We start from the raw sequence: 57671 nt of genomic DNA, 5'->3' as shown, positions 1-57671 counted from the left end.
ACCGTCATCAATAGCGTGTTTGCGGTTGCGCTCATTATCAGTGTCGCGATAGGTAAACCGCTATTAGAACTGGCAATGAAAAATGTGTTTCGATTGACCCAATCGGGCTGGAATAAACTCACCCTCGCTTGGGCAGGGTATTTCTTGCTGATGGCAGGTTTGCAATATTATTTTGCGTTTTTTACCAACAACGATACCTGGATTAATTTTAAAAGCTGGGGATGGATACCGGTGATGTTGGTGTTTTTAATCGGGCAATTTGTGTTCTTAAAAAACCACCTAAATCCAGATATACAGCAACAAATCAATGATAAAGGAAAAAACTAAAGGAGAATATGGATGGCACTTTATATTATTATCGGTCATGACGTCCCTGATAGCCTTGAGCTACGCAAACAATTCCGTTCTGCCCATCTTGAGCGTCTTACCCGGTTAGATGAGCAGCACCGGCTAATCATCGCAGGCCCTACGCCCATTGCGCATGGAGAGCCTGAAATGAGTGGCAGTGTATTGGTCGTGGATTTTGACAGCGATGAAGCTGTGCAAGCTTGGGCAAGTGAAGAGCCTTACTTATTAAATGGTGTGTATAGTCATGTGGATATCAAACCCTTTATCCAAGTTTTTCCTAAATCAGTGAGTTAATGTTGGGTTTAACGATTGTTTGTAGTACAAAATTAGCAAAGTCTGGGTGGTGATAGGTGGTAAGCATGAAAAAATTGGTGGGCACGTTGGCAAACGGCGCAGTGTTATTGACGGTATTACAGGTGACAAGCCTGACCCATGCAGCACCGCAAGTTGTCGTCACTGACCCAAAAACAGGACAACCACTCGCCAAACAGCCAGAGCTTGCCTCAAGCGTTGCCAGTAGCACCTCACCGATGCAAAACCCCAAACAACCTACCCTTGCCCAGCTCAACCAGCCCACTGACAGCCAGTTGTCCAACGCCAACCAACAACTATTGGCAAAAAATGCTGAATTACAAAACCAAGTCGATAGTTTAAATACGCAGGTCAAAGTGCTTGTCAATGAGCGCAGTGGACAGATTTTTATCTATGGTGCAGTCACTGCACTGCTGAGTGGGATACTGGGTATCGTACTGGGCTGGATGGTCGCAGGGCGTAAAGGTCGCTGGTAGTCGACTTTATAAGCCTACTATTATAAGCCTCACATTGACTTGCCATGATGCCAAATAACCAAGCCGACTTGCCAAAAAAACCCATCGTCGCCATCATTGGCGCAGGTCCTGCTGGTCTGATGGCAGCAGATTATCTGCGCCAGTTTGATGTCACCATCCACGTATTTGAACAAAAACCTTCCCCTGCCCGCAAACTATTGATGGCCGGTAAATCTGGACTCAATATCTCGCACGCTGAGCCCGTTGATGCCTTTGTCACGCGCTATCAGCCCAACGATTGGTTAACGCCGCATATTGAAGATTTTAATGCAGCGCATATCCGTGATTTTATGACTCGCTTGGGGATTGAATCTTTTGTTGGCTCGACAGGTCGCATCTTTCCTACCATGATGAAAGCCTCGCCACTGCTGCGGGCGTGGTTGCAAGCGCTGCAGCAAGATGATGTGCAGTTTTTTTATCGGCATAGCTGTGATGCCATTGACGGCAAGCAAGCGACTTTTTCGGTAGCGCGTGAAAGCGGCAACCTAACTGTTACCCAAAGCTTTGATGCGATTGTGTTGGCAACGGGTGCGATGTCATGGTCGCGGCTCGGTAGTGATGGCAAATGGCAGGCATGGCTCAGCGATACAGAATTGACGCCGTTTTATGCCAGCAATGTCGGTATCTGTCGCCCACTGTCGCAGCCTTGGTCGGCGCATTTGCACCGCGATTTTGGCAAAGCGTTAAAACGGGTGAAAGCTCAGGTGACATTGCCCGATGGCAAAATTGAGCAGGGTTTTGGTGATATTATTCTCACCCATTATGGCATGGAAAGCGGGCTGATATATCGGCTCAATCGTGCCATGCGTGAGCAATTAAATCATACGGGCAAGGTATCACTACAACTTGACTTGCTGCCTGATGTGTCTGACGAAAAATTATTGAGTAGTTTAAAAAATCCCAAAAAACAATCGCTAGCTAACCTTTGGCGAAAGGCAGGACTTGATCCTGTCAAAATCGCCTTACTCAGAGAAATCGTCACAAAAACGCACTGGCATGATGCCGATAAAATGACAAAGGCAATCAAACAGTTAACGGTAGAATTCGATAGCTTTCGACCCATTGAAGAAGCGATTAGCTGTGGCGGCGGGGTAAAACGTACAGCATTAACCGAGGATTTTGCGCTAAAATCCAATCCTTATGTATTTTGCTGTGGCGAGATGCTTGATTGGGATGCGCCAACGGGTGGCTATCTGCTGACGGCTTGTTTTGCCACAGGCCGAGCCGCCGGACAAGGCGTGGCGCAGTTTTTAGCGTTATCCAAAAAATTGACGCAATGCCCTTGATATAAGGCACTTGATATAAGGCACTTGACATAAGGTACTTATCGACTGTGTAGATAGCGACTGTAAAAGTAGGCAAGCAGCAGCACAAGCGCACAAATCGGTAAGCAGACAGGTAAAAACAGCGGATTTTGCATGCCGCCGAACACTACCATCAATGAGCCCAATGCCGCCAAAATCGGCGATATCACACCCAATAACATACTTTTGATATGACCTTGTTGCCATAAGCGAAACACCGCAAAGTAAAATACCAAATACAGCAAGTAACTCACCACAATCGCGATTTCTGAAATATCCATATCGCCAAGTAGCTGACTTTTCATCACCGCATAGTGCACAGCCGCCCAAAACATGGATAAGGCAAAACCTAGCAGCGCTGAACCAACCGATAGCTGATAGTTGGGCGAGACTTGACGCAATTGCGCGCTAAACGGAATCAATGATTTAAGCGCTAAAGAATGCGGCAGACGAATCAGCCCTAATACCAAGCCATTGACTGTACCCATCACCGAAATCACCACAAATACCAAAAAGGCTTTGGCAGCGGTTTCGCCAAATAACTGGGTTGCCACCACATAGACGCTTTCATCACCCAATGCCATCACTTGCTCGGCGCCTAGATACGAGGTAAGTCCAACAAAATACAGCAAATAGCCCAATAGAATCAACATAGGCGCGACAACTAAGGCAATCGGTAAATTACGTTTGGCATGTTTGATTTCCCCTGAAATACTGGTAGAGACCACCCAACCATCAAACGAAAACGCAATCGGACCAATGGCACCGAGCCATGCCAAAGACTGGGTCGCTTGACGCGCAGATTCACTTGGATGGGTTAACGCAGCCACAGGGTCGCCATATACAAACGCCATCAACCCTAGCACAAATAACGGAATTAATTTAACGATGGTGGCAAAGACTTGAAAACGCCCTGCAAACACCGCTGCCATCACATTAAACAGATAACAAATGACAAACCACGTAAGCCCGATGCCCATTTGTAATTCAAGCGATGCCTCTTTTACCCCAAATAACAGGGCGGTGTAAATACCCACTACCCACGTCACCACCACGCCAAGTGTCGGGTAATACAAAAACAATTGAAACCAGCCAATCATCGTAGAAAAATGTGGACTGACAAATTCATCGGCATAGCCAATCAAGCCGCCATGCGCATCGGTACGTTTTGCCAGCTCAGCAATCGATAGCGAACCAAAAATAATCGCCACTGCCGCCAATACAAAAACCACCACGCCCAGCGCCACATTGCCATTGGTATATTTTAAAACATTGTCTGCCTTAAAAAATATCCCTGAGCCAATCACAATCCCCACAATCATTGCCAATGCGGTGATTAAGTTATAACGCCCGTTAGTTGATTGATTCATGTTGTTACCACACCCAAAAAAAGCTGCATGCCATGTTGCAACGATAAAAAATCAGTTATGCTATACCCCCTAATCGCTGTTTTCAAGCCTTGTATTAGTAATATTTTACTTAGCACTAACTTTTAGTTATTTATTATGGGTCAATGATGCCACAATCTAGCCAACGTCCTGTCTCAAGCACTACCCCAGCATCAACCATTCAAACCGCCAAACTGCACTGGCAGCTAGACGATAACGGCGTGACTGTCCCCCTCTCTAGCGAATTTGGCGATGTTTATTTTTCCAAAACGGACGGCTTGGCAGAATCTCGCCATGTTTTTATTGATGGCAACGACTTAACCAATAGCCTCACTAATTTGAAGAACTTTGAACGATTTGTGATCGGTGAGATTGGTTTTGGCACAGGGCTTAATTTCTTGGCTATTTGGCAACTTTGGCAACAAATCAGACCTGACAATCATAGCCATTTACATATCATTACCACCGAAAAATTTCCCCTACGCAAAACTGACCTTGAACAAGCTTTAAGCGTGTGGACAGAGCTTGCTGGGTTATCACAACAGCTCATTGACAACTATCCACCGCCACTGGCTGGCTGCCATCGTTTGAACTGGTTTGATGAACGATTGACGATTGATTTATGGCTTGGCGATGCGACGAGTAGTTTGTCACAAGTGACTGGGCAAGGTAAAGTCGATGCGTGGCTGCTTGATGGGTTTGCGCCGAGTTGTAACCAAGAGCTTTGGTCAGAGAGTTTATTGGCTCAAATTGCAAGGTTATCCAAACCTCACACGACTTTGGCGACATTTAGCGTGGCAAGCGCAGTCAAACAGGGGCTAAAACATCAGGGTTTTACCTTAGCCAAACGTAAAGGCTTTGGCAAAAAGCGAGAAATGCTCACTGCAAGCTTTCAACCTAAGTTAACATCCACCAATTTTTGCGAGGTTTATTTTCGCTATAACAGAAAAATTAAACCATTCTTTGTCACCCTACCCTTTACTGACACGTTTGAATCCCGACGTCGTCAACGTCGAAAAGCCAATAACGTTAAAGGCTTTGAACTACCCAATTTCTCGGCCATTACAAAACCGCTGTCTGTGGCGGTGATTGGGGCTGGGGTAGCGGGGTTAAGCAGTGCGTATGCCTTAGCCGCCCGTGGACACAAGGTCACCATTTTTGATAAAGATGAGCCGTTGGCAGGCGCATCGGGCAACATCCGCGGTTTTCTTGCGCCAAAACTTACGAGCCTAAAACGCCTTGAAACCAATTTACATGCGATTGGCTACTTGGCAAGCTGTCGATTTTACCCTTATTTGACCGCACAAACCGGTATTGAAATCCTACAAACCACCGGCTGTTTGGATTTACTCTCACACAATCGCTTACAACTCGATGAAGTCAAAGATTTCCCACCCCAATTTGCCCGTTTATTGACCGCTGAACAAGCCAAAGAAATGACAGGTTTTGATATTGGGCAAGCGATATTTCTGCCCAATGCCGGGTTAATCAGTACCGCAAACTTTGCCCAAGCTGTTTTATGCCACCCCAATATTAGCTTTCAGGCCGAGGAATTAACCTATTTTCAGCAAGCCTATTTTCAGCAAGATAGCGACCAAGTGCTATTAACATTCACTGAGCGTCAGCAGTTTTTTGACCATGTGATTTTGTGCATGGCTTTAGACACCTGCGATTTTTTACCCACCATCAAACGCTTTAATCACAGCCGTGGGCAAGTGACGTGGTTTGCTGTCGATGAGCATGATAAATCACAGTTGCCAAAACTGCCGCTAAAGTATGGCAGTTATTACGCCAGTTTTAGCGAAAACAGTAAACGCCATGTCATGCTTGGGGCAAGTTTTGTTAGGGATACCTTGGATACCACGCCAGCCGTTGTTGACCATCAGATGAATGTGGCAGATTTGGCGGGTGCGGTGCCCGATTTGGTCAACAACACTGATATATTTACCGTCGAAAAAAACATATCTCATTGGCAGGGTCGCGCTAGTATCCGCAGCCAAACCGTGGATTATCTGCCCCTAGTTGGGCAGGTGTGGCAAGCGGGTTATGAAAGCACCAGCCGAGTCTGGAGCTTTTCAGCATTGGGGTCAAAAGGCTATGCTTATGCCCCGATTTGTAGTGAGTTGCTGGCGGGACTGATGTGTGGGGAAATATTGCCGTTAGCTAACAAGATGGTCAACACCTTAAGCCCCAATCGCAAGGTTATTCGGCGCTAAGTTATTTTCTCAGCAGTTTTTGATAAACCAAGCTGCGTAAACTATTTGGCAATAATCGCACCGGTAAGCGAATGGCGAGGTTTTTAAGCAGTTGCGCAATAGGCAAAAACCCTTGTTGATAAAAGCTTTGCTGAATAGCCCACTCGTATCGGGCATACGCCAAGCCCCCGCGCCGTTCATACATCGCATCCCCTGCCCGTGCATACACTAGCACCTCGGGCAAATTGGCAAACTGATAGCCAGCGAGCAACAACCGCACCCACAAATCATAGTCTTCAAACAGCGGCGCATGCCGATAGCTACCGACCGCTTGTACCGCTGATTTTTTGAAGGCAACCGTCATGTGGTTGATGGGATTGCGCGACTTGGCTGAGGCAAAAATTGCCTCGTGTGAGGTTGGCACCGTGCGAGATTTTTTCCCCTGTGACAGCTGCTTTTCAAATTCAATGATTTGCCCGCCCAACACGTCAATTTTGGGATGACTTTGGATAAAGTTGATTTGCTGTTCAAAGCGGTTAGCCACACAGATATCATCAGTATCCATACGCATGACCCAGTCATGTTGACAAGCGTTTAGACCTGCATTCAAAGCCTGTCCAAGCCCGACGTTTTTTATTAAAGCGATAATCGTTAACGGCAGTTGCGGCTTAAACTCTTGTACCACTTTTTGTAATGCCAAATTGATTGGACCATCAAAAACCAAAACAATCTCATCGGCTTGGCGTGTTTGATTGACCAGGCTGGCTAGACATTCGGCTAGAAATTCGGGGTTTTCTTTGTCGTATAGGGACATCAATACAGAAAATTTCATGTTAACTCACCCAGCCAAGTCAATGCCACATCCTTTTTTACTTTACGGGCAAACCAATAGCCATTAAATTTCGCCTGCTCAAGCTTTAATAAATCCAAATAAATCGGGCTATTGCCATTATTTACATTTTTGTCAAAAATAATTTGTCGGCGGTTATCATTACTTAGGCGAATTTGATTGGTTAATTTTTCAGTAATTAGCGTTTGAAAAAAGTGTTCATCGGGCACCAGCTTGTGACGGAAAAAATCACTGTATTCATCCGTAAAAGGCATAATTTTTTCCCAGTCTGCACGCGTCACTGAAAACCATTGTGAGCCAAAATAAATGGACGAGTGATAGGGTTTTACTTTTGCCACGCCTTGTTGCAGTTTGGTGATGATTTTGCCCGTCAATTGCCGTTGCCAGTCGCTGTCAGCATGGGGACTGTCCATAATAAAGCGATACGCATACTGTGGTGCCATCTCGCAGGTCATCATCGCCTGAAAATCAAAGCGCTGTTGCCACTGTTTTTCTATCACTTCAAATGGTTGTAACACCACATCTTCACCGCTTAACAGGTGAAAATAAGCATTGTCCTCATTGGCAAACGCTGTTTCAAATAATTTTAATGTTGCTTCTATTTGGCTAAACCCGCCCCAACGTACCGTTATTCTATCTTTGAGCAAAAATACATTGGCTAGCTGTGCAGTCTCAGCGTTAGGAAAATAATCGGATTTAGCATCCATATGCACATAAAAATTGACGTTGGGCTGAATTTTCGCCAGCTTAATAAAATAACTGATATCTTGATGGGCCTGGATAAGTAAGGCGTGTTTTTTCATGCTGTTACCCTTTGAACCTATTTAGATTATCTGCGTCATCTAAATTAATGAGGGTAAAACCACGACTGGCAAGAAACTCATAAGCATCAGGGAATTTATCCCACAGCGCTTGGGTATACACCATAAATACTTGGGTGCGGGGAAATTCTTTGAGCGAAAACACGGCAGTGCTGATAAAGGTATAAATTTCAAAGCGCTGCTGGGGGTTTTGTTGCAATGCCTCGCTTAGATAATCTTCAATGATTTTATCGCTATCAATCACCGGCACAAGATGGCTAAAATCCAAGTTTTCTCGCGGGTGCGGACAAAATGCGTCAATGGCAAACTCGCTTACCATCTTTGTCACGATATCCCGATACGCCGTTTCGCCGATAAAGTTATCAAGGGCTTGCCCCAATAACAGCCGTTTTACCGGCAAATTCTCATCAGGCTGATTGTCTACTTTATCAAACAAATAAACCGGCTCGGTAGCGTCTATGATATTTTTTTCATGGGGAAAAATGGTGAAATGTTTTTTGGAGATAGCCAAAATACTGGGAATACTGGGATAAGTAATGCCCACGGCGTGCTTAAACAGTTGTAATGGTAAGGATTTTGGTAACGGTTGAAAATAGCTAGAATTGGGAAAAATATTAGCGGTGCCGTCATCAAAGGTATACAGCTGTTGGAATTTTACTTTAGAAATAACATATTGCAAAAACAACACGTCAATACTGGCAAGATAGACGTTTTCGATAGGTTTTTGCCAAATATCAAGCATGTTAAGTGTGGTTTTGATGTGGTTTAGGGTGACAAAACGTTCGCCCCAGGTTTTATTGTTCAATTCGATAAAGGCGGATTTTTGGCAGACTTGCTCAAGTTGTTCAAAATAATAGCGATGTTTAGGCTCGCTTTTTGAATGGATGCCATACGGCAAATAAAGCCCAATAAAGGGGGTACTGTGTTGCTTAATAATTTGATTGGCAATCAACACTTGCAAGGGGGTGATACAAATAATGAGATTCATGGCGTTTTTTTGACCTTTTCCACCTGCAGCGTATAATAATATAACAGCGGCAAAATCACCACGCCACTAATAATAGTGGCATACGGCACCACCGCCAGTGATACGCCACTTAACACCCACAAGGCAACCAAATACACCACCGTTGAGATAAGCGAACACAGTGAGATTTGCGCGCTTTTGGCATGATAAAACAAAAAATTCACCAACAATAAATACGGAATTATCAGCGAAAACGCCAGTACAAACATCACCACATAATACTGGCTTTGGGCAAAATCTGCCCCCAATAGCCACGCCATTAATGACGACGGCATCGCCCAAGCCATGGCAGTCAATATAACAGGCACCATCAAACTCAGCCAAAACAGTCGATGCAATTGCATCACTGTCATGCGCTGCGATTTTAGCCGTTCATATAAGTGAGGCACCAGCGCAGAATTGACCGCCATAATCACAATGGTCAAGCTACTAGCGACTTGCACGCCTGCCGAGTATACGCCTAGCTCATGACTGCTAAACCGCTGGTGAATCAACACTCGGTCAAGTTGCCCTTTGATGGTATAGCTTAACCCATGTAACAGCAGCGGCAAGCCTAGGGTTAAAATATAGCCGAGTCCCAGTTTGAGCCGTTTTGGGGTAAAGCGAAATTTGATAGCAAATTGGTATTTTGCCCACGCCAACGCTGCCACAAAAGTAACCCCATGCGCCAAGATAATCGCGATAAGACGCTGGGCAACTTTATCGGTGGTATCCCCAGCAAAAAACTGAAAAATCAGCACCGTCCATAGCAAATTTCCCAAAGCTAAACCCAATTGGATGGTCAGATAGCTAAACGGGCGTTTTTGGCATTGCCGCAGTGCCAGTTGGTTTTGCACCAAGGTTTGCAAAAAGGCGGTAAAAAAGCAGTAAAAAAGCAATTCGCTATGTAACAGCCAACTAATCGCTGTGCCAATCAGCAGCACGCCCACACTATATAGCCCGCCTGCCAATAAAATATTACCCAGCCCATGCCTGCCATACACATAAAAATAACGGGTCAAAGCGCCATTTTGCGACAGACTCATGGCGATTACAATAAATGCCGTGAGCGATAAATAATAGGACAAATCACCAAAGCCCGTTGTGCCTAATACCCTTGTTAAATAGGGCAATAGCAAAAACGGCACGGCTTTGGCAGTCATCTCGCCCACCACATAAATCAGGCTGTCTTTGAGTAAGGCGGATTGTGTTAAACGTTTGATTTTATTTAACATTACCTTTCAAGCACATCCCACGAGGTGGCAGTATTGGCTTGGATATCGGTTAGCACTTTTTTGCCCATCAATTCATCATAAAACTTCGGGGCAAGCCCAAAGCCAGGGCGAACGCTACGGATACAGCTTTCATCAATCACATCACCTGCCGTCATGTCTTTGACAAAATACAGTGAACGGCGAAATTGCACATTGCCGATTTCGCTTGATTTTCGCCCATAATCAACTTGTCCGAGCGACCGCCAAGCGGTTTTGCTATCACGGCAGAGCGCGGTGAGTTCGTCTTTTTCCAGTGAAAAACTGTCATCCGCGCCGCCGCCATTGCGGTCTAGGGTGACGTGTTTTTCAATAATACATGCCCCTAATGCCACGCTTGTCACGGCGGTAGTGTTGTCAAGCGTATGGTCGGATAAGCCAATCGGCACGCCAAAACGGCGCTGCATATCGACAATGGTACGCAGGTTATAGTCCTCTGCGGGGGCTGGGTAACCACTCACACAGTGCAATAACGCAAGCTCACGGCAGCCGCCATCACGAGCGGCAGCAACCGCCTCAGCAATTTCGGTTTGGTCTGCCATCCCTGTGGAGATAATCATTGGCTTACCGGTACTTGCCACATATTTGATAAGCGGTAAATCAATGGCTTCAAACGAGGCGATTTTGTACGCTGGGGCGTTCAAATCCTCGAGCAAATCCACCGCAGTCAAGTCAAACGGTGAACTAAACATGGTGATACCGACTTTGTGGGCGTGCTCAAACAATGGTTTATGCCAGTCCCACGGCGTGTAAGCTTCTTGGTACAAGTCATATAAGGTACGCCCGTCCCAAAGTCCTCCATGAATTTGGAAGTCAGCGGCGCTGCTGTTGAGGGTGATGGTATCTGCGGTGTAAGTTTGCATTTTGACCGCATCAGCACCGCACGCCTTTGCCATGTCAATGATACGGTAAGCGTTATTGATGTCGCCGTTGTGGTTGGCGGACATTTCAGCAATGATATATGGCGCATGGTCAATGCCGATTGGGCGGTTGTTAATGCTGAAATTTTGATTCATAAAAACACCCCTAAAATAAAAAATCTTGCGATTTTATTTCAAACTCAACCACATCATACACTTTTTCACCCACACCAAAATGCTGTTTTAACACGCCTGTTTCGCTAAATCCTAATTTACGATGTAACGCCAGTGACGCGGTATTATATGCCAGCACTTGCGCGGTGATTTTGCCAATGTCGGTGGTGTTGAAAATCTGTGCAATCGTCAAAACCCCCAACGCAAAGCCAAGCCCCTGCCCTTTTGCGCTATTAGGGGATAAATAAAACCCCCAACTGGCGGTTTTTTCATTCGGGCTTGAAGCATTAGGATTTGATGAATTAGGGTTTGGCGTATTGGTGTTTGCCAACTGCAGCGTCTGGTATTTATCTACCGTCATTTGGGTAACATTGACTAGCCCCATTGGCTCACCAGCGACTTCAAAAATCAGCAAATGCACATTGGCATGGTCAAGCTGTTTGCCATACCACTTTTCATGGTCAGCAAGGGCAATTTCATCTTGCCCAAACATCCACCGGCGCACGTCGATGTGATTACGCCATTGCCAAATCATCTGGGTATCGGCTTGGGTCGCTTGCCTCACTTGACAATGTTGAAATTTTTGCGCAAATTCAATCCAGTGCGCAACCCGTTTTGCCCCTTGCCCATCGACCAACGTGGCAGATTGCCGGCTGAATTTTTTATAATTGTCGGCCAGTTCGCTCAACAGGCGGGGCAGTTGCTCATCCAATGTAGCCATGTCAGTTACCACTTTGACCAGGTTTTTATCTGCCAACGCTTTGGCAATCACCTGCTGGTTATCGGCAAGCACGATCAGCACCATCGGCAATCCCAAACAACAGCGCTCCCAGGTGGTGCTGCCTGCCGCCCCAATCGCAAGGTCAGCATTTGCCATCAATTGCGCCATATTAGTCACATTGACAAGCACAGCACAGGCAAAACTTGCATGTTTGGCAAACCTTTGCACACTTTCGATATGCGGTGCGGTTTTGCCCATGACGACAGTCACGTTAAACGCTTGCGTAGATTGTTGGACAAAGGTATTGAGACTTTGCAAAATCTTGAGCGTGACATTATCGTTATCGACACCGCCAAGATTGACCAATATATTGTTGGGCGGCTGTATGCTTTTACGTCTGTTTAGGCTCATCGCTCGCCAGCTGGCAAACTCATCCCGTAATAGCGTATAACGTGTACCTAGTAATCGCTGGCAATCACTTGGCACAAGCGGTTGATAATCTTCGTTTTTTCGCCCAAAATTTTGGTCAAGCAAAATCTCACAATCGTGCGTTCGGTCGGCTAAATCGTCAATGGCTAAAATTTTAAGGTTTGGCAAAAGTCGTTTAGCTTGTTGCTCCCATTTTTCGCCAATCGCATAATGGTCGATAATCAGCCAATCTGGCTTTAACGCTTGCAAGATGGGTTTACACTCGGCAAAATCGTCGCTTTCACTGGCGCCTAGCCACTCGCTATGGGCATGCTGTTTGATAAAATCTGCAATCCCACTTTTGGCTAACAGATGCACAGCAAAACCTTTTTGCCCAATCAAATCCGCCAAATGCCCGTCATGCTGACGACAAATAAACGAGATATCATGCCCTTGCTGTTTTAACCGGTCAGCGAGCGTGAGACAACGCATAATATGACCGCTACCCATCGTTAAACTTGCATCTGCTCGCACCACGATCTTCATGCTAGCGCCTATTTTCATGCTAGCTCCAGTTGTGCTTGGTACAGGCGCTCAGCAAATCGCCAATCATTTTCATCATCAATATCGACCACACTGTATTTTGGCAACACATAGCCTAGGGCATGATTATGGATTTTATCCTCGCCGAGCCATGCCTCACGACTGCCCCAATAAAACTGACCTGCGTCAAAATACGCCTGCGGCAAATCTTGGGTTCGGGTGAGTTCATGTTGGCTAAACATGCTCGACACTTCACCAGTATCGCTTAACTTAAGTGAGCGTAACACATTGGATTCAAACTCTAAAACCGGAAAACAATACAAACTGTTGGATGACTGCCAATGCTCAAAACTGTCGGTTAAATACTGCGGTTTTAAAAAAGGCGTACAGGGGTATAGACAGCAGATATGGCTAGCTTTTGGCATGCTCTGCAGCGTATGGCGAATCACCGCAGCGGTAGTGGCGTAATCATCGGCAAGCTCGGCAGGTCTTTGGCTGACAGTGGCACCATGGTGTTGAGCGATATCGGCAATAGCGCCATCATCGGTTGACACGATGATCTGCTCAAACAATTGGCTGTTTTTTGCCGTTGCAATGGCACGAGCCAGCATGGGTTTGCCACAAAAATCTTTGATGTTTTTGCGAGGAATGCGTTTACTTCCCCCACGCGCAGGGATGATACAGACCTTCATTATGCTAATGCCTGATAAATTGCATTGACCACTTGCGCTTGCGAAGCTTCACTTAGGTCATAATACAATGGCAAACTAATGGCTTGTGCATAGTAGCGCTCGGCATGCGGAAAATCGCCTTGTCTAAAGCCCAACTTGGCATAATACGGCTGGGTATGCACTGGAATATAATGCACATTCACCCCGATATTTTGCGCCCGCAAACTGTCAAACACTTGCTTACGCGTTTTGCCACTGTCTGCTGTCAGTTGAATGGGATATAAATGAAACCCCGAATAATTAGCAGGGTTGCGATAAGGCAACATAATCGGTAAATCTGTTAATAATTCATCATAACGCTTGGCAAGCTGATGACGGCGAGCCACAAACTCATCCAACTTTGTCATTTGACTGACCCCCAATGCCCCTTGCAATTCGGTCATGCGATAGTTAAAGCCCAAATCAATTTGCTGGTAATACCAACCACCGTCAGGTTCGTGGGTCATTAGATTGGCATCACGGGTGATACCATGACTACGGAGCAACTGCATTTTTTCCGCCAACACGGGGTCATTCGTTGTTGCCAGTCCACCTTCTGCGGTGGTAATGATTTTGACAGGGTGAAAGCTAAACACGGTAATGTCGCTAAACTCACAATTGCCAATTGGTTGATTGTGATATTTGCCACCAATGGCATGAGAGGCATCCTCAATAACCTTAAAGCCATATTGTTGCGATAGCGCATGAATGGCCGCCATATCACAGGGTTCACCGGTGAAATGCACGGGAATGACTATTTTTGGCAAGCGGTTTTCAGCATCGGCAAGCTGTAACTTTTCTGCTAACGCGTTGATAGACATATTGAGCGTTAGCGGATCAATATCCACAAAATCAATGTTAGCACCACAGTACAATCCACAGTTAGCGGATGCGGTAAAGGTAATCGGCGTCGTCCACAGCCAGTCATCTTTGCCCTTTTCACCTTGACCAAGACCCAATGCCAAACAGGCAATATGCAGTGCTGAGGTCGCGCTATTGACCGCCACGCCAAACTTTGCCCCCGTATAGGTAGCGACGCGTTCTTCAAACGCTGGTACTTGACTACCTTGGGTCAGAAAATCAGACTGTAGCACAGCGACCACGGAATCAATATCAGTTTGGGTGATATGCTGACGACCATAAGGGATAAATTGATTTGCCATACTATTTGCCCAAGGGGGTTGGTTATCAAGGGGGTTTGTTATCAAGGGTTAGCGATTAAATTTTACCAATTTTTGCTTTGTTGGTTTCAATCCATTCTTGGAGTTGCTCAGTCGTCATCCACTCACTGTTATTATCACTGGCGTACACGAAGCCTTCTGGCACTTTAACACCATCTTTGATACGCTCAGGCGTTTCATCCCAGCCATTAATCGCGGGCAAGATTTTAAAATGCTCGGGATATTCGTAGGTATGAAAAGAATCTTCAGCACTAATCATTTGCTCATGCAATTTCTCGCCAGGACGAATACCAATGATTTTTTGCTCAGCAGTGGCAGAAACGGCAGTTGCCACATCTGGCATGGTCATAGAAGGAATTTTTTTGACATAAATTTCGCCGCCCACCATGTCTTCAAACGCATGCCAAACCAGCTCCACACCTTGTTCAAGCGAAATCATAAAACGGGTCATACGCGGGTCTGTGATGGTCAGTATGCCACTGTCTTTAATTGATAGAAAATACGGAATCACCGAGCCACGACTCCCCATGACATTGCCATAACGTACCACCGAAAAGCGTGTGCCATGCTCCCCTGAATAGGCGTTGCCTGCGACAAACAGTTTGTCCGATGCCAATTTGGTCGCGCCATACAGATTCACGGGACTAGATGCTTTGTCAGTCGATAAGGCAACGACTTTTTTCACCCCTTTATCAATACAGGCATCAATTAAATTCATTGCGCCGTTGATATTGGTTTTGACACATTCAAACGGATTATATTCGGCAGTGGGCACGATTTTGGTTGCTGCCGCATGTACCACATAATCCACCCCATCAAGCGCTCGATATAGACGGTCTTTATCACGCACATCACCGATAAAAAAACGTACCCGCGGGTCGCCTTGATACAGTTTTGCCATTTCCCACTGTTTCATCTCATCACGCGAGAGGATAATCAATTTTTTGGGATTGTATTTTTCAAGCGTCATCGGCACAAAGGTATGCCCAAATGAGCCTGTCCCGCCGGTCACTAAAATGGTTGAATTGGTTAACATAGTGCACTACCTATTATGGCTAAAGTTATTTGTCGCAGTTTATCTAGCCCCAAAACCTGTCAGCATGGTTTGAATGGTTTTGAGTACAATCAAGATATCTAATGCAAAAGAAATATGTTTAATATAATAAAAATCGTACTGTACCTTAAGCGCCGTCTCATCGGTATCACTGGCATACCCTTGTGTGACCTGCGCCCATCCAGAAATACCGGGTTTGACGATATGGCGATAATTATAAAAAGGGATGGTTTTTTCAAAGGTTTTGACAAAACTTAGCTGTTCGGGTCTCGGTCCAATCAGGCTCATATCGCCTTTGAGCACATTCAAAAATTGCGGCAGTTCATCGATACGGGTTTTACGAATAAATTTACCGACTTTAGTCACACGCGGGTCATTTTGTTGCGCCAGTTTTGCCCCGTTTTTTTCTGAGTCAAAGCGCATACTGCGAAATTTATAGATTTTAAACAATTTGCCGCCTTGCCCGACCCGCTCTTGGACAAATATCGCCCTACCCGGACTTTCCAAGCGTATCGCAATGACAGTGACCACCGCAATCAGCAATACAAAAGGCGCCACCAATAAAATCGCTATAATATCAATCAGTTGTTTAAACCATAAATAGGTTTGCGAGGGCAACAGCGAGCCCAATTCGTTTTCATACAAATGATGAATCGGCAGACGCCCAGTCAAAGACTCATACACCTGGCGATTATTATACACCGGTCTGCCCTGTAACGTTTGCTCGGTTAAAAATCGCTGCCAGTCTTCATCGAGTGCAGGCGATGACAGGTCTGCTACTATCGCTTGCACTTTTTTGGATTGTATGGCATCCAAATGCGGTTTTTCAAGGCGCAGCCAATGGATCTGAAAAATCGCTTCAAAGTTTTGACAATGTCCCAGTGGAATATACGCCATATAAGGTTGGTGCGCTTTTTGCTCAAGTAAAAACGATAAAAAGAAAAATACTACCCCGATTGCACCCGATAAGCCAAAGTAATATAGCGAATACGGCAATCGAAAAACGATAATCACCATGCCTAACAGCATCATCACCAACAATAAGGTTGGCAACACAAAACTGATGGAGCGTTGACCTGGAAACTGGGTAAGTTTGCGCAGACCCAGGGTAACTAGCAAGACACCCAAGGTGGCTAACACCATACTGTTAAATTCAGTAATCAGCCAGCGCCCCTGCAAAAAGCGCATTCGCCACATCAGCAAGGCGGGCAAAATTACCACCACCCCCCAACCCACGATGAGTCGGAACGCGATATTTTGCCATACTAAAAAAATTACCCGCTGCATTATGGTTTAAGTCCTGTTTTTTCAGGATTGGCGTCACGCCATTGCTGAAACTCACGGTATAAAGCTGCAAATGTCGCAGGATCTTGTTTGGCAAGATTGCCCAAGTCAGTATCCACATTATCACAATCGGATAAATCTTTGACCATCACACAAGCCGCTTCGATATGTTTTAATGCCGCTTGTTGGTCACCTTTATAGGCTAAGAACTGTGCATAAGCTAATATATTATACTGGGAAGAATCGGTATTTAGCACCTCTTCAAAGATGGCTTCTTTGACGCTTGCCTGATGGCGATTAATCGGCACTTGCATGGCAAGGATGCGGTCATGATAGGCACTAAAGCCAAACACCTCATTTTGGTAGTCAATTCCTTTGTCTTGGTTTAGATGATTGGTGTGCTTGATAAAGCGATTATAATCCAAATAATTGAGATGAAAATATTGGCAAATATAGTAGCCTGATAACATCGCCAAACCAAGCATGATAACAGACATGGCTTTTCTTAGTTTGGGTTGCCACACAAGTTGCCAGTTGCGCTGATCAATCAACGCCAAAAACAAGGCAAAAACCGCGAGATAACGAAAATACCATAACGGGTATTCTACGCTGGCATATAAGATACTGGCAATGACAAATGCCAGGGCAATCGCGCTTTCGCTGCTATGGCGCAGATGAATCGCCCGCACCAGTAGCCAAACAATCGGCACAAAGCATAGCGCGCCTAACACCCCTAGCTCCGCCAAAATCATGGTGGCAAAATTATGCGAATGGTCGGCAATCTCTGGCCATTTAAAATATTGGGCATAATCAACGCTTGCGCCCATGTAGTTGTTCCAGCCGACCCCTGTGAGCACATGGTCATGAAATATCATCATGGCGCGTTCGCTCATCGCCGAGCGGTTCCCCTGACCGCCCGCCATACGACTCACCGCCCCAAGCTGATTGGCGCTGCTATAATTACTAATCCAACTTGCGCCCATATAGTACAGCACAAATACGACAAGACCAAAAACGCTAGCCGATAATTTGCTTTTCCACGCTATCGGCTGGGTCAAAAAGAAAATGGGAATCACCGCCAGCATCATCACCAGACCCGCCCGACTTTGTGTCAAGGCAAGCCCGATGGTAAATATCACAAACAATACCATCAAGCTAAATCGCGCGTATTGTCGGTATCGACCCATCAGCCACTGCGGCGCATTTAACCTTTCTTGAAACGACTGCTGCAGTTGATAAATCACCCCACACAGCGCGAGCACAAACGCGTAGCCTGCGTGATTGGCTTGTCCAAAGTTGCCATCATAGCGCCCGCCATTGGCGTTACCACGGGCTATCACCCAGCCTTTATAATCAATCTGATAGCCGCTCATCTGCATTAGTTGAATCATAAAAGTGATGATTGCCATGAGATATACCGCAATAAACAGGCGGTTTAATAAATGCGCTTTATTGTCAATCTGGCTGCCTATCAACGCAGTCAAGGCAACCACCAGCAAGCTTATCACCGGAAAAATTAAGGCATCAGGGTAAGCAATATGATTGAATAATGGCTGACATACAATCAGTATTGCTAGCAGCAACCAAGTGAGCACAGATTTGCTCACCTTTGTAATGGGATTTTGCCAAAAAAAGGCCGCGACTGCCAAACTCACAAACCCAAATGCGGTGGCGTTGACCACAAAATCTCGACCCAGTGGCGAATGCCAAGGCATGAGATAGGTCAAAATGGCTAACCCCATGAATAAGGTAAACAGACGAATATCTTGATTGGGGGTTTGGGGTGGCGTAGATGACAGCATAGGATTTTCGTATGGGTTAAACGCAAAAATGCTAAACAGGGTAGTTTAGCATTTTTTATTCATAAAAATATTATTTCTAGAAATTTATTTCCAAAGTCTTAAGCCGTCTACCTCTGCTACTTTTCAAATTTTGAAAGGTATTCCAGGTTCTTAGTCAAAGTATCTTCCATAATCGCATTACCTTTTGGTGTTGCGTATTCTAAATATAAATTATTATCTGTTGAAATCAGATGACGCAATGTCTTATCTGTCTTATATGCTAGATTATTTACTCCTTTAGGTGACAAAACGATAGAATCTTTAAAGAATTTTTCTTTATTTTTTAGTTCATCAATCGTTAAGCTATTATAAGGATATTTTAAGCTATGCGATTTTAATGCTTCATCACTATTCGAGGCAATAATGATGCCTTGTCCTCCAACAGAATAAAGCCACACATGTTTATAGACAGAGCGAACTGTATTCAAAATATACACCAAATCAATTGGATGCATATGATGTAGTTGAACCCATTGCTGTAAAACACCTTCTTTATTTAATCGCTTTTGAGATAACTCATAGAATTCTTTATTGTAAAGATTCGCTGCACCAGCAAACCAAATACTAGTAATTTCTAAACTAATTAAGTCATATTTCTCATCTTGAGTTAATAAGAAATTCCGACCATCTGTATAAATTAAATTCACACCTGATTGATTTATTACATTATGGTTGATATCAGAAAAATATTTATTTGCCATAAATACAATATCTTTAGATAACTCAACAACATCAAGATTTTCGAAGCCTTGCTCATGTAATACCCGAGCGGTCATACCTGTACCATAACCAATGGCTAAAGCGCTTTTCCGTTCACTATTATGCATAAGAGGAATCAAAGCAAAGGATTCCTGTGCTAGCGTTTCTCCCGAATTATTCCCTTGGAATTTACCATTAGTTAGTAATGTTATATATTTTCCATCAGAACTACGTGTAACGGAAGTCACGCCGCCTTCTATACTTTCAGTATGATCTATTACATTTCCCCAATATGATGGCATAAAGTAAACATTCGCCCCTTGTGCCAAACTGGTAAAATTCCAATTTTTTGGATAAATAAGAAAAAGTAGAAAAATTGATATTACAACTCCAGCAGTATATGGATTAAATTTATAATTTACTTTAATTAGGCATAATAATACCAATACCGCCAAGATTAATGAAACTACAGCAAGTAATAAAAAAACCTTATTTGAACCCATTAATGGTAACAATAAAAATCCTACCAATAAGACTCCAGATATATTACCAATAGTATTTAATGCGCTTGAAATACCTAAACCTCTTGCACTACCTTGTCCCAACCAATCCGCTGCTAAACTCATTGCCGCAGGATAGGTTGCACCGATAAAGAGTGTTGCTGGCAGCATGGCCAAAGCACAAATTACTCCTCTTAAAATCTCTCTTGCCCAAAATCCCAGATGGATATAATTTTGCATCTCACCAAAACTAGCAAAATAAGCAGGAATTTTATCCCACAATAATGCCGTAATAATAATAGATGCAGCAATTCCACATTGGGCAAGAACAATTAATGTTGTTCTATCTATATAGTTAAGTGCTTTTTTACCAAAGATTGAGCCTAAACCGAGACCCAATAAAAATACCGCAAGCATTAAGGCAAAAGCATAAACACTATTACCAGCAACTACTGCTAGCATATGAATTGAAACAACTTCTAGGCCTAGCGTTACTGCTCCACCAATCGTTAAAACAATTAATGCCATTATACCCAATATCTTTGGCACAAAAATATGAGGAAGAACAGGTGGAAAATTATCAAATTCTTGAAGTTGAGTGTTCTGTATTTTAAACTGCCCTATAGTATAAAGCGCAATCATCAAACTAAATACGGCAGCTAAATTCGTCGCACCGATTCGACCTATTGCAGAAATAAAGAAATACCCACCAATAAATGAACCTAACGCAGCACCAATCACATTTGCACTATATAGTCGGCTAATTGCTGTATCACTTTGAATGTTGAGTTGTTTTAAATATTTAAACATGATGGGTAAAGTTGCACCCATCAAAATGGTGGGAATACCTAAAACAATCACACCCAACGCCACTCGTAAAAATGTTACATAAGGGTCATCTGCAGATAATCCAGTGACAGATATAACATAAATATTCTGAATGACTTTAAATAAAAATGGGGTAATAACTGCATATAAACCAATAAATGCTTCTATGCCTGCATAATACAAAAGTAGTTTTTTTACTTTATCAGCAATATACCCGCCCAACCAAGCACCTAAAGCCATACCAGACATATAGGTTGTTAAAACAGTATATGAAGCTAAAGAGGTACTACCAAATGTAACTGCTAAACTTTTTGCATAAACCACTTCATACAATAAACCTGCAAAACCTGAAGCAACAAATACACCAATCACCCAGCGAGGGGTTGTAGATTTTTCGGTTTTTTTGGCATCCTCTATTTTTAAAATAGAAATTACTACCTCAGTATCATTCCATACATATTTGATATATATGCCAAATAAAATAGTTGCTATCAATACACTCCAAATGGCAAACACTTGTACAAATAATAAATTATTGGACAGCCATTCTGCTGATGTTAATAGCATGAGCATCCATAGAGTGAACGTTACACCTGCCCCAACCCAGAGGGTTGTAACTTTTTTATTTTTAAAAACAAAATTATCAGGATTTGCTAATCCAATACCTATAAAGGCTGAAAATGGCAAAGCAACCACTAAATCTAAAACATAATGCTCTCCAAGAGCAATCGTTGCAACAGCTGTCAATAACGTAAATACTGTTGCTATATAAAAGTAAATCTTTTTGCTCAATCCAGCGGTTAACAACCAGATTAATAATGCACCCGTTAAGTGCATAGATGGCATTCCATTACGAGCTGCTGGAGGAATAAACACTTTGCCGCTTTGAAGCGCGCTAGCTGTCGGCATGTTTAAAGGAAAGTACTCAGTAGCAAAGGCATATACAGGTCCAGAAACAGGAATAATGGTATAACATATGAAAGCTAAACCAAAAGGTACAATAAGTACTCTGATAACATGATATCTATCGTCTTTATTTTCCCTGATAAAGAGAGAAACTACTACAAATAAAGAAACAGATAATAACGAATAGACCTCCAATAATAACGTATTCCAAAAAGCATGAGATATCTCAAACCATTGGACAAATGGCAATGTTATATTTCCGAAAGCGGAATCAATTTTGTATATGTCAATATCATAGACATAAGGTAAAATGAACGTGTTAACTTTCAAAGCAGTTTGTGTGGACCAACCCATCAATATAAAAAGAAATGTCAATAAAAAATAAAGATTACTTAAACTGTTTTGTCTTTCAAAGAAATAATGATGTAGCTGTTTAAATAAGGTATATACGCCTAGTGGAGCTAAAATAACCATAAGATTTGCAGATGGGCTCGTGTATGCATTTCTTATATCTATAAAAAATATAAAATAACCCAATATAATCAACCCTACAAATAAATGATGATTAATTACTTTACTTTTAGCAATAGAAAACATTAAAGCACTAATACCAAAATAGGCTCCAGTACTATTAAGCACTTGCCAGTGATCCGTGACATTTAAATTAGACAAAAAATTAAATGAACCAAATAACGAAAATGAAAATAGTTGTAACAAAATTGATATAGGAAAAATAACCTTTAACCAATATTTTATATTTTCGTTTAAATCCATCTAAAATTTTCCTTACAGTACGTTTAAACAAAAAAAAAGGAGTTTCCTCCCTTTTTTTAACTTTAACTTTAATTAATTAGCGACAAGCTGATGGTAGATATTTAGCACTGAGTGAAGATGTACAAGCCCAAGTATATGCCCCCGATGTCTCTGTTGGTGTTAATACAATAGTTGCACCTTTAACCTGGTCATTAACACTTGCACTTTTCATGGTTGCAGTAATTACGCCACTTGCCCCTACCTCTGTTTTAGCCACATATTTTCCTGAAATACTAGAGGCTGCTGCAATACCTGCTCCAGCATTAGAGGTTGGCCATGCACCTGTGTTAGAACGAACTTCTGTTACTGCCCCTTTTTGACCACTTGCTAAGGTTACAGCTTCAGTTATTTGAGAGCGAGCAATGTAGTCTTGATACGCTGGAATAGCGATAGCCGCTAAAATACCGATAATCGCGATAACAATCATTAATTCAATTAGAGTAAAACCTTTTTGAGCGTTCATAATGAACTCCTATTTTTGAGTGTATAAAATGGATAACCTAGTCATATAATTAATTATGTAGCCAGTCATCCAAGTAATTAAGTCAATCTGCAAAGTTTTGATAACCCTCACTTTGCCTTGGTAATGTAGTTACTGCATTTTTTGTGCCAATTTCTTTTTTTAGCCAAATTAACACTAATATATCTTCTATTTGGCTACTAATTTAAAATTATTTAGTGCATCAAGGATTATTTAAGCAAAATTTTTCCTAAACAGCCCATTTTATTCAGCTATCCGTATGTTATTGTCAAATATATGACAATCTTTGTCACTATTTTAGGTCACCCAACATGAATATTCTCTATATTGCCGAAAATTGTTCAATGCTTAACTTAATAAGCTAATTATTCCATTCTTGACCCGTACCACATGAGGTATTTCGGCATTTTACACCATCAGAATCATAAGTTAATGTGCCATCATTACTCATAAGACCGTTGGAAATTGGTATAGCCTGTATACGCCATTTAGAAGTAGTCATGGTATTTCCTATCATTGGGGTATTAGTTGAGCTGTCAATAATGGTTACATTGTAATCTGCATTACCCAATGGATAAGTAATAGCACCAAGTACAGGAGTGGCGCCTAAAACATGAGACAGAGAAATATTTGTGTATATACCTTCCACTAGTTTTCGAGATTGGATACGCATGGCGATATTCTGTAATTCAAACATCATGTTATTACGATGTGTTTTAATCACATAAGATTGATAATTGGGATAAGCCACTGCTGCTAATATACCAATAATTGCCACCACAATCATGAGTTCAATTAGAGTAAAGCCATTACTTTTGTACTGGGTTATTACCATGATGAACTTCCTGTACCGCAGTTGCTATCTTCAAAAAGTTTTATTGCCGTTATTGAGCCATCTAGCGACTCACATTGGATTCCTTGACTAGAAAAACCAATATAAGGATAGCCACTGAGTAACGGGGTAGCCAATATGACATAGTTGGTTGCTACACTAGCATTTGCAAACGTTGACTCGCTTAAATTCGAATCAGATCCTAGTATTGTCACCATTTTGATATCATACTTTGCACTACCTGTATTAGGATAGTGAAACGTCTTTTTGTCTGAATCAAACGTTTGTGATTGGGAGGTAAACCCTGCATAATTTAATTGCCTTGCTCGCCATTTGTTGAGTTCATTTGACTGCATCATAATGATAGACTTTACTTTTTGAATATCATTTTTTTTGATAAAGTGCTGATAAGATGGTACAGCAATCGCTGCCAAAATGGCTATTACCATCACTGTAATCATCAACTCAATCAAAGTAAAACCTTTTGAATTAAGCAGAGTCTTCTCAGCTATAGCAAAATGTACTTTACTCACGCTAGTTTTCCCACCATTCTCGCGGATTCATGACTTTGTCACGATTAACACCATCTGAGTTAATAGTATTGATATTAATATAACTGGGTTTATTAAAGGTTGCTTTATCACAGTCCGTACCTGTACAGCTAAGTTGTAATACCCCAAATAATGAGCCACCCTCATTAGGCTTAGATTGAGTAATGATATTATCAATAATGCCCGCACCTGCTAAGGCTGCTGAGCGTCTAGTGTAATCTGTCGAAGGTTTACCATCTGCACCAGTTGTAGTGTTATAACCAGATGCGCCGCAGTTGCCAAAAGGTAGACACATCAGCATACGTTGAGTGGCGCCTTGCACAGTAGCAGAACAACCCTCTGCAATTAAATTGACATTTGGATTATAAACCGACACAAATAGTAGACCATTTTGAGCATCTGGCTCATTAAGCATTTTCATACCTTGATATTTTGTGCGATCAGTCTCTAATACATTACTCATAACCGCACTAGCACCTGTACCATTAACTTTGTACCACTGCTCAAAGGGATAATACCAACCATGTTTGAATGTTGTATCTGTCACACCTTTCATCATATTGGTTTTGATAGTTGCATCGCTAGCCGTAAAAGTTACCTTAGCCAGATTGGCTACAGTTAAATCCTTGGTCACAAGCGCTTGACTCAAATAGGGATCTGACTTAGCAGTGCCTTTACACTCAGCATCGGTCTTATAGCAGAACAAATCTTTTTTACCCGCCTCTCTATCCATAAAACTATAAATAGCATCTGGTACGCTACGTTTATCACTTACAGGTAAACTGCGATTTCCTGTACCCACAGTAATTTGTGCTATGGGTGAACCTTCTACAACTTCATCAGTTACTGTAAATAATGGACGCTCATAAAACCTTGGGGCAACATCTGAACCACCTTTTTGATTACTCACATCTAGCAGTTTGACTAAGCGATCAACACGGAAATTATCCGTATCTTTGTTGTTATTAATATCAGCTCGCCACACTCTGCCGCCTAAGTCAGCAAAATAAATAAAATCTGTATAGCCGTCATAGTTACGGTCAACGGTACGTATTTCAGTGACAATACTATCAGTCATATCACTGTGTTCAGTTTTTTGTAAGGTGACGGACGTAGGACGTGCAGCTGTCGTCGTACCATTTTCTGATGCTGGATAACTTGCCCACCATAACAGCTTACCTTTATCTAATGTGGTATCTATAGTTACTTTTTTGGTTGTACTGTCTTCTTTTTCTTCCCCTACTCGTACCATATAGACTGCATTACCTTGTGCAAGATTTGATGAATCTGCAGCAAAGTTTGCAGTCTCATAACGAGTGTCATAGCCACCAGGTAAGAAATTCACCATGACTTTTTTACCCCCTGACCGCACAAAACCGACACTAGGCTTGCCCCAAGATTGCCCCATTCTTGCAAAAGCTGCTTGGTCACCAGTAGTACGGTAAGTACCATTTTGCATTCCTTTAAGTGTGGTATCATTGGTACCATCTGATTTTTTTGGATACTGACCTGCTTGCAATGTGGCATAATTTGAACCCACTGAGTACACCATATTAGGCGTTGTAGGATTCGTAATATCTAGATTATAGTAAGATGAACCACCCATGCGTAAACCGCCTGAGGCAAAGACTTGTTTAGCGACATAGCTATTTGTAGTGACAGCGCTAGTACCTGTCCCTGTAGTGTTACTCGTGATATTATAGGTTGTATACACATTCCAAGGTGCATCAACCCCATAGGGTAGCTTCGAGTCAGTAGTTTTACCACTTTTTATTAGAGCACCTGATTGTAAGTCGAGAATTTCTTTCGGAATAAAGGTAAACTGCTCTTTGCCTGTACTATCATCTATTAGGTGTAATGCGCCATCCATTGAACCGTACAATACACTGTCTTTACGTGTTGTAGCATTAAATTTACCATTGGTATCCAAATCAATGCCGTAGGTGACTAATTGTGGAAGCGAATGAATCACGCCACCAATATTTTTTGGGTTTTTGGACTGACTGCCTGTCAAGATGGTGGTATCATCCATATCAGATAAATTTTGGGCAGGATAACCCATAAACACCAAAATATTATTCAAAACACTAGTCACAGTGGGCGTTCGGTTATCAGGCGTTGTTGAGGTAACTGTTGTAGGCTTCACTAAATCAGTACGCAGTGATGGTTTCAAGCTAGTAAAACCGACTGGTTTTTTGGTACTAGCATCAACTGCAATATTTGCCAAAGTACCTTCGATATTTACCCAAAGGTTACGATCATTTCCTGGTTTTTCAAACACTTGCTGAAATGCTCCACCCACTTGTGGTAAAGCTTTATCAGGTCGCTGTGCATCTTCCCTTGTAGCGTCATTAATGGTATTCCAGATATCATAGGTAGAAGTAGAAAATTGTCCAGTCAAATCATTAAATACTGGTTTTGTACCGGCGCCATCAGCGGTGACGGTACCATTGCGGATATAATATTTTTTTAGGTTGCCATCCCATAGATCAGTGACGCCTGGTCTGGGGTCTAAAATAGGCGTATAGGCATAACCACGGGATTGCTGAGTATTAAGTGCATCCAATGGTACTGACATCGTACCGGTGGATATCGCTGGGATTTCTTTATTGCCTACGCCTGCGATAAAAGATTTAATACTATTGGCTAGTTGCTCCGGGGTCTCTACATAATAAAAGCCGCCTTCACCAAATCCTTCACCTTTTCTACCTAATCTACAGAGATTACTTGCATCTGGATTGGTACTATCACAAGTTGTTTTACCAGCTAAGGATTCAAATACTTTACCAAATCCTGCTGTTCCTGTAATAATTTCTCTGCCAATTGGATTATTAGTACTTCGCAATTTCTGGGCAAATAAACCCATACATTTCCAACCACTTCTGTTAGTTGTTGAGCCGTCCGAAATACCATTTAACAGAGAACTATTACAAGTAGCATTTGTACCCACACTAAGCTTTGTACCTGCAGGATTGGCAATCGGACTGACTTTGTTTAATGCATTATTCATTAAATCAATTGCTGAGGTGCCTTGTACGTTATTTGGTACACCATCAGTTAAAAAATAAATACCATTTCCTGAACATTGTTGCTCACTAGCAGACGTAGGTGGGGTAAGTGGTGAAATATAATTGTTCCCATTTACAGCATCAGGATATGCCATGCTAAATCCTGAATATGGACTTTTTTGCTGTATATTCGAAGTAGATATAACATAAAACCTTTGGCCACCTTTAATATCATCTACAGAATCATAATCACCAACATATTTTGGAATATCTATATCTGCAAACGCCACTTTATTTTGCACTTTATCATATGATGTACAAGTTTGAATATTGCCATTATTAGTAGGGGCATTCGCAGTACACTTATAGACATTATATTTCGATCCTTTTTTTACATAGTAACCAATTTCTTTACTTATTGATACGGTAGTAATGTTAGCAGTATTCGTCCCCAACATATAGGCACCTACTTCAGCATAGGCGTGTGCACTTGGCGTATTGGTTTCAGCTTTTAATCCGGCTACAATTTTTAGCATTTCAGTACGATTAGCGAGTGTAAATTCGTAAGCAGGATAACTAATCTTGCCACCCCCTGTTGAACTATTCGTATAGAAGAAATTAGCTAATCCAATTTTATATTTAGTAAAATCGACTCCGTTACCAAAGGCTGTTTTAGGATTCGCAATCAGTGGCATCAATGCTAATTTTAATCTCGAAATACGGTCATAATAAGTTTTTCCACCGATAGTACAACTATTAACAGAATAATTAACAGCAGTCGGGGAAATGGTCGTATTAGCAGCACCATCATCATTATAGATAGCCTGTGGTAATTGACTAGTAGATATATAATCTATCATGTTATTTTTTGAACAATAGGCATTATCATTATCATCGTAATCAATAGATATTCCATCAGAAGCATAGTCAACTCCTATACTTCTCTCATCCATACTCCCTGAGTTATCAAACACCAGCATCACTGTCGCTCCACCTTCAGAGGCAGCCTTATACAGCTCAATATCACTAGCATGGGTGGTTACGTTTGTAACCATCAAGCTACCAATAGCAAGTGGCAACAGTTTGAAACTCATATTTGAACAGTAATTTTTGTTGTATGCTTGTTCCATTTTCAGCTACCTCGGTGATATTTCACCTTAATATTTATTGATACACGTATTTAAGATTAGTAATTTTAAATAAAAAATTTTTAACTCAGACAGCTTACACCTACAGGTTCGTGTTTATAACTTTGCATTTGGATATTATGGGGTACACCCAAATCCGTTAGACACTTGTCAATATTGTCAATTTTTTGCTTTAAACATCCTGCCACTGTATCTGTACCTGTAGATGTACTACTACCTAAGCTGACATTTGAACTAGTATAACTAGGGACAAGTGATACAGAATAACCATTAAAATAAACACAAGGTGACTCTTGAGTGCTTGAATTAGTGGCCAAATCATTACTTTCATCACTTCTAGCATGGCCTGATAACGGTACGACATCTTTTGCCTGTGCTAATTTGACAAAAGTCATTTGCGTCATTACACGACCTTCATTGACGTAATCATTCGGGTTTGTGGGATCACAAAATCCCCGATTTGCACCTTCCAATATATTCCCTGCATTGTTTTTTTGAGTGATTTTATCAAGTCTAAATAAAGCACTCTCTCGTGGACGTACACAGAACACTGTCTCTGCATTAAAAGTATCTTCACCGGCTCGTGAGATATACCCTTGTAATGTATCAAGTCCGTTTCTAGTAGAGGAAGTGGAAGCCACTCGCAATCTATCTTCTTTTTCAACTTTGCCAAAAGCATCATCATTGGCTTGAAACATCAACTGAGAAATTTGCGAGGCTGTGGCCACCTGCAAATCTGTTGTACTTTTTCTTAGTACAATAATTCCAAGAATAGATATTAGTAGCAAGACAATTAAGACGATGATGAGTGCTACACCGGCTTGAGATTTAGGATAGCCTTTTAGCAAATACTGTTGGTTCATTGTACAGTCCCTCTGGCATTTCTTAGAAAGACAGTTGTCTCCAAAACTCTTCTCATTTTTCCATCATTTTTGGAGGTATCATTTAACTTTATATCGGTCTTGTCCAAAACTGTAAATGAGGGATCTTTTGATGCGGTAACTGAGCCATCTGAACGTACTAAAAGCCCTATTTGAACATTCACAATTCTTCGATTATTCAATGTTGGAAAAGGGTCTGCATTTACAGTTGAGATAGGCGTTGGGATGGGCATATACGTCAGTTTATATGTGCTTGGATTCGTTGAAAAGTTTTTACTATCACTCACACCTAACAATACTCTGAAATAATCCACATTTGGAATAATTATCTCGCCACTACCTGCTAGATTTTGCGTAGTGTCACTTGTATCTCGATTAAAACTGCCATCTGACTGTTTAATAGGTTTCTTATACTTGTCAATATTAATAGCATTTTGATTGGTTGCATCCTTTTTTGCAGTAGTCTCGCTATAGGTATAGATCGCCGAGGCACAAGCCAACCCACCATCCCGCACAAAATATCGCTCAATAACGTAATCATCTTTCATCACATTGCGACTTTGGCAATCCACCTGATTATCACTTGACACTTTATACTGGATGGTCAACTGGTCACTTGAAAGCGCTGTAGAGCCAAATTTGACATTACTGCCACTTAACGAAGATGCCGATCTTGTCAAAAGCGTATCAGATATCTGTTGATTGCTTTTTGATAAGCCGCGCAGATTACTAGCTACAGTTTCCCCTGCAACTGTATTGCCAAATACAGTTAAATTGTCTGGGGCTGTCAATACAATGCCGCCTTGTGGCGTTCGATGATTTAAAAAGAAGCTTTGTGATGATAAAATACCATAGTTAGCTTTACGAATTTGCTTGGTTAGATAATCAAGACCAAAAGTATTGGTATCTACAATATTAGATCCTGCACTTTGTATGTTTGAAGATAATGAATTGGTGTAAAGTATTTGCAATGCTGCTGCAGATACTAATAGTCCTAAAATAAGTGATATCATTAACTCTATAAGCGTGAAACCCTGTTGCAACCTATTCATATTAATTAATCTCCAGAAACATACAGGTTGCTTTGGGATGATATTTACCACCCGTTTTAATATTCGTGGTGTTGGAAGCATCTCTTGGGGTTAGACAATCCATTGTGCCCTTATCGTTTGCAATTTTTGGGTCTTTGATTGGATTATCATCTGTGCCGATTGTTGGTGTTGTGTTTCCCCAAGCAGTAATCAGACAGTAGGAATACATAACATTAGTAGAAGCTGTTGTTCCTCCCCCCCCCGTACTCGGACATGGTTGCAAATCCATCTGTAGACCTGTCGATGTGAGTTGGGTTTTTAGTTTCCATACCTCAGCATTGGCTATGTCTGTTGCTGTGCACATCGTACTACCTATACAAAGATTTGAAGGCTGCGGAAAGGTATCTTTAGCGCCAGCCGCTTTGTTCATATCAGCGTAGACTTTATTGAGTGCATCTTGGTAAGTAGCAATCGCTGTAGGATTGGCACGGATTTTTTCCGCAAGCGACCTCATCATTAATAGTGTCTGTGATCTATCAACCGACTCAGAAGTAGATTTGATAGACTGCATTTGCATGGCACTAAAACCCAAAATTGCCACTGCCAAAATCAACAGAGACACTAATACCTCAATGAGTCCTACACCATATTGATGGTATCTCATGAGCAGCTCCCACTTTTACTACTTTTAATACTATTACTTGCATCTATTTCCACTAAATATTGTGGGTTACCCGATCCCACACAGATATAAAACCCCGTCGTAGCTACTGCATCATTTGCATCTTGCCCCATGCGAGTAGATATTACAGTTTGACCTTGATAGGACTTTTTAGTGGGGGTAAAACTGACAGCCAACAGCATACTTGGTATCGGTGTGATTAACACTTCTGTTCCAAGATTATAGATAGCCTGAGGCGTATCTGTGGCAACATTGTCTCCCACATAGAAACTCTTAAAATTCTTGACATTATTTGTGTTTGTCAAAACAATTTTCGTATTTTTTTGACTAATGATGGCTTGGACCTGAGTATCTCTAAGGGCAGACTCAATAATACTTACTGCTTTCCTAGCTTTAGCTTGCTGAATCTGTCGCTGCATACTAGGCGCTGCCATCGCAGCAATGATAGCCATAATCGCAATGGTGATGACAAGCTCAACCAGCGTAAAACCTTGGTCTCGGTTACGATGATACTGTCTGTTCAAAACCTTTATCACTATACCCATCCATACCCCTTGATAAACGACCTATCGCAACATATTTGCTAGCACAAACAACTCTAATATTAAAGCAAAAAACATACCTATTATCGCAGTATTTTTGTTAATTGTCATACCTAAAGCTTACTACCGATATTTTACCTCAGCCACTTATTGTTGCTAAGTGAATTAGGACGAAAGGGCGCTCACGTATTATCAAATCATTTTTAGCTTAACATTTTAAAGCATCCTTCCAACAACCCACTTGTTGCCCGCCTTTATCTGCGAGCTTTAACGATATGACGGTGCCACTTTGCTCGCAAAACAGCGACAAGTATAACCTAATGCAAAACCTTACCATGCAAGACTGAATATGCATGAATATGGGCAGATGGGTGATAATTTGTGAGTAGATTAGCCAATTCAGACAGGGTGGCGCCTGTCGTCACCACATCATCAAACAAAATCAAATTTTTGCTAGGGGGCATGTCTGTTAGAGAAAACGCATCTTTGATATTATCTAAACGCTCTTCTCGGCTTAGCCCCTGCTGGTGAGGTCGGTCGAGTCGCTGCAAACCCGTAAAAACAGGGATTTGCCAGTGAAAGCTTAGATAAGCGGTTAAAATGGCAAGCGGATCGAAGCCGCGTTGCCTGATGCGCTGTAAACTTGTTGGTACTTTAACGATTAAAGAGTTTTTTGAATGACAACCTTTGGGTATATGCAGTTGTCTGATAGCTTGAACCAAAACGGGCAGATGATGTAACTGCTGCCCATTTTTATACCCAAGCATGATTTGATTGAGTGGATATTGATAGTAGCCGCTGGCTACGCCACGCAGTGACGTTTGCTTTAGTTGCAAATTAAAGCATGACGCGGACCATGCAAACTGGCTATGGCATGGCTGACAAAGAAATTGCTGTCGATTGAACCAATGGTCATGGTGACGCGGTGCTAACTTATCAAAGCCTGCTGCAGCACAATCATTGATGCCACATAATTGGCAACGGTGATGAACTTTCGCTTGATACACCAACGCCATGGCAAAGGGCAATCGCCACCAAGGCAAGGGGGCTACGATTGCCATAAACGCAGTTAAAGCCCTTTAAAATCATTGAACATGATACCAATACCGACATTGGTGCTCTTATGATTATAGTCTTGGATGTTTTCACCATAGCCATGGAATACTTGTAAAATCGCTTTCATACCGCCTGTCAATGGATAAGCATAATCCACCTGTATAGCGCCTTTATTGGTGCTTGGATTATAACGCATCACACCACCGACTGTGCTTTGGTCATTGAGCGGATACAACCAACGCACATCGCCATAGCCCATGTAGTCGCCAATATCTGGGTTATCCGAGTCTTTACTGTTCTCATTTGCGATTAGCCACAATCTTGGAATCACGGTGAGTTTACCCCACTCTGTTCCTGCCATCGCATAGATACGATTCCAAGAACGTGATAACGGGTCTGACTGTCCATTTGATTCATGCACTAGCCCCGCGCCCAACAGTCTTAATGACCCATTCCCAGGCAAATTACCCTTGATAGGCTGTGTCAAAAATATCTCTGGCTGATAATCTGAGCTGCGAAAAGGTCTTGAATTTTTACCATTATACACCTGCCAATAAGACTGCTGGGTATAGCCAAGCCACACATCGGCATTGGTATCGAACACATCTTGGGCAAGCTTGGTTTTCATTGAAATTTGCAGCTTGCTATCTAGGTGCTGCAAATAATCTTTCGATGCGCGAACATTATCTTGGGTGGGTGAATTGATGTCATAGTTTGGCGTCGCGTTGTACCAAAGCGGCATGACATACATGGGCAAATGCGGACGTATCGTCAGTATTCCTTTGGGATCATTTTTATCCAAGTCATATAACACACTCAGTGGCGTATATTTTTCCACATCCGCTGCAGTCACCCCCACTTGCTTTAAGATTGTTTTGTCTTGCTTGTTAGGCACCAAATGATCTAATTTTTTTTGCTCGTTTTTGGTTATCGTCGTGGTTGTGGTCGTGACGGTTGCCGTTTGATCCACGGCTAACACTGGCACTGCTTTACCTTTTTTGATACTCACTTCCAAGGTTTTGGCAATATCAAGGGGCGCCTTGGCTTCAGGTTCGATTTTACCAACGCTTATCTTGTCAAAACAAGCCAACCGCGCGATATTGTCAGTGATTTTTGAACAGGTTAGCAGCGTTTGTTGGTCGACAGGGATAACGGTTGTTTTTATTAAAGTTTTTGTTGCAGTTTTTGCTGAATTTTTTGTTGAAGTTTTTGCGTGCGTAGTTGCTGTAACTGTTAGGGTGGCTAGTATAGCAAGCGATAAAGAGGTACGGTAAAGCGTAAGTTGTGACATAGGTTGACCTTCTTACAAAAATATCGTTCATGATAGCAAAAATTGATGACAAATAGTTAACAAATGCATAATAATTTTTAACAGTAAAGTAAAGTTTTAATCAACTATTGGCTCGTCAATGATTGGTATTTCTATTGGTGCTTGTATGGGTAATTCTATTGATACCGCTGACCTTTATACTCAAGCCAACCGTCTTGATGACGGCTAGCGGGGTCACGGTGTGTCCAATGTACAACGCCACCTTTGTCGTTATAAATATATTCACCATAAAAACGAATGGGATTTTTGGCTTGGATACCCTCGATGCGCGGTGCCAAATCAATATTATGGGCAATTAACACCGTGATGTTTGGGTAGTTATCAATTTTGACCAAAAATTTTTGATGGCGGCTACCCTCATTATCGTCTTTTAACACTTTAATCACCGTACCACACCCCAATACCTGTCGCTTAATGCTGGGATTTTTGGCTTGATAAGCTTGATTAATTACGGCGTTGTTGCATTGAATATTTGTTGCCTGACGTTTTCTGTCAGTATAACTTGGTGAATTTTTAGCCGTCTGTTGATTGGAATTTGAGCCTGCCAACGGTGAATTTGGGCTTGCTAACTGGCTATTTCCGCTTTGGTTTTGGCTTTGATTTTGGCTTGGCTGTTGGTCGGCATTGCCTGCATGGGAACACCCAGTGACAAAAATTAGCACCCCTAAAGTTAACGGGATGGCTATAGACTTTGCTAAGTGATAGTTCAATTTTTGTTTAACCTTTATGATTGAATGGGTCGGTAAATCAGTTAAGTTGCTTTTATTTGACTGAGTTTAATTGGACTTAATTTAATTGGGACAAGACTTGCTCAAAATCAGGGCGTTTGACCTCACCGTTTTGTCTTGCTACCAGTTGACCGTTTTGGTAATACAACAATACAGGCGGACCGAACACGGCTAGTTGTTTATAGATTGCTTGGCTATCCGGCGTATTGTCAGTCACATCGAGTTTGACAACTTGCCAGCTGGCTAAACTTTGCGGCGGGTTGGCAAAAAGTGTTTTATCCATAATACGACATTCGATGCACCACTCTGCGGTGACATCGACGACTAGCTTTGGATATTGCGCAAGCAAGGGCTCAAGCTGTGACAGTTTGGTGATTGTAATCGTATGGGTGGTCTTCGGTGCCGTTAATGCCGATTGCACTGAGGTATTCACAAGCTTGTTAAGCGGCTGCCAACTATCTTGACTACCTGAGGCAGTGCCTATCACAAGACACGCTGACCAGAGGCACGCTAGCAATGCTAGTGCTTGAGTGAGTAATTGACCTTTTTTGCCGTGCCAGCGCCACAGCCATAAGCCAATCACAGCAAACCACAGTGCCCATAGCATCAGCATCCAGCTTGATAGCCATATACGCTCTATCATCAATAAAGCGACGCCAAATAACAGCAAACCAAAGCTGGTTTTGACCCAGTTCATCCACTCACCTGCTTTTGGCATAAAATTACCTTGAGTGGCGCCCAGTAAAATGAGCGGTGTAGACAGCCCAAGCCCCAACAAAAACAATGCGGCAAAACCCATCACAGGATCACCCAGTGCTGCCACACCTGCCAACGCGCCTGCAAGGGGTGCCGACACACAAGGGGAGACAACCAGCGCAGAAAACAAGCCTGTCAAGTAACTGCCACTTAAGCTACCGAGTCGATTTTCCCCAATTTGGCTAATTTTTTGGAACTTAACACGCAGCGCATGCGGCAATTGCCAGCGAATGACATCCAACATGTAGAGTCCAAGCAGGATAAATAACCCTGCAAAAACCAATAAAATAACAGGGTTTTGTAGCCAGTTTAGTATACCCAAAGATTGCCCAAATAACGCAACCACTGCGCCCAAAATGCCATAACTGGTGGCAACACCCAAACCATAACTGCCCGTGAGTAATAACCCTTTTTTGGCAGATGGACGATGTTGACGCGCAACGATATTGGCTACAATCGGCAGCATGGGTAACACACAAGGGGTAAAAGCCAACCCCAATCCCGCTAAAAACAACAGCAATAACGCAACACCGCTATGCTTGGTCAATCCAAAAATATCTTGATTGCTAGCGCTAGCTGTCAAACTCGTTGCAACCGCCGCCGATGAAGCCGTGGGTTCAGTCATGACAGTTGTTTGGGCAGGTTGAGACGATGCCATAGATACGACAGGGTCGGATGCGGTTAACTGCGCTGTGGTTAAGACATCGGTGGCTGAAGCATCGGTCACTGGGGTCAATGCGACTTGCTGCCCCGCTGCGGCTGTACTGCCACCGGAAATCGCTGGTTTGGCAGACGGTGGGCTAGTTGCCTCATCGACGGTTTTAGCAGGGGGCAAGCTAGCAGATTGCTGAGTCGTTGTCGGGGCGGCATCGCTGGTCGTCGCCACAGTATTGGTGACTTTTGCTTGGGCGGTTTTTGACGACATTGCGTCTGATTTTTTTGCGGCATTTTTGCTGGAAGCGGCCAATTGGGTGATGACAAATTTGGTCTTTTCAGGGGGATAGCAAAGTCCTACTTTGGCACAGCCCTGCCATTTGACCGTAGCAGGTTGTGAGGTGATTGCTTGATCCGCGCTCAAGGTGGTTGTGGCAGTAAAGGGGTGTTCAAACACAGGCACCCGACCAAAATCTGGGTCATCCACATAGGTCGGTGCTGCACTAAATTGTAGCGGCGTCGCTGTTACCCCGTCAGGCAATTGTAAGGTTAATTTATCCCGATACGCATAATAGCCTGCTTTGACATCCACATGAATGGTCACTACTTGCCCTTTTTGCTCCGTGTAGACTTTAAAAGCCTCATGCACCGGTAGCGGCTTGTCTTTGGCGGTCAAGCTGGGATTGTCACTGCCGCCAAAAATCTCGCTTAAACTAATCGCTTGCGCGCTTGGCATAGTGAGGCTAGTGACAGCCAGTAGCGTGCCAAGCAAAGAGACATGACGACTCACGGTTCGAAAACAACACAGGGGCGTAGGCATAGGGGATATATTTTTCAAAGAAAACTTCTCATATATTTTAAATTCACAGGTTTTAAATTTATACGTTTCAGATTTATACGTTTCAGATTTATACGTTTTCAGCCACGTAATTATACTATGACGACTAATTTTAGCTAATCCCTGTCCAAAAACCTAGCAAAAAAATCAGAGTGCGTGACTCTGATTTCGTTAACCCAGTGGAAACACCAAACTTATAACTTAGCAAAAATGTCTGCGTCTTGACCTTCGCCGCCTTCTTTGCCATCAGCCCCCAGTGAGAACAAATCATAGGTTCTGCCTTCGGTACCTGGGATAACATATTGTAGGTCATTATCCCAGCCATCTTTCGGGAAACCGCCTTTAATATACCCGCCCTCTGGCCAGTTTTTGGCGCCTTGTGGTGGTTTATTTAAGGCTTCCAAGCCTTCTTGGGTGGTGGGATAGCGACCATTGTCCACTTTAAACATATCAATGGCATTTGAGGTGGTGGATAAAGCCGTTTCGGTGGTTTTGATGCGGGCTTTGTCACTTTGACCCACCACTTTGGGTACCACAAGACCTGCCAAAATTGCCAAAATGACAATCACCACCATGACTTCAATTAAGGTAAAACCCGCTTGACGATTTTTTGATACATGAGCACAACACATACGAATTTCCATTTTTTAGATTTTTAGCGCTTTTGATAACGTATTAGGATTTTACACGGCTTTTTTGACAATTTGCATACCCATTTGGTTAATTTTGTTGGATGATTTAGCCATTAATTATTTGGCGATTAATCATTTGGCGGTTTTAGGGTTTAGCCTGCCAAATCATTCATATTAATAATCGGTAGCATTACTGCCATCACAATGGTCATGACAATCACCCCCATCAGCACCAACATCAGCGGCTCAAGTAGTGACAATAGCGTGCTAATCATATTGGTGGCTTCATTTTGCTGCATCGCTGCTGCACGCGTCAGCATGTCATCAAGCTCGCCTGAGTTCTCACCGCTTTTAATCATTTGTACCATCATCGGCGGAAAATAATTACTGCGCTCAAGCTGGCTTGATAGGCTCGCGCCTTCGGTGACTTTTTCTGTGGCGCGCGCGATGGTATGTTTGATATGGGTATTGGTGGTGACTGCCGCGCCGATGGCCAGTGCTTCCACCAAAGGCACTCCTGAACGTACCAAAATCGCTAACGTACTGGCAAAACGTGATGCGTTCAGGTTTCGCGATAATTTACCAAACACCGGCAACCGCAAGATAAATTGGTCAAAAGTGGCTTTGCCTGCCGCCGTTTTAATAAACTTCACAAATAAAAAAACCGCACCGATTAGCCCGCCCAATATCATCCACCACCATTGGGTTAAGAGATTAGACAGTGCCAACACCACTTGGGTAATCCAGGGCAGCGCTTGCTCGGATTGTTCAAACACTTTGACAATTTTTGGCACGACAAAGCTCATCAAGCCCACCACCACTGCCACTGCCATCATTAGCAAAATTATCGGATACACCATCGCGCCTTGTACCTTTTTTTGCATGGCAAAACGATTTTCGGTGTAATCGGCTAACTGGTTTAAAATCAAATCCAAATGCCCTGAGCGCTCACCTGCGGCAATGGTGGCGATATAAATCGCTGGAAAATTACCAGAGTCTTGTAGCGCGCTCGCTAGGCTATAGCCTTCCAATACTTTGGCACGCACCCCATGCATCAACGCTTTGACATGCGGTTTCTCGCTTTGTTTGGCAATCGCTTGCAACGCTTGTTCAATCGGTATCGACGCTGCCAGCAACACCGACAATTGGCGGGTAATTAATGCCAAATCATACGCACCCACCCCTTTTTGCCACAATCGGTTGCGATTGACATCGGTTTTTTGTACAGGTGAGACTTCGACAGGCAGTAAATTTTTATCACGCAATTGTTGGCGGATTAGCCTAGCAGAATCGGCTTCAAGAATACCTTGGTGTGACTTGCCTTGGGTATCCATGGCTTTGTACTGAAATGCGGGCATGTGAATTCCCAACGGGTAAAATTAGCGTTATTTTAAAGGCTTAATAGGCTGAAATAAAGACTCGTTTTCATTGGAATCATATTGTACCAACACCGATAGCTCATCGCGCAAGTCTTGTTTGTTAAAGCTATTGACCTCAGTAATCAGCATTTTCTCGATTCGTTTGTCAACGGCGTATTCACTGATTTGCGCACAATAGATGGCTAATTGATAAACTTGCGCTTTGAGCGACTCATCGAGTGATTGCAATAGTCTCACCAATTCTGCCACATTGATGACTTGGTAAGGGTAATTGGGAATCGCCGCCTCTTTTAATGGGGTGACTGAATAGTTGACACCGAGATGGGCAAAATAATAACAACTAAATAGATAACCTAGAATATGCCCTACAAAATAACCCCGGTCATTGTGATAGCATGCCACGCCCAAAAACTGAATCACGGTCGCCGCCAAACTATGCTCAAGACCGCGGAAATCAGCGGATGATGGCATCAAGCCTACGGTTGGCAGGTTCATTAAATTTTTGCTTTGGCTGACAAGCTGCCAACCAATCGGTCGCTGCGGCGGTAAATGATGGCTAATGGACATCACCAAATCATCGACAATATGTAAATTATTGAACAAATGCTGTAGTTGCATCAGCCCAACATTATCGCGCATATTTAAATATTTGGCGACTTGCAGTTTTTTAGTTTCAATAAACTGGGATTTTTTACTGGATATATAAAATAACAGTTGGTTGGGATGGGAGTGCTCAAAATACTGGGTTACCGCGTTTTCTTGTGCATGAAACACGGCGGTGTAGTGACTGGTAACATCCATTGGGTTAACACCACGATGGTCCATCGCAGGGTCTTCTGGATTGGGCTTGATGTGCAAGCCATGTGCTTCGACAGGTTGACCTTTGGTAGTTGAAGTTTCCATGTTGGCAATCGCAGCTGATAAAATATGAGACAGTGCTTGTCACTATATCATACCCCTGTCGACATAACCTAACAGATATTGCTATGAAAATAGACTGATCATTCTTAATTGCGATAAAACTCGCTATAAGATATAAAACTTGCTATAAAAATGGGAATAACCACAAAACCGCAGCAAACCTGCTTTTTTGTGGTTAATCAGGGTTTTCGACTACTGACTCATTCCTCGCTCAAGCTGTCAGCAAAATGTACATCATCGGTTCGAAACGACTGGCGGTATTTTCGTGGTGACATTTTATAGACGCGTTTGAATGCTTGGCTAAAGGTACTATCGGAGGCATACCCCACTAACTCACTGATACGGCTGATGCTATTTTCTTGTAGTCGTAAATAACGCGCCGCAAGACGAAGTCGATAGTCCGTTAAATAAGTTAACGGCGGCACCCCCACCACTTCACGAAAATGTTCGGCAAAACTACTGCGTGACATCCCGGCGACTTCAGCTAACTTATGAATGGTCCAATTGGTCTCAGGTCGATCATGCATGACTGCCAACGCCTTGGCAAGGTAAGGGTCTTTCACAGCTTTTAGCCAATTATCCGTCGCTTCGGGCAAGTCCTCAATATAGCTGCGTACACACTCAATCATCAAAATACTGGCGATACGATTGATAATGGTCATTTTGCCAAGTCGGTTCTGCTCAGACTCTAATGCCAAAAATTTGATCCCCAAATCAAGCATAATCATTTTTTGCTCATCGTTTGATTCGCTTTCTGGCAAAATTTCTGGTAAAGCGCTGAGTAACGGGCGCGTAATCTCTCGATCGTAATGGCACACAATCGCGACTATTTCGGTTGTTTGCGCTGGTTCATCACCTTGGCTAGAAATCGCAGGGTTACCCAAGTTGATAGTTTCAACAGTCTGGTTGCTTAATAACGGGGCAATGTCAATTGATGGGATATCCGATTGCCCCATACCACAAATCAGGTGTTTTTTGCCGCCTGGCACCATGACCACATCGCGCGCGTGTGCGTTGCGATATACATCATCGACCTTAATACTAATCCCACCTGTGGTAACCAAATAAAACACGATACAATCTTTTTTATCTAACTCAAACGACCACTCCCCAGTGGCGTGTATATAGTGATACTGAGTTTGATACAAATGTATATCTTCAAGCAACATACTGAGTGCATCCATTAATTTTTCCTAAGTTATCAACACAGCAATTTAAAAAAATGCAACATAAACTACAAACCAGCTAACTTACAAGCCAAACTTTAGTAATTGGACTTGAGATAAAAATTTAAAGACGTATACATAAACCGTCATCCTCGTTATCAGCAATCATATCATCTTTTACAGGCGCTGCTAGTTAAGTTTGAGTCCGTAGGGCTACTAAAACTCAGTATCACCGTCCGCAAAAATGCTTTATTTTTCAAATATTTCAAAGGGAATGGCATAACAGGTAGTGGACACTTGTTATGGGTTGTACACTATCGGTAGGATGTTTGGGTGTTTAAGCAAATAAATAAGTGAATAAATAGCTAAGCAACTAAACCTAATTAGCCAAATCAGCCATTTGGCTTTCTTTTGATTTTGATTTATTATCATGCTTTACTATCAATCGCTTAACTATAATCTATAACCATTCCATCATCGCTGTGAATCTATGAATGCTCATCACTTGCGTAAACAGTTACGTCAACAACGCCTACGCTTATCCAAGCGCCACCGTAATCGCGCCGCTTATCAAGCACGACGAAGTTTAAACCGACTACAGCATTCTGCTTTAACTGGCAAAAACGTCAAGGTCGGGATTTTTGCAGATGCCTTTGGAGAAATGCCTACCCAACCGCTGATGGATTGGGCAAGACGGCGCGGTTATAGTATTTATTTACCTGTCGTCACTGGCAAACATCAGCCGCTTGTATTTATCCAATTTAGCCAAAAAACTTGGCGACAATCTCGCCTACCCAAACATCCACTGGGTATGCGCCAACCTGAGAAAGGAAAAATGCTTAACGTAGCGGCGCTTGATGTATTGTTTATGCCGTTAGTAGCAGCGGATAAAATTGGCAATCGTATGGGTATGGGTGGCGGTTACTATGACCGCACCTTAGCCAAGGCTAAAAACAAACCGCTTAAAATTGGCTGGGCTTATGATTTTCAATTGGTTGAAAAATTAAATGCTAATCCTTGGGATATCAGGCTTGATGCCCTTATCACCCCTAGTAAACTATGGTTATTTAGACGCTATTTGGTGGAACAATCCCATGCAAAAAAATGACAACTCCCTGTTTCAACACGTGGTGATGACCTCACCTTCTATAACCGACAATGATGCTGATATTGAGATTAATATTGATAGCGATACTGATACTGATACTAGCCAAGTCCATCAACCTTTATACCCATTAAGCGATGCAGAAATTGCCAGTGTCATGAATCCCGATAGGTTAAATCAACTTTTAACCCAAGCTGATGCCTTTACCCGAGTGAATTCTGAAGACTTGGACGACTTTTAGATATATAAATTAGCCTAAAAAAATTAGCTAAGGATATATCAATATCACACTGGCATTGGGCTAAGTATAGGGTTGCGGTGGTTATTTTCAGCGCTTTGTTATTATTTTATTGCCCTTGGCTGGTCGTTTTTTCCCCCTTTGTGTGACCAGCCTTGCAATTTTTTGCATTGACGCCATTTATATTTTTAAGTCTATCAGCAAGCCATCATTTGCTCACAAATGGTCAGTTGCTTGTTGTGTTATTTAAGGGGACATAGTATATGCAAGATGATGTTTTAATGACAAATCCAGAATCATCTGAGTCGCAAGAATTCACTACGCTACCACTGTTAGCTTTACGTGATGTGGTGGTGTATCCACAAATGCAAATTGCTTTATTTGTGGGTCGTACGCCTTCAGTCAAAGCAGTCGAACTTGCGCAAAATGAATTCGACAATAAAGTATTGGTGGTGGCACAAAAAGACTCACTATCTGAAGACATTGATGCCAGCAATCTATTTGAATATGGTACGGTGTGCCGTGTCGTCAATACCATGCCACATGAAAATGACGAAAATTGCATCAAAGTGCTGATTGAAGGTCTGTACCGTGCCAAATTGGTCGACATCCAAGACACCGATGAGGAAGAAGCGGTATTACTGGCCGATTTTGAAAAAGCGCCTATCACCGTGAATATGACGCCTAAAACGCAAAAATCGCACAAAGAAGCGTTAGTTGCTTTGTTTAGCAAATATGCGGAAAATCGCCTACGTAACTCACGCGAGTTGATTCGTGTAGCTGAACGTATTACCCAACTTGAAGAGTTAGTATATTTCATTGCGACACGCGTCTCACTCAATTTATCGATTAAACAAAACTTTTTGGAAGTCGATGATTTGACTGCGCATATCAAAGAGTTGTCAGACTATTTGATTCAGCAAAGTGCCGAGCACAATATCGAGCAAGAATTACAAGAAGCGGTCCGTCGCCAGATGGAAAACAACCAGCGCGAGTATTTCTTAAATGAAAAAATGAAAGCGATAAAATCTGAGCTTTCTGACCTTCATGAAGAACGCGGTGAAAATTATGACGATGACGATATTGCTGAGCTAGAAAAACGTTTAGCGGAAGCCGATTTGCCAGAAGCGGTGCGTAAAAAAGCAGAAAATGAGTTTCGTAAACTCAAAACCATGCCGGCTGCCTCTTCTGAGTCATCGGTCGTACGTAACTATGTAGAGTGGATTTTAGATACGCCTTGGAACAAAACCAGTGATGTCTCAATCGACCTTAATAAAGCCCATGACGTGCTTGATACTGACCATTATGGTTTACAAGACGTGAAAGACCGCATCTTGGAGTTCTTGGCAGTGCAATCTCGCGTGGATACCTTAAAAGGTCCGATTCTTTGCTTGGTAGGTCCGCCTGGCGTGGGTAAAACTTCCTTGGGTGAATCCATTGCCCGTGCCACAGGTCGTGAGTTTATCCGTATGGCATTGGGCGGCGTGCGAGATGAAGCTGAAATCCGTGGGCATCGACGTACCTATATCGGTGCTATGCCAGGTAAAATCGTACAATCACTCTCAAAAGTGGGCGTGAAAAATCCGCTATTCTTACTCGATGAAATCGATAAAATGGCGCAAGATTTTCGTGGTGACCCTGCTTCAGCGCTGCTTGAAGTGTTAGACCCATCGCAGAATCATAGCTTTAACGATCACTACTTGGATATGGATTTAGACTTATCACAAGTGATGTTTATCTGTACCGCCAATAGTATGGATATTCCGCCTGCGCTACTTGACCGTATGGAAGTGATTCGTCTGCCAGGTTATACCGAAGATGAAAAAATCAGCATCGCCGATAAATACTTAGTACCAAAAGCGATTCAACAAAATGGCTTAAGTGATACTGAAATTGATATCACCGATGAGGCACTCAAAGCGATTGTACAGCGTTATACCCGTGAAGCAGGTGTGCGTAACCTTGAACGTGAAATCAACAAAATCGCCCGCAAAGTGGTGAAACAAAACGTTGAATCATTAGGCAAAGACAAAGCGGAAGATAAAACCGCGGCACACAAATTAACAGTCGATAGTTCAAATGTCGCTGATTACTTGGGTGTGTACCAATTCGATTATGGTTTGGCGGAGCAAGAACCTGAAGTCGGCCGTGTCACAGGTTTGGCTTGGACACAAGTCGGTGGTGAGCTATTGACCATTGAAGCGGTTGCGGTGCAAGGTAAGGGTGAACTAAGTTTTACCGGCTCATTGGGCGATGTGATGAAAGAGTCAATTCGTGCGGCGATGACGGTAGTTCGCGCCCGTGCTGATAGCTTAGGCGTCAGCTACGATAAGCTCAAAGGCACAGATATCCACGTGCATATGCCAGAAGGTGCGACCCCCAAAGACGGTCCATCCGCCGGTATTGCGTTAACGCTTGCGTTAGCCTCTGCGATGACAGGTATTGCTATTCGCCCCGATATTGCCATGACGGGTGAGGTTACTTTGCGTGGCAAAGTGCTACGTATCGGTGGCTTGAAGGAGAAACTGCTTGCAGCGCATCGTGGCGGTATCAAACACGTGTTGATTCCAAAATCCAATGAGCGTGACTTGATTGATATTCCTGACAATGTCAAACAGGGCCTAAGCATCCAGCCAGTAGAAACGATTGATGAAGTATTTAAAGCGGCGTTGGTATCACAGCCTGTGGCATTAAAACCCAATCAATTGCCAGTCGATGCCAGTGACGTTAGTTTGAAAAGCTAATTTAAAAAGCTAAGCTGCCACTGAAGTAAAAACTGAAATTAAATAATAATGAAGTACAAAAAAAGCTGAGATTGATTCTCAGCTTTTTTTATGCCGGCAAAAATTATTCAACCGATTTTTCACGTGGCAAATCACCTTCTTGAGAAGCTGATGCCATATCTTTATCCAACTCATAGAAGTTTTGGTTATCCGCCTTATCTTTTGATGCCAAGGCAAATTTATCACGTAGGTTATTGATTAACGCCTCTTCTTCGATTTGTTCTTTGACAAACCATTGTAAGAAATTAAACGTTGCCCAATCGCGCTCTGCCATGGCTTGGTCCACAAGTGCATAGATTTTTTTTGAATTTTCTAACTCATGTTGCCAAACGTCTTCGATACAGGTTTCAAGACTGACAGGGTTGTCACGCGGTGCAGGAATCGCTTCAATTTTAGCTTCGCCACCACGCTCATTGATATAGGCTAAAAATTTGAACATATGGTTACGTTCTTCAGCCGAATGCTTGTAGAAAAAATCTGCGATACCTGGGTAATTATTCACTTCCGCCCAGCTACCTAGCGCAATATACGCCTGCGCTTGTGTGGCTTCTTCCATCATTTGCTTGTTTAGCGCTTGTTCCATTGCGTCTGAAATACGTTTATCGTTTGACATATTATTTTCCTCTGATGATTTTTTTTGTGGCTAATTTTATAAGATGGCTAATCTTGACTAGACAACGTTATCTTATGATTGGCTACCAAGATTGGCTATATAGTTGTTAAGGATAAAACAGAGCATTACCAATGCTATTGCAGTTAGTTAATTGCATTGGTAATGACGCTCACAGTATAGATAAAAATCTGGCAATAAACAGGATTTTTTACTCAATTTAGCTGAAAGATACACAAGCCTTTAACATAAAAATACGGGGTAAGACGCGCAAGGTTACCCCAAATTTTTCCTCACTATTCAATCGCTTTGTTTTGCGTTGCCAACCAACTAAACACACAATTAAGCCCCATTAAAATCGTTAAAAACCCCATCGATAGTGTCCAAGTATAACTCAAGTCTTTAAGCCACCCTGTCACAATCGGACCGGTTATAGCAATGCTATAACCCACGGTTTGTGCCATCCCCGACAGTTCAGCGGCTTGCTGACTATCCTTTGATTTTAAGGTAAAAATCATCATGCATAAGGTAAAAATCACCCCACATCCAAAGCCTGATGCGATACTCCAAACCCATACCCAGCCTTGCAGGGGCAGAAACCCAAAACCAAATACGCCTACCAAGTTTCCCACTGCGGCAAGCAACGCTAACGTGCGTAAATTCCACTGACTAGAGACCCATTTGGTCAACAGTAAAATCGAAGGAAAAGCCACCAATTGAAACACCATGCCCACGTTGCCTGCTTGCGCTTTGCTCAGCCCTTTATCAATGAGTAACGAGGGTAAAAAACTGGCGAGCGTATAATAAAGTAGTGATTGCAAACCCATAAACGCACTAATCCACCACGCCATCGGGATTTTCCAGACTGATTTTCGGCTTGGTTGTCCTACTTCGGCAACCGCTTGATTAATGACTTGAGCATCATGGCTGCTAATTTTTTGCCGTAACCGCAAATGAGCAACCATTAGCCAAGCTGCTACCGCTGCCACAGAGACCCAGCCCCATACTCCCAGTGCAAACTGCCAATTGGACAAGCTGACAAGCCACATCGCAATGCCTGACGCAAAGCCAGCAAACACCGACAAAAACATCGAATAGCTTCCCATCACAAGCCCAATGTGATTGGGGGTGTATTTTTTGATGACGGCCGGGATTAATACATTGCCGAGTGAAATCGCCAACGATAGCAGCACCGTGCCCGCTAGCAAAAACCCTAATTGCGGATGCGCCACTCGCACAAAAATACCGATGGCAAGCAAACTGGTTGCCAAAATCATGGTGTTTTCTAAGCCAATCCGCCGTGACAACATAGGCGCAATAAACGAACTCGATGCAAATGCCATGACAGGAATCGTACCAATCAAACCAATGGTTTTGGTCGTTAACCCCAAATCTTGCTGAACCAGTTTTGCTACCGCACCAAACCCAATAATGGGCGCGCGCATATTGATAGCGAGCAGTAAAATGGCAATGACTACCGTGATAATTAATGCCTTGGTCGGGGCAGTCGCTACCGAAATCTGAGACGCGTTAGCAGCAGGGTGAATATTCGACTCGCTCGATTGCGACGCTGAGAATTTCATACATCTTCCAAAATTTTAACTAGGTAACTTATTATCAAGGATGATTTAATAAGCTTATTTTAATGGGCTTGTTTTAACGGGCTTGGTTTAACGGGCTTGAGTTAAAAGGTTATCTTTTAACACATTCGCCAAGCCAGCGCACGGTTTATTCACATAACGGCTAAAAATTCACTGTCTATCCGTCTTGCTCACCCGTTGAGCCCAAATTTTATGATATCAGTGGGCTACGGTAGATAAATTTTTAACCAATTTATGCTACTATGTATTGTTTGTGCCAGCCTTTGGCGCATTGACTTGGTAACTTGATTTGGTAAATTAACTTAGCAAATTGACTGGCCACATTGATTTAACACATTGATTATCTTGTAAGGATTTGTCATGGTGGATACGCTTACTTCAAACGCAGATGCAACACCCGAAATTAACACTCGACTGTGGAGCACCTTGATTCGCAACCTAACGCCCTACACACCGGGTGAACAGCCCAAGCATGACAATCTGTGTAAGCTTAATACCAATGAAAACCCTTTTCCCCCCTCTCCCAAAGTCGCTGAAGCCATCGCACAAGTTTTGCTCAATCAAGCCGATCATTTAAAGCGCTACCCCGCCCCAGAATCTGACGAACTACGTGCGGTAATGGCACAAGTTTATCAGGTAGCCCCCAATCAAATTTTTGTCGGTAATGGCTCTGATGAAGTTTTGGCGCATATTTTTGCTTGTTTTTTTGTCAAAGACCGTTCGGTATTAACCCCTGATATTGGTTATAGTTTTTATCCTGTGTATGCCGATACTTTCCATGTGAACTTGGTGACCATTGCGCTCAAAGCCGATTTTAGCATTGATGTCGATGACTATCGCCGCCCTTGCAGTGGCATTATTATTGCCAATCCCAATGCGCCAACTGGGGTGCTTTTGCCGCTAGCGGATATCGAAAAACTCCTACAAGAACATCGCAATGCGGTCATTGTGATTGATGAAGCGTATATTGATTTTGCAGACACACCCAATGCCTCTGCGGTCAGTTTGATTGATAAATATGATAACTTAGTGGTAACCCAAACCTTTTCAAAGTCTCGCTCATTAGCAGGGCTGCGTGTCGGCATGGCGTTTGCCAATCACTCACTCATTGAAGCATTAAATCGGTATAAAAATAGTTTTAACAGCTATCCCCTAGATCGCCTTGCGCAAGCAGGCGCAGTTGCCAGCTTGCAAGATAACGACTATTTTGTTGCCTGCAACCAAAAAGTCATCGCACTACGCCATGATGTCACTCAAGCTTTGACCCAATTAGGCTTTACTGTCTTGCCTTCACAAGCTAACTTTGTGTTTGCCAAACCACCTGCTTCCATGGGGGAAACCATACAGGTATTTGAGAAACTGCGGGCGCAAGGGGTGATTGTTCGTCATTTTAACAAACCAAAAATTAGCGATTATTTGCGTATCACCATCGGTACGGCAGAACAAAATCAGCGCTTACTAGATACCTTAACAAGTTTGGTTTGACGGCTGTGAGTGACCCTAGCATACAGTTTTATTTAAAATGCCAAAACATTGAAACAGGCGACGTTATTACTTACCGTTTTGCCGAAAAGGTGGATTTGTTGGCATTTGGTCAAACCTTGGGAGATAAAAAACTGGCGATTGTGGATACCCATATCGCCTTTTATGATATTGACCTAGTGTTTAATCCATTTGATGGCGAAAGCGTGCCCATCAGTGCAGCTGAACTCAATGCCGCACTTGATGGCAGGTTGTTGTAACTTTACTGGTGCAATATTTTTAGTAAATTTCCTACTTTATCAAAACATTCTTGGTATTCTGCAGCACAGTCTGACGCAATCGTGATGCCGCCGCCTGCCCACAGACTGACATTATTATCTGAAGCTTGTAGCGTACGAATCAGCACATTCCATTGCCCTGTGCCATCAAAATTGAGATACCCCATCGTACCACAGTAAGCCCCGCGCGGTTTGGCTTCCAATTCATTGATGATTTCTACTGCGCGCTTTTTGGGTGTACCCGTGATTGACCCCGCGGGCAGACTTTCAAACAAAACGCTCCAAGGGCTGATGTTTTCTTTGAGGGTGGCGGTAATGGTACTCACCATATGGTGCACATTGCTAAAACTTTCGATATCAAACAGTTTTGGGACTTTTACCGTTCCAGTCTTGGCATATTTGCCCAAATCATTGCGCAGCAAATCGACAATCATGACGTTTTCGGCGATGTCTTTTTCGCTGCTGGCAAGTTCATTTTTATTGGCTTGGTCAGCGGCTATATTTTGCCCGCGTGGGCGTGTGCCTTTTATCGGTTTGGTAATGATGCAATTTTCGCCTTGCGCGTTTTTTGCAAAGGTAAAAAACAACTCTGGCGAGCAGCTTAGTAACTCGTAATTGCCGAGTGCTAGATATCCTGCAAACGGCGCCTGGGTGGACTGATGCAAGCTTGGCAAATAATCGACCAACTGCTGATTGGATAACTCACCTTGCCAGCACTGAGTAAGATTAATCTGGTAACAGTCCCCTGCTTTTAAATAGTCTTGGATTTTGTTAAAAGCTTGGTGGTACGCAGATTTTTGCCATAAAGGTGACAAGCTAAGCGGCTTTGGTGTAGGAAGGTTGGCGTCACTGACTAAATTATTCAGCCAGTTTTCGATGGTGACGGCTTGCGCCATGGCTTCCTCAGTGGTGGTATGTAAATGCCACTTCCCGTATTGATAGGTCAAATAAATATCATAATGTCCCAAAAATAGTTGCGGCTGATTGGGCGTTAAGTAACTGGCTTCCCCGTGAGTTGCACTTGCTTGCACGTGGTTTGCATTTGCTAAATGATGCGCTGATAAATCGTAGCTAATAAATCCCATTAAGCCATCTTGATAGCCCACATTAGCGGTATGTTGGCTAGCAGACTGCCTAGATGATAGCTGCTGGTATTGGTAAGCCTCAAGCACAGCCGTTAATTCGCCAATATCAACACCTTTACCTACCCTATTAATGGCAGTATCAGCACCAGTATTAATCACGGTATCACAGTACACAAAATCGTCGAATGAGCAATTTTGCCGTTGCTTTTGGGTAAGCTGATTTTGAGAATGTATTTCAAAAATCGTTTTGGGCAATAAACCAATAACATTTTGACCCTCGTTATTGAGCCAAAGCGGATAGATTGCTTGATTATTTGTCGTATTAAACTGCTGTAACAGGGTGATGAGTTGAGAGGGCACAAGATGTTGTAAACTTGGCATTGGGTACATGCTTTACCTTTATGATTATATTTAGCGTCAAAAAAGCGATGACAATCGGGTAACTGTCATCGCCTATTTTTATCAATTATGATCGTCCATCAGTATTTATTCAACAAACTTTTTGATGATTAAACTTGCATTGGTACCACCAAAGCCAAAGCTATTGGTCATAATCGTATTAAGATTTGCATCTCGTTTCTCACGAACAATATCAAAATCTTTGGCTTTTTCATCCAAGTTTTCAATATTGATATTGGGGGCAATAAAGCCTTGATTGAGCATCAATAAACAATAAATTAATTCTTGCACCCCTACCGCGCCCAAACTATGACCTGTCATTGATTTGGTTGAGCTAATGGGAGGCAAATCACCACCAAACACTTGGCGAATGGCTTCAAGCTCGGTGATATCCCCAATGGGGGTACTGGTACCATGAGTGTTGATATAGTCAACCGTGGTTAAGCCTGCTTGTTTAAGGGCTTGTTTCATACAGTTAATAGCACCCACACCACTGGGTGCTACCATATCTGCCCCATCAGAGCTTGCACCATAGCCAACAATCTCTGCCAAAATAGTCGCGCCGCGTTGTTTAGCAGAGTCTAGGCTCTCAACCACCACCATACCACCACCGCCTGCAATCACAAAGCCGTCTCGATCTGCATCGTAAGGGCGACTGGCAAGTTGCGGCTTGTCATTGTACTGTGTGCTCATCGCACCCATGCCATCAAACATACAAGATTGTGTCCAGTCTTCTTGCTCGCCGCCGCCTGCAATCACGATGTCTTGCTTACCCAATTGAATCAGCTCCATGGCATGACCCACACAATGCGTTGAGGTCGCGCAAGCTGATGCAATAGAGTAGCTAACCCCGCCAATCTTTAGCCCCGTTGCGACACTGGCTGATACCGTACTTGCCATGGTTTTTGGCACTGCCATGGCGCCGACACCGCGCAAGCCTTTTTCGCGCATTGCATCAACCGCTGCCGCCACATCGGCACTCGATGCCCCACCCGAACCTGCTACCACGCCGATATTGGTATTGTGAGCAATATCTGCTAATGACAATCCTGCTTGCTCGATTGCTTGTAGCGCACTTAGATAGGCGTATAAACTGGCTTTTGACAAAAAGCGTTTAAGTTTGCGATCGATATGCGAGGTATCTAGGTTATCGTCATCAATACTACCTGAGACACAAGCTTTAAAGCCTTTTTCTTGATAAATTGGATTAAATACCAAGCCTGATTTGCCTTGCTGTAGCGATTCGCTGACTGTGGCTAAGTCATTACCAATACACGAGATAAGTCCTGCCCCTGTGATTACAACGCGCTGCATATACCATTCCTTTTGGTTTAATCAATTGATGATAAATATCATACTATTGTACCCCTCTGGATTTCACCTGCCTAGTTTTTCCCCAAAAATGTTACAAAATATTTCTTAAGCCACAGCTATTCATCACATTTATAGTTAATTATCTTGTCTTTACCAAAATTCAATATATGCGAAACACTCAAACAAATCGATAAAAGATATCATTGTGTAACGTCTCTTTACGCATTAAAGTTGAAAAGTGCGGTCACTTTCTTTACGCTGTTCAACTAAAGCATTATTTTCTAAACAAAAGCATAATATTAAGGATAACTCTCATGTCAGCCTCTACTTCTATTAGCCGCCGTGTCTTTGAAGCGCTGGGTCATAAATTAGCACAACTGAGCGCAAAAGATACGATACAAACCAAACCATTAGCGGATATTGATTTTGACAGCCTTCAACAAGCATTATCAAATGATAAAAACGCGTTTCATGAACATATTCCCAAACTATCAAAAAAACTACTTGGTAAAACCCCATTTGGTAGCTATACCAAAATGGCGACCTCACTAATCCCCAAGGCGATTTTTGATAAAGCAACGGATGCGGTTTTTTCCCAAGTCGGTAAACTGTCGCAAAATTGGGCGAATTTTGATTTGGCGCGTGATGCGCGTTTTAAAGACACTTTGGTTGCTAGTGAGCGACAAGCCCTAGCCCGCAGTATTGGCGATCAAAACCGTGTTTTAGCTACCTTGGGTGGACTTAGTAATTTGGCGGGTTTGCCCGGTATTTTGGTAGATACAATGTGGTTGTTGGCGGTGTGTTTGCGGACGATTTTCCAAATCAGTGCAATCTATGACCGTCCGTTGACGGGACAACAAGGTATCGCCATCGCTTATGAAATTTTAGCTAAAGTGGATCTCAATAAATTGCAAGAAAAGCAAACTTTGCTGGCAGGCTTGGGTATATTTGAAGCGATGACCGACCAGTCGATTGAAGAGTATAGAACGGCAGTACTTGCCGAAGAAGACAGCCAATCAGCGATGGGCATATTAACCAAACTAGAAGAACTATCGACGCAGTTTAATATTAACATTGAGCAGTTTAATTTCGGTTTTTTACATAAAGTCATTCCACTCACTGCGGTTGGTTTGGGTACGGCTTACAACAATATTATTATCAATGAAGTGATTGAAATTGCGATGTCGGTATTTGCCCCCGCGCCAAAGTTGACCCATATGACTGAAGAATAATTTTGCGCTCATATAACAAGTAACAAGGTAAAAGCTAGCTGTCTGGCTTTTACCTTTTTTATTAGTTGTAGCGAGTGCTTATTAATTTAAGGCTAGTTACGATAAAGTTCGTTACTTTAAGTCATGTTACACAAACTTTTACACAACCCGTCAGCAACGTCACATTTTTAGTTATCAATATCAACGTTATTCACCAAATCTAAAAAGACCAACCTGCATAAATTTGGCAAAATAGATTTAACAACGGATGACAAGCTTAATAACCAATAACGATGATAACCCCAATAAATAAAAATAAAATGTCAGTACATCACGTTGTTAATTTAAAAAAATTATAAAAAAAATAAGAAATTTAAAATTACAATTATTTAAAATCACCATCATTAAATTGATTTTTTTGGAATCATTAAATAATAACAATAAATAATAACTTGAGCTAGAACCAATGCGTTGACTTTTAACCGATAAGTTTCTTAAGGTTTTCAAAGTTAACGCATTGGTTCTTTTAGTTTTGGTCTTTTTTATTTTAGTCTGTTGTGATGTGATTTACAGTGTGCTGGATACCCTGTGTGCTTGATAAACGCGATGTTTGATAATTTGCCTTCCCCTACTTTTTTTAAATTTCTCTAACAATCATCATCTACATCATCTAGGTGATTTTTTAGTTGATAAAACCAACAAAAATCTCTATAATACGCTGTCCTAAAAATAGCTTATTAGCGGTTTTTAGAGATTTTTTGACAACAAACGGGAGAGAGTGCCTTATGGCAACTACAAATCAATTAATTCGTAAAGGTCGCAATACCATTACTGAAAAATCAAAAGTGCCAGCATTAAAAGCTTGCCCACAACGCCGTGGCGTGTGTACCCGTGTATACACTACCACACCAAAAAAACCAAACTCAGCGATGCGTAAAGTATGCCGTGTACGTTTGACGTCAGGTTTTGAAGTATCAAGCTACATCGGTGGTGAAGGTCACAACCTGCAAGAGCACAGTGTTGTACTTATCCGTGGTGGTCGTGTAAAAGACTTACCAGGTGTTCGTTACCATACCGTTCGTGGCGCACTTGACTGTGCAGGCGTAAAAGATCGTAAACAAGGCCGCTCAAAATACGGCGCAAAACGTCCTAAAGCATAATTTTAGCCGTTTTTTACCCCATTTTTTAACATTGTTTGCATAGTTGATTATAGTTTTGCAACACTATGCAGTAAGGCTGGTGAAAAGCAACCGCTTAGCTACCAGACTACCCTGAATACACAAGGAAATTATCATGCCTAGACGTCGTGTCATCGCTGCCCGTGAAATCCTACCAGATCCTAAATTTGGTAGCAAAACACTTGCTAAATTCATTAACCATGTAATGGTTGACGGTAAAAAATCAGTTGCAGAATCAATCGTATACGGTGCATTAGACCGTGTTGTAGAAAAAAACTCGGGCGTTGATCCTGTCCAGTTTTTTGAAGATACGTTAGAAAGAGTTCGCCCAATGGTGGAAGTAAAAGCTCGCCGTGTGGGTGGTGCTACCTACCAAGTTCCTATGGAAGTACGTCCCTCCCGTCGTACTGCATTAGCAATGCGTTGGTTAGTTGATGCGGCTGCAAAACGTTCTGAAAAATCTATGGCTTTACGTTTAGCAGGTGAATTGCTAGACGCGGCTGATGGCAAAGGTAATGCACTGAAAAAACGTGACGAAGTTCACCGTATGGCTGACGCAAATAAAGCGTTCTCACACTATCGTTTCTAATTGATACTGATTGCTATCACCTAGGTAGCAATTAGCTTATAATAGATAGATGATATTGGGTGACTTGAAGTTTGCAAATTTAGCCCAATATTGCATATTGAAAAAGAAGCTTGTCATGCATTTGTCATGGCAAGCTCTTATCATACAGCACTTATGTCAAGAGTAAGGCTTTCTTTTATCTAGTTGGTTGTCGATCTTTCAATCAAACGTTAAAACTAATTATTATTCATTTTAAGACATAACTGTTTATTGATAATGGAATAATTTTAATCTTTAGTCCTTAGGAATTAACTATGGCACGTACAACACCATTGAATCGCTACCGTAATATCGGTATCTCTGCACATATTGATGCGGGTAAAACGACAACAACTGAACGTATTTTGTTTTATACAGGTAAAAACCACAAGCTAGGTGAAGTGCATGAAGGTGCTGCAACCATGGACTGGATGGAACAAGAGCAAGAGCGTGGTATTACTATTACCTCAGCGGCAACGACTTGTTTCTGGTCTGGCATGGCGCATCAATTCCCAGAGCATCGTATTAACATCATTGACACCCCCGGTCACGTTGACTTCACCATTGAAGTAGAACGTTCAATGCGTGTACTTGACGGTGCATGTATGGTTTACTGTGCGGTTGGTGGTGTACAGCCTCAGTCAGAAACAGTATGGCGTCAAGCGAACAAGTATAAAGTACCGCGTCTTGCGTTTGTAAACAAAATGGACCGTACAGGGGCAAACTTCTTCCGCGTTGTTGACCAAGTAAAACAACGTCTTGGGGGTAACCCAGTACCTGTAGTTGTGCCAATCGGTGCAGAAGATACCTTTGAAGGGGTTGTTGACCTTCTAGAGATGAAAGCCATCATTTGGGATGTCGCTTCTCAAGGTATGAAATTTGAATACGCAGAAATTCCTGCTGACTTAGTTGATATCGTCGATGAATGGCGCAGCAACATGGTTGAGGCAGCCGCTGAATCTTCAGAAGAGCTGATGGATAAATACCTAGAAGAAGGTGATTTATCACGTGAAGATATCGTAGCAGGTTTACGTGCACGTACCCTAGCGGGCGAAATTCAACCAATGCTTTGCGGTACGGCGTTTAAAAACAAAGGCGTACAACGTATGCTTGACGCGGTTATCGAATTCTTACCAGCACCAAATGACGTTGATGCGATCAAAGGTGTGTTAGATGACAAAGCTGAAACTGAAGCGACTCGTGAATCATCGGATGATGCACCATTTGCTGGTCTTGCGTTCAAAATTATGAATGACAAATACGTGGGTAACTTAACCTTCGTCCGTGTGTATTCAGGTGTTGCTAAACAAGGTGACTCTGTTTATAACCCAGTGAAAATGAAACGTGAGCGTATTGGTCGTATCGTTGAGATGCACGCTAACTCACAAAAAGAAGTGGATGAAGTTCGCGCAGGTGACATCGTTGCATTTGTAGGTCTAAAAGATGTAACCACGGGTGATACACTATGTGACGAAAACAATATCATTACGCTTGAGCGCATGGAATTCCCAGATCCTGTTATTTCATTGGCAGTGGAACCAAAAACCAAAGCTGACCAAGAAAAAATGTCAATCGCGCTTAACCGTTTGGCAAAAGAAGACCCTTCATTCCGTGTTCACACCGATGAAGAATCTGGTCAGACTATCATCAGCGGTATGGGTGAGCTGCACTTAGAAATTCTTGTTGACCGTATGAAACGTGAGTTTAGCGTTGAAGCCAACGTAGGTGCACCACAAGTAGCTTACCGTGAAACGATTCGTAACACCGTTGAGCAAGAAGGTAAATTCGTACGCCAAACTGGTGGTCGTGGTAAATTCGGTCATGTATGGTTACGTCTTGAGCCACTTGATACGGCTGACGGCAAAGAATATGAATTTGCTGAAGAAGTTGTTGGTGGTGTGGTACCAAAAGAGTACTTTGGTGCGGTAGACAAAGGTATTCAAGAACGTATGAAAAATGGTGTTCTTGCAGGTTACCCAGTGGTTGGTATTAAAGCAACACTGTATGATGGTTCATACCATGACGTTGACTCAGATGAGTTGTCGTTCAAAATGGCAGGTTCTATGGCATTCCGTAAAGGCTTTATGAATGCAAACCCTGTCCTACTTGAGCCAGTTATGAAAGTAGAAGTTGAGACACCGGAAGACTACATGGGTGATATCATGGGTGACTTAAACCGTCGCCGTGGTATGGTGCAAGGTATGGATGATATGTTTGGCGGCGTTAAACAAATCCGTGCGGAAGTACCACTAGCCGAGATGTTTGGTTATGCAACCCAATTACGTTCAATGTCTCAAGGTCGTGCAACCTACTCAATGGAGTTTGCAAAATACGCTGAGACACCACGCAACGTTGCGGATGAAATCATCAAAAAATTCACTCATAAAGATGATGACGAATAAGTTTGATGGACAATTTGATTGTTAAAATCAGTCAAAGTCTTCTACCCTATTCGACACTGAAAAAAATTATAAGTTAGCTAATTTGACCTGTTAAATTTAATGGGTCAAATTTTCATAACCTATAAGCGTTGATAATAAAGTAAATGACCTAAAACATTGGGTTAATATTAACAAAAGAGGATTAAATTATGGCAAAGGCCAAGTTTGAACGTACTAAACCACACGTTAAC

General features: G+C 42.6%; 47 protein-coding genes (1 of these 47 running past the window's edge). 14 read left to right on the top strand and 33 right to left on the bottom strand.

Annotated elements, in window-relative coordinates; translation table 11 throughout:
• From RTS09_RS09880 to RTS09_RS09865, 4 genes are all read left to right on the top strand, one after another.
• Positions 1-327 carry the 3' portion of an inner membrane-spanning protein YciB gene (locus RTS09_RS09880; protein WP_076777102.1) on the top strand. Its footprint begins 237 nt before the window's first position, so only the last 327 of its 564 coding nucleotides appear in the window; its start codon lies beyond the left edge, outside the window; the stop codon is at positions 325-327.
• A gap of 12 nt (positions 328-339) precedes the next feature.
• The gene (locus RTS09_RS09875; protein ID WP_278931593.1) at positions 340-642 is read left to right on the top strand and encodes a YciI family protein; all 303 of its coding nucleotides are present in this window, start codon (positions 340-342) and stop codon (positions 640-642) included.
• 65 nt (positions 643-707) lie between these two features.
• Positions 708-1136 (top strand): SH3 domain-containing protein, encoded by a 429-nt coding sequence (locus RTS09_RS09870; protein ID WP_312536643.1) that lies wholly within the window; start codon positions 708-710, stop codon positions 1134-1136.
• A gap of 44 nt (positions 1137-1180) precedes the next feature.
• Positions 1181-2461 (top strand): TIGR03862 family flavoprotein, encoded by a 1281-nt coding sequence (locus RTS09_RS09865; protein ID WP_409418388.1) that lies wholly within the window; start codon positions 1181-1183, stop codon positions 2459-2461.
• Positions 2462-2499: 38 nt separating this feature from the next.
• On the opposite strand, the gene RTS09_RS09860 is transcribed toward RTS09_RS09865, so the two are convergent.
• Positions 2500-3849, bottom strand: a complete 1350-nt coding sequence (locus RTS09_RS09860) for an APC family permease (RefSeq protein WP_312536640.1) — start codon at positions 3847-3849, stop codon at positions 2500-2502.
• A 146-nt stretch (positions 3850-3995) separates the two neighbouring features.
• On the opposite strand from RTS09_RS09860, the gene mnmC1 reads away from it, so the two are divergent.
• The gene (mnmC1, locus tag RTS09_RS09855; RefSeq protein WP_312536637.1) at positions 3996-6083 is read left to right on the top strand and encodes an FAD-dependent 5-carboxymethylaminomethyl-2-thiouridine(34) oxidoreductase MnmC1; all 2088 of its coding nucleotides are present in this window, start codon (positions 3996-3998) and stop codon (positions 6081-6083) included.
• Position 6084: 1 nt separating this feature from the next.
• On the opposite strand, the gene RTS09_RS09850 is transcribed toward mnmC1, so the two are convergent.
• From RTS09_RS09850 to RTS09_RS09715, 28 genes are all read right to left on the bottom strand, one after another.
• Positions 6085-6894, bottom strand: coding sequence for a glycosyltransferase family 2 protein (locus RTS09_RS09850; RefSeq protein WP_312536634.1), 810 nt, complete (start codon positions 6892-6894; stop codon positions 6085-6087).
• Positions 6891-7715 (bottom strand): beta-1,6-N-acetylglucosaminyltransferase, encoded by an 825-nt coding sequence (locus tag RTS09_RS09845; RefSeq protein ID WP_312536631.1) that lies wholly within the window; start codon positions 7713-7715, stop codon positions 6891-6893. The genes RTS09_RS09850 and RTS09_RS09845 overlap by 4 nt, the downstream gene beginning before the upstream one ends.
• Before the next feature lie 4 nt (positions 7716-7719).
• Positions 7720-8721, bottom strand: coding sequence for a glycosyltransferase family 52 (locus RTS09_RS09840; RefSeq protein WP_312536628.1), 1002 nt, complete (start codon positions 8719-8721; stop codon positions 7720-7722).
• Positions 8718-9974 carry an oligosaccharide flippase family protein gene (locus RTS09_RS09835; protein ID WP_312536625.1) on the bottom strand — a complete coding sequence of 419 codons (1257 nt, stop codon included), beginning with the start codon at positions 9972-9974 and terminating at the stop codon, positions 8718-8720. The genes RTS09_RS09840 and RTS09_RS09835 overlap by 4 nt, the downstream gene beginning before the upstream one ends.
• On the bottom strand, positions 9974-11026 hold the full coding sequence (gene pseI, locus RTS09_RS09830) for a pseudaminic acid synthase (RefSeq protein WP_312536622.1): 1053 nt from the start codon (positions 11024-11026) through the stop codon (positions 9974-9976). The genes RTS09_RS09835 and pseI overlap by 1 nt, the downstream gene beginning before the upstream one ends.
• A 10-nt stretch (positions 11027-11036) precedes the next feature.
• Positions 11037-12719 (bottom strand): UDP-2,4-diacetamido-2,4,6-trideoxy-beta-L-altropyranose hydrolase, encoded by a 1683-nt coding sequence (gene pseG / locus RTS09_RS09825; RefSeq protein WP_312536619.1) that lies wholly within the window; start codon positions 12717-12719, stop codon positions 11037-11039.
• 14 nt (positions 12720-12733) lie between these two features.
• On the bottom strand, positions 12734-13408 hold the full coding sequence (pseF, locus tag RTS09_RS09820) for a pseudaminic acid cytidylyltransferase (RefSeq protein ID WP_312536616.1): 675 nt from the start codon (positions 13406-13408) through the stop codon (positions 12734-12736).
• Positions 13408-14589 carry a UDP-4-amino-4,6-dideoxy-N-acetyl-beta-L-altrosamine transaminase gene (gene pseC, locus RTS09_RS09815; RefSeq protein ID WP_312536614.1) on the bottom strand — a complete coding sequence of 394 codons (1182 nt, stop codon included), beginning with the start codon at positions 14587-14589 and terminating at the stop codon, positions 13408-13410. The genes pseF and pseC overlap by 1 nt, the downstream gene beginning before the upstream one ends.
• A 55-nt stretch (positions 14590-14644) precedes the next feature.
• Complete coding sequence (gene pseB / locus RTS09_RS09810) at positions 14645-15643, bottom strand: UDP-N-acetylglucosamine 4,6-dehydratase (inverting) (RefSeq protein WP_062331488.1); 999 nt, start codon at positions 15641-15643, stop codon at positions 14645-14647.
• 39 nt (positions 15644-15682) lie between these two features.
• Positions 15683-16948 (bottom strand): exopolysaccharide biosynthesis polyprenyl glycosylphosphotransferase, encoded by a 1266-nt coding sequence (locus RTS09_RS09805; protein WP_312536608.1) that lies wholly within the window; start codon positions 16946-16948, stop codon positions 15683-15685.
• Positions 16948-18747, bottom strand: a complete 1800-nt coding sequence (locus RTS09_RS09800) for a PglL family O-oligosaccharyltransferase (protein ID WP_312536605.1) — start codon at positions 18745-18747, stop codon at positions 16948-16950. Before RTS09_RS09800 ends, RTS09_RS09805 begins: the two co-directional genes overlap by 1 nt.
• 116 nt (positions 18748-18863) lie before the next feature.
• Positions 18864-22493: a fused MFS/spermidine synthase gene (locus RTS09_RS09795; RefSeq protein ID WP_312536602.1), complete on the bottom strand. Its 3630-nt coding sequence runs from the start codon at positions 22491-22493 to the stop codon at positions 18864-18866.
• 76 nt (positions 22494-22569) lie between these two features.
• On the bottom strand, positions 22570-22995 hold the full coding sequence (locus RTS09_RS09790) for a pilin (protein ID WP_312536599.1): 426 nt from the start codon (positions 22993-22995) through the stop codon (positions 22570-22572).
• Positions 22996-23374: 379 nt separating this feature from the next.
• Positions 23375-23848, bottom strand: coding sequence for a type IV pilin protein (locus RTS09_RS09785; protein WP_312536596.1), 474 nt, complete (start codon positions 23846-23848; stop codon positions 23375-23377).
• Positions 23842-24378, bottom strand: a complete 537-nt coding sequence (locus RTS09_RS09780; protein WP_312536593.1) for a type IV pilin protein — start codon at positions 24376-24378, stop codon at positions 23842-23844. The genes RTS09_RS09785 and RTS09_RS09780 overlap by 7 nt, the downstream gene beginning before the upstream one ends.
• Before the next feature lies 1 nt (position 24379).
• A complete protein-coding gene (locus tag RTS09_RS09775) occupies positions 24380-28534 on the bottom strand; it encodes a pilus assembly protein (protein WP_312536591.1) in 4155 nt (1384 codons plus the stop codon).
• Between the two features lie 80 nt (positions 28535-28614).
• Positions 28615-29415 (bottom strand): hypothetical protein, encoded by an 801-nt coding sequence (locus RTS09_RS09770; protein ID WP_128681322.1) that lies wholly within the window; start codon positions 29413-29415, stop codon positions 28615-28617.
• A complete protein-coding gene (locus tag RTS09_RS09765) occupies positions 29412-30485 on the bottom strand; it encodes a PilW family protein (RefSeq protein ID WP_312536588.1) in 1074 nt (357 codons plus the stop codon). Before RTS09_RS09765 ends, RTS09_RS09770 begins: the two co-directional genes overlap by 4 nt.
• Before the next feature lies 1 nt (position 30486).
• Positions 30487-31128: a type IV pilus modification protein PilV gene (gene pilV, locus RTS09_RS09760; protein WP_312536585.1), complete on the bottom strand. Its 642-nt coding sequence runs from the start codon at positions 31126-31128 to the stop codon at positions 30487-30489.
• Complete coding sequence (locus RTS09_RS09755; protein ID WP_312536583.1) at positions 31125-31691, bottom strand: pilus assembly FimT family protein; 567 nt, start codon at positions 31689-31691, stop codon at positions 31125-31127. Before RTS09_RS09755 ends, pilV begins: the two co-directional genes overlap by 4 nt.
• Positions 31692-32005: 314 nt before the next feature.
• Entirely contained in the window at positions 32006-32749 is a 744-nt protein-coding gene (locus RTS09_RS09750; protein ID WP_312536580.1) for a ComF family protein, read from the bottom strand.
• 8 nt (positions 32750-32757) lie between these two features.
• On the bottom strand, positions 32758-34035 hold the full coding sequence (locus tag RTS09_RS09745; RefSeq protein ID WP_312536577.1) for a phospholipase A: 1278 nt from the start codon (positions 34033-34035) through the stop codon (positions 32758-32760).
• A gap of 155 nt (positions 34036-34190) precedes the next feature.
• Complete coding sequence (locus RTS09_RS09740) at positions 34191-34784, bottom strand: DUF3465 domain-containing protein (RefSeq protein WP_312536575.1); 594 nt, start codon at positions 34782-34784, stop codon at positions 34191-34193.
• A gap of 76 nt (positions 34785-34860) precedes the next feature.
• Complete coding sequence (locus tag RTS09_RS09735; RefSeq protein ID WP_312536572.1) at positions 34861-37050, bottom strand: cytochrome c biogenesis protein CcdA; 2190 nt, start codon at positions 37048-37050, stop codon at positions 34861-34863.
• A 194-nt stretch (positions 37051-37244) separates the two neighbouring features.
• Complete coding sequence (gspG, locus tag RTS09_RS09730; RefSeq protein ID WP_099834288.1) at positions 37245-37694, bottom strand: type II secretion system major pseudopilin GspG; 450 nt, start codon at positions 37692-37694, stop codon at positions 37245-37247.
• A 140-nt stretch (positions 37695-37834) separates the two neighbouring features.
• Entirely contained in the window at positions 37835-39040 is a 1206-nt protein-coding gene (gene gspF, locus RTS09_RS09725) for a type II secretion system inner membrane protein GspF (protein ID WP_312536566.1), read from the bottom strand.
• 27 nt (positions 39041-39067) lie between these two features.
• Positions 39068-39964 (bottom strand): hypothetical protein, encoded by an 897-nt coding sequence (locus RTS09_RS09720; RefSeq protein ID WP_312536564.1) that lies wholly within the window; start codon positions 39962-39964, stop codon positions 39068-39070.
• 218 nt (positions 39965-40182) lie between these two features.
• Entirely contained in the window at positions 40183-41166 is a 984-nt protein-coding gene (locus RTS09_RS09715) for an AraC family transcriptional regulator (RefSeq protein WP_312536562.1), read from the bottom strand.
• A gap of 472 nt (positions 41167-41638) precedes the next feature.
• On the opposite strand from RTS09_RS09715, the gene RTS09_RS09710 reads away from it, so the two are divergent.
• The 3 genes from RTS09_RS09710 (at position 41639) to lon (ending at position 45235) form a co-directional block, all read left to right on the top strand.
• Complete coding sequence (locus RTS09_RS09710) at positions 41639-42256, top strand: 5-formyltetrahydrofolate cyclo-ligase (protein ID WP_159676568.1); 618 nt, start codon at positions 41639-41641, stop codon at positions 42254-42256.
• The gene (locus tag RTS09_RS09705) at positions 42243-42494 is read left to right on the top strand and encodes a hypothetical protein (RefSeq protein ID WP_159676569.1); all 252 of its coding nucleotides are present in this window, start codon (positions 42243-42245) and stop codon (positions 42492-42494) included. The genes RTS09_RS09710 and RTS09_RS09705 overlap by 14 nt, the downstream gene beginning before the upstream one ends.
• A 260-nt stretch (positions 42495-42754) precedes the next feature.
• Positions 42755-45235, top strand: a complete 2481-nt coding sequence (gene lon / locus RTS09_RS09700) for an endopeptidase La (RefSeq protein ID WP_312536556.1) — start codon at positions 42755-42757, stop codon at positions 45233-45235.
• 103 nt (positions 45236-45338) lie between these two features.
• Here lon and RTS09_RS09695 read toward each other — a convergent pair whose 3' ends face one another.
• Together RTS09_RS09695 and RTS09_RS09690 are read right to left on the bottom strand one after the other, a co-directional pair.
• A complete protein-coding gene (locus RTS09_RS09695) occupies positions 45339-45887 on the bottom strand; it encodes a ferritin (protein WP_007116475.1) in 549 nt (182 codons plus the stop codon).
• A gap of 293 nt (positions 45888-46180) precedes the next feature.
• On the bottom strand, positions 46181-47467 hold the full coding sequence (locus tag RTS09_RS09690; RefSeq protein WP_312536553.1) for an MFS transporter: 1287 nt from the start codon (positions 47465-47467) through the stop codon (positions 46181-46183).
• A gap of 378 nt (positions 47468-47845) precedes the next feature.
• Between RTS09_RS09690 and hisC the strand changes: the two genes are divergently transcribed.
• Both hisC and RTS09_RS09680 read left to right on the top strand, forming a co-directional pair.
• On the top strand, positions 47846-48970 hold the full coding sequence (gene hisC, locus RTS09_RS09685; RefSeq protein WP_312536551.1) for a histidinol-phosphate transaminase: 1125 nt from the start codon (positions 47846-47848) through the stop codon (positions 48968-48970).
• Between the two features lie 5 nt (positions 48971-48975).
• Positions 48976-49227 carry a hypothetical protein gene (locus tag RTS09_RS09680; protein ID WP_312536548.1) on the top strand — a complete coding sequence of 84 codons (252 nt, stop codon included), beginning with the start codon at positions 48976-48978 and terminating at the stop codon, positions 49225-49227.
• A gap of 2 nt (positions 49228-49229) precedes the next feature.
• Here RTS09_RS09680 and RTS09_RS09675 read toward each other — a convergent pair whose 3' ends face one another.
• Together RTS09_RS09675 and RTS09_RS09670 are read right to left on the bottom strand one after the other, a co-directional pair.
• Positions 49230-50711, bottom strand: a complete 1482-nt coding sequence (locus RTS09_RS09675) for an anthranilate synthase component I family protein (protein ID WP_312536545.1) — start codon at positions 50709-50711, stop codon at positions 49230-49232.
• Positions 50712-50816: 105 nt separating this feature from the next.
• Positions 50817-52043, bottom strand: a complete 1227-nt coding sequence (locus RTS09_RS09670; RefSeq protein ID WP_188874728.1) for a beta-ketoacyl synthase N-terminal-like domain-containing protein — start codon at positions 52041-52043, stop codon at positions 50817-50819.
• Between the two features lie 314 nt (positions 52044-52357).
• On the opposite strand from RTS09_RS09670, the gene RTS09_RS09665 reads away from it, so the two are divergent.
• The 4 genes from RTS09_RS09665 (at position 52358) to fusA (ending at position 57441) form a co-directional block, all read left to right on the top strand.
• On the top strand, positions 52358-53275 hold the full coding sequence (locus RTS09_RS09665) for an EcsC family protein (RefSeq protein ID WP_312536540.1): 918 nt from the start codon (positions 52358-52360) through the stop codon (positions 53273-53275).
• 764 nt (positions 53276-54039) lie between these two features.
• Complete coding sequence (rpsL, locus tag RTS09_RS09660; protein ID WP_007116468.1) at positions 54040-54414, top strand: 30S ribosomal protein S12; 375 nt, start codon at positions 54040-54042, stop codon at positions 54412-54414.
• Between the two features lie 133 nt (positions 54415-54547).
• Positions 54548-55021, top strand: a complete 474-nt coding sequence (gene rpsG / locus RTS09_RS09655; protein ID WP_007116467.1) for a 30S ribosomal protein S7 — start codon at positions 54548-54550, stop codon at positions 55019-55021.
• 293 nt (positions 55022-55314) lie between these two features.
• On the top strand, positions 55315-57441 hold the full coding sequence (fusA, locus tag RTS09_RS09650; RefSeq protein WP_312536536.1) for an elongation factor G: 2127 nt from the start codon (positions 55315-55317) through the stop codon (positions 57439-57441).
• The last annotated feature ends 230 nt before the right edge of the window (positions 57442-57671 follow it).

This window comes from Moraxella sp. CTOTU47618, from assembly GCF_032017425.1.
Classification (GTDB): domain Bacteria; phylum Pseudomonadota; class Gammaproteobacteria; order Pseudomonadales; family Moraxellaceae; genus Faucicola; species Faucicola tetraodonis.
This window is presented reverse-complemented; position numbering and strand designations above follow the sequence as displayed.

Coding starts and splice junctions, on each gene's coding strand:
- gspG (WP_099834288.1), bottom strand. CDS start 37,694: ATGGAAATTCGTATGTGTTGTGCTCATGTATCAAAAAATCGTCAAGCG.
- RTS09_RS09770 (WP_128681322.1), bottom strand. CDS start 29,415: ATGAACCAACAGTATTTGCTAAAAGGCTATCCTAAATCTCAAGCCGGT.
- RTS09_RS09865 (WP_409418388.1), top strand. CDS start 1,181: ATGATGCCAAATAACCAAGCCGACTTGCCAAAAAAACCCATCGTCGCC.
- pseC (WP_312536614.1), bottom strand. CDS start 14,589: ATGGCAAATCAATTTATCCCTTATGGTCGTCAGCATATCACCCAAACT.
- RTS09_RS09755 (WP_312536583.1), bottom strand. CDS start 31,691: ATGGGTATAGTGATAAAGGTTTTGAACAGACAGTATCATCGTAACCGA.
- RTS09_RS09870 (WP_312536643.1), top strand. CDS start 708: ATGAAAAAATTGGTGGGCACGTTGGCAAACGGCGCAGTGTTATTGACG.
- RTS09_RS09745 (WP_312536577.1), bottom strand. CDS start 34,035: ATGTCACAACTTACGCTTTACCGTACCTCTTTATCGCTTGCTATACTA.
- RTS09_RS09800 (WP_312536605.1), bottom strand. CDS start 18,747: ATGCTGTCATCTACGCCACCCCAAACCCCCAATCAAGATATTCGTCTG.
- rpsL (WP_007116468.1), top strand. CDS start 54,040: ATGGCAACTACAAATCAATTAATTCGTAAAGGTCGCAATACCATTACT.
- RTS09_RS09835 (WP_312536625.1), bottom strand. CDS start 9,974: ATGTTAAATAAAATCAAACGTTTAACACAATCCGCCTTACTCAAAGAC.
- pseG (WP_312536619.1), bottom strand. CDS start 12,719: ATGAAGATCGTGGTGCGAGCAGATGCAAGTTTAACGATGGGTAGCGGT.
- RTS09_RS09795 (WP_312536602.1), bottom strand. CDS start 22,493: ATGGATTTAAACGAAAATATAAAATATTGGTTAAAGGTTATTTTTCCT.
- RTS09_RS09665 (WP_312536540.1), top strand. CDS start 52,358: ATGTCAGCCTCTACTTCTATTAGCCGCCGTGTCTTTGAAGCGCTGGGT.
- RTS09_RS09765 (WP_312536588.1), bottom strand. CDS start 30,485: ATGAATAGGTTGCAACAGGGTTTCACGCTTATAGAGTTAATGATATCA.
- RTS09_RS09715 (WP_312536562.1), bottom strand. CDS start 41,166: ATGGATGCACTCAGTATGTTGCTTGAAGATATACATTTGTATCAAACT.
- fusA (WP_312536536.1), top strand. CDS start 55,315: ATGGCACGTACAACACCATTGAATCGCTACCGTAATATCGGTATCTCT.
- RTS09_RS09705 (WP_159676569.1), top strand. CDS start 42,243: ATGCAAAAAAATGACAACTCCCTGTTTCAACACGTGGTGATGACCTCA.
- mnmC1 (WP_312536637.1), top strand. CDS start 3,996: ATGCCACAATCTAGCCAACGTCCTGTCTCAAGCACTACCCCAGCATCA.
- RTS09_RS09850 (WP_312536634.1), bottom strand. CDS start 6,894: ATGAAATTTTCTGTATTGATGTCCCTATACGACAAAGAAAACCCCGAA.
- gspF (WP_312536566.1), bottom strand. CDS start 39,040: ATGCCCGCATTTCAGTACAAAGCCATGGATACCCAAGGCAAGTCACAC.
- pilV (WP_312536585.1), bottom strand. CDS start 31,128: ATGAGATACCATCAATATGGTGTAGGACTCATTGAGGTATTAGTGTCT.
- pseB (WP_062331488.1), bottom strand. CDS start 15,643: ATGTTAACCAATTCAACCATTTTAGTGACCGGCGGGACAGGCTCATTT.
- rpsG (WP_007116467.1), top strand. CDS start 54,548: ATGCCTAGACGTCGTGTCATCGCTGCCCGTGAAATCCTACCAGATCCT.
- RTS09_RS09790 (WP_312536599.1), bottom strand. CDS start 22,995: ATGAACGCTCAAAAAGGTTTTACTCTAATTGAATTAATGATTGTTATC.
- RTS09_RS09695 (WP_007116475.1), bottom strand. CDS start 45,887: ATGTCAAACGATAAACGTATTTCAGACGCAATGGAACAAGCGCTAAAC.
- RTS09_RS09720 (WP_312536564.1), bottom strand. CDS start 39,964: ATGGAAACTTCAACTACCAAAGGTCAACCTGTCGAAGCACATGGCTTG.
- hisC (WP_312536551.1), top strand. CDS start 47,846: ATGGTGGATACGCTTACTTCAAACGCAGATGCAACACCCGAAATTAAC.
- RTS09_RS09785 (WP_312536596.1), bottom strand. CDS start 23,848: ATGGTAATAACCCAGTACAAAAGTAATGGCTTTACTCTAATTGAACTC.
- RTS09_RS09860 (WP_312536640.1), bottom strand. CDS start 3,849: ATGAATCAATCAACTAACGGGCGTTATAACTTAATCACCGCATTGGCA.
- pseF (WP_312536616.1), bottom strand. CDS start 13,408: ATGAAGGTCTGTATCATCCCTGCGCGTGGGGGAAGTAAACGCATTCCT.
- RTS09_RS09675 (WP_312536545.1), bottom strand. CDS start 50,711: ATGCCAAGTTTACAACATCTTGTGCCCTCTCAACTCATCACCCTGTTA.
- RTS09_RS09840 (WP_312536628.1), bottom strand. CDS start 8,721: ATGAATCTCATTATTTGTATCACCCCCTTGCAAGTGTTGATTGCCAAT.
- RTS09_RS09775 (WP_312536591.1), bottom strand. CDS start 28,534: ATGGAACAAGCATACAACAAAAATTACTGTTCAAATATGAGTTTCAAA.
- RTS09_RS09750 (WP_312536580.1), bottom strand. CDS start 32,749: ATGGCAATCGTAGCCCCCTTGCCTTGGTGGCGATTGCCCTTTGCCATG.
- pseI (WP_312536622.1), bottom strand. CDS start 11,026: ATGAATCAAAATTTCAGCATTAACAACCGCCCAATCGGCATTGACCAT.
- RTS09_RS09690 (WP_312536553.1), bottom strand. CDS start 47,467: ATGAAATTCTCAGCGTCGCAATCGAGCGAGTCGAATATTCACCCTGCT.
- RTS09_RS09670 (WP_188874728.1), bottom strand. CDS start 52,043: ATGCAGCGCGTTGTAATCACAGGGGCAGGACTTATCTCGTGTATTGGT.
- RTS09_RS09845 (WP_312536631.1), bottom strand. CDS start 7,715: ATGAAAAAACACGCCTTACTTATCCAGGCCCATCAAGATATCAGTTAT.
- RTS09_RS09710 (WP_159676568.1), top strand. CDS start 41,639: ATGAATGCTCATCACTTGCGTAAACAGTTACGTCAACAACGCCTACGC.
- RTS09_RS09805 (WP_312536608.1), bottom strand. CDS start 16,948: ATGCAGCGGGTAATTTTTTTAGTATGGCAAAATATCGCGTTCCGACTC.
- lon (WP_312536556.1), top strand. CDS start 42,755: ATGCAAGATGATGTTTTAATGACAAATCCAGAATCATCTGAGTCGCAA.
- RTS09_RS09875 (WP_278931593.1), top strand. CDS start 340: ATGGCACTTTATATTATTATCGGTCATGACGTCCCTGATAGCCTTGAG.